At 30.3% G+C, this 57,671-nt stretch carries 49 protein-coding genes, 1 other RNA gene and 1 pseudogene (2 of these 51 only partly in view); 31 read left to right on the top strand and 20 right to left on the bottom strand.

The genetic code is table 11. From position 1 onward, the window contains the following. The 10 genes from WG951_RS07485 to WG951_RS07440 form a co-directional block, all read left to right on the top strand. On the top strand, positions 1-211 hold the 3' end of the coding sequence (locus WG951_RS07485) for an anthranilate synthase component I family protein (protein WP_105050383.1). The gene continues 1,181 nt to the left of window position 1, outside the view; 211 of the gene's 1,392 nt are visible here — the last part of the coding sequence; the start codon falls outside the window, past its left edge; it ends in the stop codon at positions 209-211. 190 nt (positions 212-401) lie between these two features. After that, entirely contained in the window at positions 402-977 is a 576-nt protein-coding gene (locus tag WG951_RS07480; RefSeq protein WP_105050384.1) for an anthranilate synthase component II, read from the top strand. Positions 978-1,066: 89 nt separating this feature from the next. Continuing rightward, a complete protein-coding gene (gene trpD, locus WG951_RS07475) occupies positions 1,067-2,056 on the top strand; it encodes an anthranilate phosphoribosyltransferase (protein ID WP_105050385.1) in 990 nt (329 codons plus the stop codon). A 90-nt stretch (positions 2,057-2,146) separates the two neighbouring features. Continuing rightward, entirely contained in the window at positions 2,147-2,323 is a 177-nt protein-coding gene (locus tag WG951_RS07470) for a hypothetical protein (RefSeq protein WP_170062929.1), read from the top strand. Positions 2,324-2,500: 177 nt separating this feature from the next. After that, a complete protein-coding gene (locus WG951_RS07465; protein ID WP_105050386.1) occupies positions 2,501-2,860 on the top strand; it encodes a four helix bundle protein in 360 nt (119 codons plus the stop codon). A gap of 86 nt (positions 2,861-2,946) precedes the next feature. Beyond that, positions 2,947-3,735 carry an indole-3-glycerol phosphate synthase TrpC gene (gene trpC / locus WG951_RS07460; RefSeq protein ID WP_068451279.1) on the top strand — a complete coding sequence of 263 codons (789 nt, stop codon included), beginning with the start codon at positions 2,947-2,949 and terminating at the stop codon, positions 3,733-3,735. Between the two features lie 98 nt (positions 3,736-3,833). Then, on the top strand, positions 3,834-4,541 hold the full coding sequence (locus WG951_RS07455) for a phosphoribosylanthranilate isomerase (protein WP_105050387.1): 708 nt from the start codon (positions 3,834-3,836) through the stop codon (positions 4,539-4,541). 57 nt (positions 4,542-4,598) lie between these two features. Continuing rightward, the gene (gene trpB / locus WG951_RS07450) at positions 4,599-5,783 is read left to right on the top strand and encodes a tryptophan synthase subunit beta (protein WP_105050388.1); all 1,185 of its coding nucleotides are present in this window, start codon (positions 4,599-4,601) and stop codon (positions 5,781-5,783) included. A 122-nt stretch (positions 5,784-5,905) separates the two neighbouring features. Beyond that, positions 5,906-6,673 (top strand): tryptophan synthase subunit alpha, encoded by a 768-nt coding sequence (gene trpA / locus WG951_RS07445; protein ID WP_105050389.1) that lies wholly within the window; start codon positions 5,906-5,908, stop codon positions 6,671-6,673. Between the two features lie 87 nt (positions 6,674-6,760). Then, positions 6,761-9,928: a S41 family peptidase gene (locus tag WG951_RS07440; protein ID WP_105050390.1), complete on the top strand. Its 3,168-nt coding sequence runs from the start codon at positions 6,761-6,763 to the stop codon at positions 9,926-9,928. Between the two features lie 69 nt (positions 9,929-9,997). Here WG951_RS07440 and WG951_RS07435 read toward each other — a convergent pair whose 3' ends face one another. Further along, positions 9,998-10,834 carry an FKBP-type peptidyl-prolyl cis-trans isomerase gene (locus WG951_RS07435; protein ID WP_245893551.1) on the bottom strand — a complete coding sequence of 279 codons (837 nt, stop codon included), beginning with the start codon at positions 10,832-10,834 and terminating at the stop codon, positions 9,998-10,000. A 112-nt stretch (positions 10,835-10,946) separates the two neighbouring features. Between WG951_RS07435 and WG951_RS07430 the strand changes: the two genes are divergently transcribed. Both WG951_RS07430 and WG951_RS07425 read left to right on the top strand, forming a co-directional pair. Then, positions 10,947-11,180, top strand: a complete 234-nt coding sequence (locus tag WG951_RS07430) for a CDGSH iron-sulfur domain-containing protein (RefSeq protein WP_105050391.1) — start codon at positions 10,947-10,949, stop codon at positions 11,178-11,180. 210 nt (positions 11,181-11,390) lie between these two features. Further along, the gene (locus WG951_RS07425) at positions 11,391-13,604 is read left to right on the top strand and encodes an FUSC family protein (RefSeq protein WP_105050392.1); all 2,214 of its coding nucleotides are present in this window, start codon (positions 11,391-11,393) and stop codon (positions 13,602-13,604) included. A gap of 94 nt (positions 13,605-13,698) precedes the next feature. Here WG951_RS07425 and WG951_RS07420 read toward each other — a convergent pair whose 3' ends face one another. Genes WG951_RS07420 through WG951_RS07400 form a run of 5 tightly spaced genes read right to left on the bottom strand, consistent with a single transcriptional unit; the run spans position 13,699 to position 21,726 of the window. Further along, positions 13,699-15,315 (bottom strand): amidohydrolase, encoded by a 1,617-nt coding sequence (locus WG951_RS07420; protein WP_105050393.1) that lies wholly within the window; start codon positions 15,313-15,315, stop codon positions 13,699-13,701. 48 nt (positions 15,316-15,363) lie between these two features. Continuing rightward, complete coding sequence (locus WG951_RS07415) at positions 15,364-16,116, bottom strand: hypothetical protein (RefSeq protein WP_245893552.1); 753 nt, start codon at positions 16,114-16,116, stop codon at positions 15,364-15,366. A 49-nt stretch (positions 16,117-16,165) separates the two neighbouring features. Beyond that, the gene (locus WG951_RS07410; RefSeq protein WP_105050395.1) at positions 16,166-16,885 is read right to left on the bottom strand and encodes a hypothetical protein; all 720 of its coding nucleotides are present in this window, start codon (positions 16,883-16,885) and stop codon (positions 16,166-16,168) included. A 45-nt stretch (positions 16,886-16,930) separates the two neighbouring features. After that, positions 16,931-18,697, bottom strand: coding sequence for a TonB-dependent receptor (locus WG951_RS07405; protein ID WP_105050396.1), 1,767 nt, complete (start codon positions 18,695-18,697; stop codon positions 16,931-16,933). Then, on the bottom strand, positions 18,697-21,726 hold the full coding sequence (locus WG951_RS07400; protein WP_245893553.1) for a tetratricopeptide repeat protein: 3,030 nt from the start codon (positions 21,724-21,726) through the stop codon (positions 18,697-18,699). The genes WG951_RS07405 and WG951_RS07400 overlap by 1 nt, the downstream gene beginning before the upstream one ends. 202 nt (positions 21,727-21,928) lie before the next feature. Between WG951_RS07400 and WG951_RS07395 the strand changes: the two genes are divergently transcribed. The 3 genes from WG951_RS07395 to WG951_RS07385 are packed head-to-tail and all read left to right on the top strand — an operon-like array spanning position 21,929 to position 24,298. Next, positions 21,929-22,615 (top strand): cell division ATP-binding protein FtsE, encoded by a 687-nt coding sequence (locus tag WG951_RS07395; RefSeq protein WP_105050398.1) that lies wholly within the window; start codon positions 21,929-21,931, stop codon positions 22,613-22,615. Beyond that, positions 22,615-23,493 carry a glycosyltransferase family 2 protein gene (locus WG951_RS07390; RefSeq protein WP_105050399.1) on the top strand — a complete coding sequence of 293 codons (879 nt, stop codon included), beginning with the start codon at positions 22,615-22,617 and terminating at the stop codon, positions 23,491-23,493. The genes WG951_RS07395 and WG951_RS07390 overlap by 1 nt, the downstream gene beginning before the upstream one ends. Next, entirely contained in the window at positions 23,486-24,298 is an 813-nt protein-coding gene (locus tag WG951_RS07385) for a 2OG-Fe(II) oxygenase (RefSeq protein ID WP_105050400.1), read from the top strand. The genes WG951_RS07390 and WG951_RS07385 overlap by 8 nt, the downstream gene beginning before the upstream one ends. Here the strand turns inward: WG951_RS07385 and WG951_RS07380 are convergent, their stop codons facing one another. The 4 genes and pseudogenes from WG951_RS07380 to WG951_RS07360 all read right to left on the bottom strand — a co-directional run bounded on the left by WG951_RS07380 (position 24,299) and on the right by WG951_RS07360 (position 28,498). Continuing rightward, a complete protein-coding gene (locus WG951_RS07380) occupies positions 24,299-25,384 on the bottom strand; it encodes a glycosyltransferase (RefSeq protein ID WP_105050401.1) in 1,086 nt (361 codons plus the stop codon). Positions 25,385-25,794: 410 nt separating this feature from the next. Then, a complete protein-coding gene (locus tag WG951_RS07375) occupies positions 25,795-26,379 on the bottom strand; it encodes a LutC/YkgG family protein (protein WP_105050402.1) in 585 nt (194 codons plus the stop codon). Then, positions 26,379-27,742 (bottom strand): annotated as a pseudogene (locus tag WG951_RS07365) (LutB/LldF family L-lactate oxidation iron-sulfur protein). Before WG951_RS07365 ends, WG951_RS07375 begins: the two are co-directional and overlap by 1 nt. 6 nt (positions 27,743-27,748) lie before the next feature. Beyond that, positions 27,749-28,498, bottom strand: a complete 750-nt coding sequence (locus WG951_RS07360) for a (Fe-S)-binding protein (RefSeq protein ID WP_317044737.1) — start codon at positions 28,496-28,498, stop codon at positions 27,749-27,751. Positions 28,499-28,553: 55 nt separating this feature from the next. On the opposite strand from WG951_RS07360, the gene WG951_RS07355 reads away from it, so the two are divergent. The 10 genes from WG951_RS07355 to WG951_RS07310 all read left to right on the top strand — a co-directional run bounded on the left by WG951_RS07355 (position 28,554) and on the right by WG951_RS07310 (position 42,113). Further along, positions 28,554-29,090 carry a hypothetical protein gene (locus WG951_RS07355; protein WP_105050403.1) on the top strand — a complete coding sequence of 179 codons (537 nt, stop codon included), beginning with the start codon at positions 28,554-28,556 and terminating at the stop codon, positions 29,088-29,090. 551 nt (positions 29,091-29,641) lie between these two features. Next, positions 29,642-30,007, top strand: coding sequence for a hypothetical protein (locus WG951_RS07350; RefSeq protein ID WP_105050404.1), 366 nt, complete (start codon positions 29,642-29,644; stop codon positions 30,005-30,007). Positions 30,008-30,040: 33 nt separating this feature from the next. Continuing rightward, positions 30,041-31,522, top strand: coding sequence for a type I restriction-modification system subunit M (locus WG951_RS07345; protein WP_105050405.1), 1,482 nt, complete (start codon positions 30,041-30,043; stop codon positions 31,520-31,522). Beyond that, entirely contained in the window at positions 31,523-32,983 is a 1,461-nt protein-coding gene (locus WG951_RS07340) for a type I restriction-modification system subunit M (protein ID WP_105050406.1), read from the top strand. Continuing rightward, complete coding sequence (locus WG951_RS07335) at positions 32,984-34,120, top strand: restriction endonuclease subunit S (RefSeq protein WP_105050407.1); 1,137 nt, start codon at positions 32,984-32,986, stop codon at positions 34,118-34,120. A gap of 3 nt (positions 34,121-34,123) precedes the next feature. Beyond that, positions 34,124-34,936 (top strand): GIY-YIG nuclease family protein, encoded by an 813-nt coding sequence (locus tag WG951_RS07330; protein WP_105050408.1) that lies wholly within the window; start codon positions 34,124-34,126, stop codon positions 34,934-34,936. A gap of 47 nt (positions 34,937-34,983) precedes the next feature. Continuing rightward, a complete protein-coding gene (locus WG951_RS07325) occupies positions 34,984-37,761 on the top strand; it encodes a sacsin N-terminal ATP-binding-like domain-containing protein (protein WP_105050409.1) in 2,778 nt (925 codons plus the stop codon). 179 nt (positions 37,762-37,940) lie between these two features. Then, positions 37,941-38,465 (top strand): hypothetical protein, encoded by a 525-nt coding sequence (locus WG951_RS07320; protein ID WP_245893555.1) that lies wholly within the window; start codon positions 37,941-37,943, stop codon positions 38,463-38,465. Next, positions 38,455-39,147 carry a nucleotidyl transferase AbiEii/AbiGii toxin family protein gene (locus tag WG951_RS07315; protein ID WP_105050410.1) on the top strand — a complete coding sequence of 231 codons (693 nt, stop codon included), beginning with the start codon at positions 38,455-38,457 and terminating at the stop codon, positions 39,145-39,147. The genes WG951_RS07320 and WG951_RS07315 overlap by 11 nt, the downstream gene beginning before the upstream one ends. After that, positions 39,147-42,113 carry a type I restriction endonuclease subunit R gene (locus WG951_RS07310; RefSeq protein WP_105050411.1) on the top strand — a complete coding sequence of 989 codons (2,967 nt, stop codon included), beginning with the start codon at positions 39,147-39,149 and terminating at the stop codon, positions 42,111-42,113. Before WG951_RS07315 ends, WG951_RS07310 begins: the two co-directional genes overlap by 1 nt. Positions 42,114-42,568: 455 nt before the next feature. On the opposite strand, the gene ssrA is transcribed toward WG951_RS07310, so the two are convergent. Next, positions 42,569-42,962, bottom strand: a transfer-messenger RNA (tmRNA) gene (gene ssrA, locus WG951_RS07305). 219 nt (positions 42,963-43,181) lie between these two features. Between ssrA and WG951_RS07300 the strand changes: the two genes are divergently transcribed. After that, positions 43,182-44,387 (top strand): NAD(P)-dependent oxidoreductase, encoded by a 1,206-nt coding sequence (locus WG951_RS07300; protein ID WP_105050412.1) that lies wholly within the window; start codon positions 43,182-43,184, stop codon positions 44,385-44,387. Then, positions 44,387-44,608: a DUF3820 family protein gene (locus WG951_RS07295; protein ID WP_068451402.1), complete on the top strand. Its 222-nt coding sequence runs from the start codon at positions 44,387-44,389 to the stop codon at positions 44,606-44,608. The genes WG951_RS07300 and WG951_RS07295 overlap by 1 nt, the downstream gene beginning before the upstream one ends. On the opposite strand, the gene WG951_RS07290 is transcribed toward WG951_RS07295, so the two are convergent. The 5 genes from WG951_RS07290 to WG951_RS07270 form a co-directional block, all read right to left on the bottom strand. Next, a complete protein-coding gene (locus WG951_RS07290; RefSeq protein ID WP_105050413.1) occupies positions 44,592-44,969 on the bottom strand; it encodes a DUF2809 domain-containing protein in 378 nt (125 codons plus the stop codon). The two genes, WG951_RS07295 and WG951_RS07290, sit on opposite strands and share 17 nt — an antisense overlap. Before the next feature lie 250 nt (positions 44,970-45,219). Further along, positions 45,220-46,608, bottom strand: a complete 1,389-nt coding sequence (gene creD / locus WG951_RS07285) for a cell envelope integrity protein CreD (RefSeq protein WP_105050414.1) — start codon at positions 46,606-46,608, stop codon at positions 45,220-45,222. Positions 46,609-46,691: 83 nt separating this feature from the next. Next, positions 46,692-46,988, bottom strand: a complete 297-nt coding sequence (locus WG951_RS07280; RefSeq protein ID WP_082864288.1) for a winged helix-turn-helix domain-containing protein — start codon at positions 46,986-46,988, stop codon at positions 46,692-46,694. A gap of 27 nt (positions 46,989-47,015) precedes the next feature. After that, positions 47,016-47,624: a hypothetical protein gene (locus WG951_RS07275; RefSeq protein WP_105050415.1), complete on the bottom strand. Its 609-nt coding sequence runs from the start codon at positions 47,622-47,624 to the stop codon at positions 47,016-47,018. A gap of 138 nt (positions 47,625-47,762) precedes the next feature. Beyond that, positions 47,763-48,311, bottom strand: a complete 549-nt coding sequence (locus WG951_RS07270; protein ID WP_105050416.1) for a hypothetical protein — start codon at positions 48,309-48,311, stop codon at positions 47,763-47,765. Positions 48,312-48,359: 48 nt separating this feature from the next. Between WG951_RS07270 and WG951_RS07265 the strand changes: the two genes are divergently transcribed. Beyond that, positions 48,360-48,728: a DUF5655 domain-containing protein gene (locus WG951_RS07265; RefSeq protein ID WP_105050417.1), complete on the top strand. Its 369-nt coding sequence runs from the start codon at positions 48,360-48,362 to the stop codon at positions 48,726-48,728. A gap of 200 nt (positions 48,729-48,928) precedes the next feature. Here the strand turns inward: WG951_RS07265 and kdsA are convergent, their stop codons facing one another. Further along, positions 48,929-49,747, bottom strand: a complete 819-nt coding sequence (gene kdsA, locus WG951_RS07260; protein ID WP_105050418.1) for a 3-deoxy-8-phosphooctulonate synthase — start codon at positions 49,745-49,747, stop codon at positions 48,929-48,931. A 67-nt stretch (positions 49,748-49,814) separates the two neighbouring features. Between kdsA and WG951_RS07255 the strand changes: the two genes are divergently transcribed. Genes WG951_RS07255 through WG951_RS07245 form a run of 3 tightly spaced genes read left to right on the top strand, consistent with a single transcriptional unit; the run spans position 49,815 to position 51,695 of the window. After that, on the top strand, positions 49,815-50,804 hold the full coding sequence (locus WG951_RS07255; RefSeq protein WP_105050419.1) for a M28 family peptidase: 990 nt from the start codon (positions 49,815-49,817) through the stop codon (positions 50,802-50,804). Between the two features lie 9 nt (positions 50,805-50,813). Then, a complete protein-coding gene (locus WG951_RS07250) occupies positions 50,814-51,332 on the top strand; it encodes a DUF4136 domain-containing protein (protein ID WP_105050420.1) in 519 nt (172 codons plus the stop codon). Between the two features lie 6 nt (positions 51,333-51,338). Further along, positions 51,339-51,695: a TfoX/Sxy family protein gene (locus WG951_RS07245; protein WP_105050421.1), complete on the top strand. Its 357-nt coding sequence runs from the start codon at positions 51,339-51,341 to the stop codon at positions 51,693-51,695. A 28-nt stretch (positions 51,696-51,723) separates the two neighbouring features. On the opposite strand, the gene WG951_RS07240 is transcribed toward WG951_RS07245, so the two are convergent. From WG951_RS07240 to WG951_RS07230, 3 genes are all read right to left on the bottom strand, one after another. Then, complete coding sequence (locus tag WG951_RS07240) at positions 51,724-52,206, bottom strand: hypothetical protein (protein WP_105050422.1); 483 nt, start codon at positions 52,204-52,206, stop codon at positions 51,724-51,726. A gap of 156 nt (positions 52,207-52,362) precedes the next feature. Next, the gene (locus tag WG951_RS07235; RefSeq protein WP_105050423.1) at positions 52,363-52,809 is read right to left on the bottom strand and encodes a hypothetical protein; all 447 of its coding nucleotides are present in this window, start codon (positions 52,807-52,809) and stop codon (positions 52,363-52,365) included. A gap of 97 nt (positions 52,810-52,906) precedes the next feature. Beyond that, positions 52,907-57,671: the 3' portion of an alpha-2-macroglobulin family protein gene (locus WG951_RS07230; RefSeq protein ID WP_105050424.1), read on the bottom strand. Its footprint extends 1,892 nt past the window's final position; 4,765 of the gene's 6,657 nt are visible here — the last part of the coding sequence; its start codon lies off the right edge, out of view; its stop codon occupies positions 52,907-52,909.

The raw sequence follows: 57,671 nt of genomic DNA, 5'->3' as shown, positions 1-57,671 counted from the left end.
TTTTTACGGAGGAGCAGTCGGAATTATCGGTTTAGATGGTTCTGTAAATTTGGCCATTGCCATTCGTTCTTTTGTTAGTAAAAACAATGTTTTATATTCGCAAGCAGGCGCAGGAATCGTTATTCATTCCGACGAAGAAAAAGAATTACAAGAAGTAAATAATAAGTTAGCAGCTTTAAAGAAAGCGTTAATTTTAGCAGAAAATATTTAGGGCGTTTTAATAGGCTTTCCACTATATCTTTTTTCCGAAAAAGAAAAAAAGGATGCCGTTTCAATCCCTAACGCAGATAGTCAATTTTAAGTCATTACGAGGAGTTTTTCCGACGAAGTAATCTCTTAATAAATAAACAGATTGCCACAGCAAATGAAAAATTTGCTTCGCAATGACAATTAGAAAAAACATGAAAATATTAATTTTAGATAATTACGATTCGTTTACCTATAACTTAGTTCATATGGTAGAGAAAATTACAGGAAACTTTCCTGCAGTTTTTAGAAACGACGAAATCAGTATTGCAGATGTAGGCACGTATGATATCATTATGTTATCTCCAGGTCCAGGAATTCCGGATGAAGCAGGAATCTTAAAGGAAGTCATTAAAACATACGCCGGTGTAAAACCAATATTCGGAGTTTGTTTAGGTTTACAAGCAATTACAGAAGTTTTCGGAGGAAAAATCATCAATTTAGACGATGTTTTTCACGGAGTTGCCACAGAGATGAGGGTCTCAGACCCTTCAGCCACTATTTTTAAAGATGTTCCAGAAACATTTATGGCGGCACGTTACCATTCTTGGGCAGCAACAGACGAAGGTTTTCCAAAAGAAATACAAGTAACCGCAAGAGATGAAGATGGATTAATTCAGGCAATTGAACACAAAATATTTCCAATATCTGCGGTTCAGTTTCATCCAGAATCTATTTTAACAGATGTTGGTGAGCAGTTGGTTACTAATTTTATTAATGCAAATAAGTAAAATGTCTCCTCGAGCGCAGTCGAGAGGTTAATTTAGTTCTCGACTGCGCTCGAACGGACATATTAGTTACTGAAATAAATTCAGCATAAATGAAAAATATACTTAACAAATTATATAATCACGAGAGATTGTCTAAATCTGAAGCAACACAAATCTTAAAAGATATTGCTGCAGAGAAATACAATGATGCGCATTTAGCATCATTTATGACGGTTTTTATGATGCGTCCAATAACTGCAGATGAACTTGCTGGTTTTAGAGATGCGTTGGTAGAATTGGCTATAAAAGTAGATTTATCAGATTATAATACCATAGATATTGTTGGTACAGGTGGCGATGGAAAAGATACGTTTAACATATCAACACTAACTTCTTTTGTAGTTGCAGGAACAGGACAAAAAGTAGCTAAACACGGTAATTACTCCGTGTCTTCTCAGTCTGGTTCTTCTGATATGTTAGAAAGTTTTGGGTACAATTTCACCAATGATGAAAACATTTTGAGAGCACATTTAGAGAAAGCAAACATTTGCTTTTTACACGCTCCAAAATTTCATCCAGCAATGAAAGCTGTAAGTCCTACAAGAAAAGCGTTGGCATTAAAAACGTTCTTTAATATGTTAGGTCCTTTGGTAAACCCAAGTTCACCTAAAAACCATATGTTAGGGACTTTCAATTTAGAAATTGCACGTTTGTATAATTACATTTTGCAAGAAGAAGATATCAATTATGGTATTATTCACGCGTTAGATGGTTATGATGAAATTTCGTTAACAAGCGGATTCAAGTTCTTTACTAAAAACGGAGAACAAATTATAAATCCAGAAGATTTAGGGCAGAAAAGAATTCAGCAATCAGAAATATTTGGAGGGAATTCAGTGGCAGATGCAGCAAAAATCTTCAAAGCTATTTTAGAAGGAAAAGGAACAGAAGCACAGAATAATGTGGTTTTAACAAATGCTGCTTTTGCGTTAACAATTGTTGATGAAACCAAACCTTTTGATGCAGCTTTTAATGAAGCAAAAGATTCGCTTTTTGGATTGAAAGCAAAACAAACATTAGAAAAATTAGTAAGTTTATAATTAGAACGTCATTACGAACGAGGTTACGAGTGAAGTAATCTGTTTATAAAAAAAGGTTGCTTCGTTCCTCGCAATGACAAACAAGATAAAATGGCAAAAAAGAAAAAAAATATAATTCTAGTAATTCCTGCTTTTTTAATAATGGGAGCAGCAGTAGGACTTCAAACAAAAGATGTTATAAAACAGACTTTGGTTGGTTTGATTGTTGGAGTTGTAATTTACTTTTTCTTAAGTTATAGAAATAAAAAAATAAATAGTAATAAATAAAACGTCATTCCGAAGATTATTGAAATTAAAATATTTTTTAATTGAAGATACTCAAACGAAGTTTGTGACTGAAGAAATCTTGTAATTTAAATGAACAGATTGCTTAGTACCTCGCAATGACGGAATAATAAGATAAATAGTAAATAATTAACAATTACGAATTAGAAATTACGACTTATGAAAAAGGATAATATAATTCAAATCAAAAGTTATAATTTCGCAGTTCGAGTTGTTAAACTATACAAACATTTATCTCAAGAAAAGAAAGAGTTTGTGTTGAGTAAACAATTGTTACGCTCAGGAACATCAATTGGAGCAAATGTTGAAGAAGCAATTGGAGGACAAAGTAGAAAAGACTTTTTTGCTAAATTAACGATTGCTTATAAGGAAGCAAGAGAATCTCATTATTGGATTCGTTTATTAAAAGATACTGACTTTTTATCAGATAAAGAATCGGAATCATTATTGACAGATATTGACGAAATTTTAAAAATTATCGGAAGTATTCAAAAAACAGTAAGAAATACAAATTCGTAAGTAACAATTACTAATGAACAATTACGAATTATGAATTAATGTAACTAGAACTCGTAATTCATAATTTAAAATTCATAATTAATTATATGACAATTTTAGATAAAATAATCGCATTTAAAAAGAAGGAAATAGCTAAGATAAAAGCCGAAGTTCCTGTTCAGAAATTAGTACAAAGCCCTAGTTTTGGAAGAACAACTTTTTCATTAAAAAAATCGTTGTTAGAAGTTGGTTCTACAGGTATTATTGCAGAATTTAAACGTCAATCTCCTTCTAAAGGAATTATTAATGACAAAGCAACCATTGCAGAAGTTACTAATGGCTATTTAGATGCAAATGTGGCGGCACAATCTATCTTAACAGATACTTCTTTTTTTGGAGGTTCTATGGCTGATTTGATGGAAGCAAGAATCATCAACCAACAAAAACCAATTTTAAGAAAAGATTTTATTGTTGATGGATTTCAGATTGTAGAAGCAAAAGCAATTGGTGCAGATGTCATTTTATTAATTGCGTCTTGTTTAACAGCAACCGAATTAAAAAACTACGGAAACTTAGCAACAGATTTAGGTTTAGAAGTTTTGTATGAAATTCATACGCAAGAAGATTTAGATAAGATTAACGATTTAGACAATAAAATTATCGGAATCAACAATAGAAATTTAAATACTTTTGAAGTCGATTTGGAGCATTCAATTAAGTTAGCAGGTCAAATTCCGGATACGTGTTTAAAAGTTTCTGAAAGCGGAATTTCTGATCCTAAAATTATTACAGGATTAAAAGAGTTTGGTTTTCAAGGATTTTTAATTGGAGAAAATTTTATGAAAACTGATAATCCGGGAGAAGCTTGTTTAGATTTTATCAATCAAATACACTAAAAAAAAGTGTAAACGTGTAATTGTTGAATTGTGTAAAAAAGAGTTTGAGTATAAATAATTACACGATTAAACATTTACACAATTAAACCATAAAAAGAATGAAGCTCAAGGTTTGCGGAATGAAATATGTAGAGAATATCCAACAAGTTGCGGATTTGCAACCTGACTATTTGGGTTTTATTTTCTATGAAAAATCAAAAAGAAATTTTGAAGGAATTATTCCAGAGTTTTCAAAATCAATCAAAAAAACAGGTGTTTTTGTAAATGAATATCCAGAGATTGTAATTTCTTTAGTAGAAGAATACAGAATAGACGCTATTCAATTACACGGAGATGAATCTGTTGATTATATAAAAGAATTAAAATGTCAGTTCGAGCGCAGTCGAGAACTAAAGATTGAAGAAAATAAAAGTATCAAAAAGCAAAAAAACAAGCACTACATTTCTGAAAATGAAGTTGAGGTTATTAAGGTTTTCGGTATTAAAGACGAGTTTAATTTTGACGTTTTAAAGCCTTATTTAGAAGTTGTAGATTTCTTTTTGTTTGATACAAAAGGAAAGGAAAGAGGAGGAAACGGAACAAAATTCGATTGGTCTGTTTTAGAGGAATATCCTTTTGATGTACCTTTCTTTTTAAGTGGAGGTATTGGATTGGAAGATGTAGAAGAGGTTAAAAAAATAATGAAATCAGATTTACCAATTTATGCATTAGATGTAAATAGTCAGTTTGAAAGTAAACCAGGAGTTAAGAAAATAGAAGAATTAGAAAAATTTAAAAAGAACGTCATTACGAACGTAGTGAAGTAATCTGCTTATTAATTAAGAGATTGCCTTGTTCCTCGCAATGACAGAATATTATAAAATATGAAATCAAAATTTCACCCAGACAAAAACGGTTATTACGGACAATTTGGAGGCGCATTCATTCCAGAATTGTTATATCCAAATGTGAAAGAATTAGAAGATAATTACATTCAAATATTAGAATCTGATGAGTTTCAAGAAGAATACAAATCGTTATTAAAAGATTACGTTGGTCGCCCAAGTCCGTTGTATTTGGCAAAACGTTTATCAGAAAAATATGGCGCTTTTATTTATTTAAAACGAGAAGATTTAAACCATACAGGCGCACATAAAATAAACAATACTATAGGTCAGATTTTAGTTGCTAAGAAATTAGGGAAGACTAAAATTATTGCAGAAACAGGCGCAGGGCAACACGGAGTTGCTACCGCTACTGTTTGTGCTTTAATGGGCTTAGAGTGTACTGTTTTTATGGGAGAAAAAGATATTGAGCGTCAAGCGCCAAATGTTGCTCGTATGAAAATGTTGGGTGCAAAAGTAATTCCTGCTTTAAGCGGAAGTAGAACTTTAAAAGATGCAACAAACGAGGCAATAAGATATTGGATTCAGCATCCTGAAACCTTTTATTTAATTGGTTCTGTTGTTGGCCCACATCCATATCCAGATATGGTGGCCCGTTTACAAGCGGTAATATCCGAAGAAATTAAATGGCAATTAAAAGAGAAAACAGGAAAAGAAAATCCGGATACAATAATTGCTTGTGTTGGTGGAGGATCTAATGCTGCTGGTGCTTTTTATCATTATATGGATGATGAAGATGTAGAACTTATTGCTGTAGAAGCTTCTGGTTTGGGAGTGAATTCTGGAGAAAGTGCTGCCACTTCTCAATTAGGAGAAGTAGGGATTATTCATGGTTCTAAAACCATTTTAATGCAAGATGAATACGGACAAATTGTTGAGCCTTATTCTATTTCTGCAGGTTTAGATTATCCGGGAGTTGGCCCTTTACATGCTTTTTTATATGAAAGTAAAAGAGCCAAATTTATGGATGCAACCGATAAAGAAGCGTTGGCTGCCGCTTATGAATTAACTAGAATAGAAGGAATTATTCCTGCTTTAGAAAGCGCGCATGCTTTGGCTGTTTTACCAAAAATTAAATTTAGAAAAGACCAAGTTGTGGTAGTAAATTTATCGGGTAGAGGAGATAAAGATTTAGAAACGTATATCAATCACTTAGAAGACTGAAACTAATGTCACATCGAGTGAATTTATGAGGAATGAATAAATTTGTATCGAGATGCAATTAGTTCTCGATACAATTTTCTCAAAAAATCGAAAATTACTCGAACTGACAAAACAACATAAATATGAATTCAATTCAAGAATTATTTCAGAGAAAAGATAAAAATTTATTATCTATTTATTTTACTTGTGGATATCCAAAATTAGATGATACCACTAAAGTGATATCAGAACTAGAAAAAAGTGGTGTAGACTTTATAGAAGTAGGTTTGCCATATTCAGATCCTTTAGCAGACGGACCAACTATACAAGATAGTAGCCAGAAAGCATTAGAAAACGGTATTAATTTAGATCTTATTTTTGATCAATTAATGACGGTTAAAGAAACCAATAAAACACCTTTAGTTTTAATGGGATATTTAAATCAGATGCTTAAATATGGTGAAGATAAATTTTGCCAGAAAGTAGTAGATTGTGGTATCGAAACGGTTATTTTACCAGATTTACCAATGGTAGAATTTGAAAATCATTATAAAGATTTATTTGAAAAATACGGACTTACAAATGTGTTTTTAATAACTCCGCACACATCCGAAGAAAGAATTAGAAAGATAGATGCTTATTCTAAAGCTTTTATTTATGTGGTGGCTTCTGCTTCTATTACAGGGGCAAAAGGTGATATTTCTAACAATCAAGTTGCGTATTTCGAAAGAATTAAAAGTATGAACTTAAAGAGTAATCTAATTATTGGTTTTGGTATTTCTGATAAACAGACATTTACTACTGCTTGTAAATATGCAAACGGAACTATAATTGGTTCTGCATTTATAAAGAATTTAGGTTTAAACGGAATTGATAAGATTGATGATTTTATAAAACCGATAATTAGTTAAGGAATTCTTAAATATTTCTTAAAGAGTCTTTTAAAAAAGGCTAAGCATTTAATAAAGTTTATTTTAGTCATTAAATACCTTACTATAATGATTAAAAAAACTTTATTTGTGTTTGTAGTATTCTGTACTACAACTCTTTTAACTGCCCAAAACACTTTTATAAGAATGCCTTCTATCAGTCCGGATGCTTCTAAAATGGCATTTAGTTATGACGGGGATATTTGGGTTTTAGATTTAATGACTAACCAAACTAAGCGGTTAACCATTCATCAGGCTTATGAGAGTAATCCTATATGGAATCCAAATAGTAGTCAATTAGTTTTTACATCAAACAGAAGAAAAAACACCAATATTTTCAAAACGAATTTAAGTGGCGGAATTCCAGAGCAATTAACCTTTTATCCAACAACAGACACACCTAGTCAATGGAACTCTAATGGTGAAATTATATTTTCTAGTAATAGAATTTACAAAGGAACAGAAAGAGAAACATCTATTTATAAAATTGATGAAAACGGAGAAACTCCAAATCGTTTTATGACCGCTTTAGGTAGTCAGGCTTCAATTTCTCCAAATGGTAATTTTGTTGCTTTTGTAAAAGGAACTTGTAGAATTTCTAGAGAAGATTATAATGGTCCTGCACAAAGAGATATTTGGGTTTATAATTTAAAAACGAAAGCATATTTTCAAATTACTACTAGTAATAAAAATGATCACTCTCCACTTTGGGACGCTCAAAACAACCTGTATTATATAGGTTCTAAAAGCGGTAGATACAATATTTACAAAACATCCTTAAATGTAGATGGAAGTAAAAGTGATACTGAAAATAAATTAACAGATTTAAAAGTGAATGGAGTATTATCTTTTTCTGTAAGTAATAATGGAAGTGTTGTTTACAACAGTGGGTTAGATGTTTTTAAAATACAGAATCATAAAACATCAAAAATAAACCTAAACTTAACTACAGATAATAGATTTGAGTTAAAAGAAACAGAAACGGTATCTAACGGAATTAAAGATGTACAAGTATCTCCTAATGGTAAATTAATTGCTTTAAGTATTAATGGCGAAATTTTTGTAAAAGAAAATAATAAGGATAAAATAAAAAGCAATAACGTTAGTAAGCATCCTTTTAAAGATGATAATCCTTTTTGGATAGATGATAATACATTAGGTTTTTTATCGGATAGAGATGGTCAAAATGAACTTTATAAAGTGGTTTCTACTGATGATAAAGTTGATTTAAGCAGAAGTTTAAAAACAAAAATAACGAGACTTACAAAAAGTAAAATAGATGTTTTTGAACCTTTAGTAGCACCAAACGGAAAGAAAATTTCTTACAGAGTTGGTAGAGGTCAATTAATAATTGCAGACTTAAAAGATGGTAAAATAGTAAGCCCAAAAAGTTACTCAGATTCTTGGGCAGCAGCAGAAGGCGTTTCTTGGAGTCCGGATAGTAAATACATTGCTTACTCGCAAGAAGACTTAAATTTTGACAGTGAAATTTATATTCAATCTATAGAAAATCCATCAAAGAAAATGAATGTTTCTATGCATCCAAGGTCAGATTCTTCTCCAGTTTGGAGTCCTGATGGAAAAAAACTTTCTTTTGTTTCTAATAGAGCAGGAGATAGAGGCGGAATAAATTATGATACTTGGATGATTTGGTTAGAAAAATCTGATTGGGAAAAAACAAAAACAGATTTTGAAGATGGCGATTATTATAGCACTAAAGAAGAAGCTAAAAGCAAGGTAGAAAAGCCTGTTGTACATGTAAAAATAGATGAAGATAAAATTTACGATCGGTTAGTTCAGGTAACTAATTGGGCAGGTAATGAGTATGGTAGACTTTTTAGTGCAGATAGTAAAAGTATGTATATTTCTGCTACAGACCCAGCAACACAACAAAATGGGTATTATAAAATAGATTTAAAAGGAGGTAAAGCAAAATTAGTTAAAGATGTTTCTAGTGTAAATGGATTTAGTTTGCATAAGGATAATTTATATTATTCTTCTAAAGGACAATTAAAATCATTAAACTTAAAGACAGATAAAGTAGCTTCTTTTTCTCATTCTGCAACCTATACAACGGATTTTAGTAAATTAAATGAACAAGTTTTTGAAGAAGGAGTTAGAGCTATAACAGCAGGTTTTTATGATCCTAAATATCATGGTTATAATTGGAGTAAGATTGTAGAAAGATATAGACCTATGGTTTTGGCAGCAGCTACCAAGCAAGATTATTCTTTTATGTTTAATAATATGTTAGGGCAATTAAATGCAAGTCATATGGGCTATAGAGGAGCAACTCCAGAAAAGGTTTCTGATGATAAAATAGGATTGTTAGGTTTAGATGTTTCTAATGTGAAAAATGGCGTTAAAATCAATTTTATTTTACCAAACTCTGCTGCAACAAAAAACAATGTTTCTTTGCATAAAGGAGATGTTATTACTGCTGTAAATGGAGTGAAAATTAAAGAAAATACTAACTTTTATAGTTTGTTGAAAAATAGTTCTGAAAATGAAATCTTATTAGATCTAGCTGATAAAAGAGAAGTTGTGGTAAGAACAGAATCTACCAGAACGATTAGTAATTTACGATATGAAGAGTGGATAAACTCTAGAAAAAAGTTAGTAGATGAATATTCTAACGGACAATTAGGATACATTCACATACAGGGTATGAATTTACCAAGCTTTGAGCGTTTTGAAAGAGAACTAAAAGCAAGTGGTTATGGTAAAAAAGGAATTGTAATTGATGTTAGAAATAATGGTGGAGGTTGGACCACAGATCGTTTAATGGCAGTTTTAACGGTACAACAACATTCTTATACAGTACCAAGAGGAGCTACAGATAATTTACAAAGAGATAACAAGAAGTTTGCAGGAAATTATCCTTTTAATGAAAGAGCTTTATTGGCTGTAAATACAAAGCCTTTAGTTGCTTTAACTAACGAAAGCAGTTATTCTAACGCAGAAATTTTTGCACATGCTTTTAAAAGTTTTAAGCTAGGCAAAGTTGTTGGACAACCAACATTTGGTGCCGTAATTTCTACCGGTTCTCAAAGATTACAAGACGGTTCTATTAGAATGCCATACAGAGCATGGTATGTTAAAGAATCTGGTATGAATATGGAAAATGGACCTGCAGTACCAGATGTTTTAGTGCAAAATAAACCAGGTTGGAAAGCAAGGGGAGAAGATGATCAACTTAAAAAAGCCGTTGAAGTGTTATTGCAAGATTTGAATTAACGTATATATTATAAAATAAAAAAAGCGAAACTTAATCAGTTTCGCTTTTTTTATGAGTTTTAAATTGGGTTAGTTTACACTAATCAATTTTATTTCAAAGACTAAAACGGCTCCTCCGGGTATAGTACCATTTCCAGCTTCACCATAGGCTAAATTAGAAGGGATTAAAAGGATTCCTTCTCCTCCTTCTTTAAAAAGTTGAATTCCTTCTGTCCAACCAGAAATAACGTTATTTAGGTTTGTGGTAAACCCGTTTAAATTTTCGTCAAAAACACTTCCATTTAATAGGTAACCTTTATAAGTAACAGTAACATTAGCAGTGCTACTTGCTGGTTTATTTCCATCACCTTCTTTGGTTTTTACATAGTATAAGCCAGAATCTGTTTTTGTTGCTACTAAATTATTATCATCAATATATTTTAAAATTGAAGCATCATTTTGAGATTTATAATCAGGATAAGAAGCCTTAAGTTTTATTTCGAAAATTAAAACAGTACCTCCAGGAATTGAACCAGAGCTATTGCCACTTTCTCCAAAAGCTAATTGATAAGGTATTAATAAAGTTGCGTCTCCGCCTTCTTTTAAAAGTTGAACACCTTCTCTTAAGCCATCAATAACTAAGCCTAAATTTAATATAATAGATTCTCTTTCATCATAAATAGTTCCGTCTAACAAATAGGCTTTGTAATCAACCTCTACAATATCGTTTTCTGTTGGCCTTGTTCCTGTGCCTTCATTATTAATAACGTAATATAAACCAGAATTAGTTTTTGCAGTGTTTAGGTTGTTCTCTGAAATGTATTCTAGGATGTCTGCTTCCGTTTGTGGCTCAAAAGTAGGAGAGTCATTACCAACACAAGAAGTAAAAAGAATTAAAGAGAAAAATAGATATACGTATGATTTCATTTTATGATTTTATAAATTATTGGCTAATATAATAGAATTACAAATCATTCTATAACTTCAAAATAGAAATTAATCATAAAATTGCTTATATTGATACTCTAAAATAAAAAATATGAAATTACCAAAAAGAGCAGGAAATGCATCTATTGCAGTAGCATTAGAAGAAGGAAAAAACTACGCTTGGTGTACTTGCGGGTTATCGGAAAAACAACCGTTATGTGATGGAAAGCATAAAGGAACAGGAATGAGCCCAAATGTGTTTACTGCAGAAAAAACAGAAACAAGAAATTTATGTGCTTGTAAAGCCACTAAAAATGAACCCTTTTGTGATGGTTCTCATAGATAGTAAAAAATAGTATTTTAGAGAAAATTGGTGTTATGTGTTACTTAATGAGGTATTTTCTTTCAATAATCAGGGGAAGAAAATTCGCCTTTTTTCTCTTTAATAATATTGTAATTAGTATATAAAAACATTCTTTTATTTATCAATTTAAAATGATTAAATAAATAGACTTACCTAGAAAAAACTTCTTAAATTTGAGTATTAATTTTATGTATGATTAAAAATTTAATTAGATATTTTAAAGGGGTGTATTTTATTAAAGCACTGGTGGTTGCTTTAGCAATGGTAATTCCTGTACTAATATCTATTTATTTTTTTGATAGCTTTAAGATAGGGTTTAGTATTGCCTTAGGAGCCATTTTCTGTGCTCCATCTGATATTTCTGGAAGTTTAAAACATAAGTTTTTTGGTATTGTTGCTTCCATTTTTTTAACTTTTGTAGTAACGCTATTAATTGGGAGTTTTACGAGTTACTTTGTTTTAATTCCTTTATTAATTATTCTTGTATTTTCTATTTCATATCTTTCTGTTTTTAGTTTTAGAGCATCTTTAATTTCATTTGCAGGCTTAATTTCACTTGTTTTGGCTTTGGCACCCCATAGTATAGAAATTTCTGTTTTTGAGCATTCGTTACTTATTGCTTTGGGGGGTATTTGGTATTTATTTTTAACCACCTTAACAGAGTTAGTGTTACCAAAATTACAAGTAGATTATTTGTTTGTTCAATTAATTGAAAAAACGGCAGAGTTTGTAAAAATTCGTGGAAAGTTATTGGTAGATACAGAAAATAGAACAGCCCTTTTAGAAGAAAATTTTAAACTTCAAGTAGATATTAATGAACTGCATGAAACGATAAGAGAAGTTGTTTTAGAAAAAAGGTTTAGCTTGGTTTTTAGTAATAGAACAAGACGTCAACAGCTAATCTTTTCTAAAATTATAGAAATATATGAATTAGCTATTTCAAACACGGTTGATTATGACAAGTTTGATGCTTTGTTTAAGGAACATCAAGAAAAAGTAGATGAGTTTAAACTATTAATTTTTGAAGTTTCAAAGAGGTTAAACCACATTTCAAAAGTTATTTTAAAAGAAGAAAAACTTACTTTTCATAATAATTTTAAAATTCTACTTAAAAAAATACAAAATCATATAGAAATCTATAAAGTTACTGTTGGCTTGCCCGAATCTAGAGAAGGAGTAATCTTTTTATTAAATTATAAAGCGTATCAAGAAAAGCAAATTGGTAATTTAATGGATATTTTTAGAGTATTAGATAATTATTCTAAAAACGATAAAATTAGGGCCATAAAAGATGCCGAACAATTTTTAACTCCTCAAGATTATGACCTTAAAAAACTAAAAGCAAACTTTAGTTTAAAGTCGCCCATATTTAGGCATTCGTTAAGATTAACACTTACCATGCTTATTGGTTTAATGATTGGTTTTGCAATTGATATGCAACAGCCTTATTGGATTCTATTAACCATTGTGGTTATTATGAGACCTAGTTATGGCTTAACCAAAGAAAGAACAAAACATAGAGTATTAGGTACGTTAATAGGCGCTACGGTAGGTGTTGGAATTGTTTTTTTAACGCAAAATCCAATTATTTATGGTCTGATATCTGTATCGTCTTTAATTATTGGTTTTTCTTTAGTGAAACAAAACTATAGAAACGGAGCTGCATTTATTACCCTCTATGTTATTTTTATTTATGCTTTAATGAATCCTAATATTTTAACAGTTATAAAGTTTAGAGTTTTTGATACCTTAATAGGTTCTCTTTTGGCTTATGTAGCTAATTACTTTTTTTGGCCAGCGTGGGAAGCTAAGAATATTAAGGAGTTTTTCTTAAATTCTATAGAAGGTTTTTCTAAACTATTGATACAAATAGATTTGTTTTATCATAAAAAAGGAGAAGTCCCTACCGAGTATGCTCTGGCAAGAAAAGAAGCTTTTTTACAAGTAGGAAACTTAAATGCAGCTTATCAAAGATTGGCACAAGAACCAAAATCTAAACAAGAAAATATTGTAATATTTTACGAGTTAATGACTATTTTTAATACCTATTTATCCTCTCTATCTTCATTAGGCATGTATATAAGAACTAATGAAACCGGTAAGGTGCCAAAACAATTTGAAATTTATATAAAGCATATTTTATTTCAGTTAAATAAAGCAATAGCCATTTTAAATAATGCAGAAACTACTGCTAATTTAGATAGTGAAGAGCTTACTATGGCAACAAAAAATTATGAAGATTATTTTCATAATTTATCAGCTTTAAGAGATGCCGAAATAAAAAAAGGATTACCTATTTCTAAAGAAATGAGATCGCAATTACATGAAACACAATTAATTTCTGAACAAGTTAGGTGGTTGTTGAGTTTGTCTGAAAGTTTGGTGAAAAACATTAAAAAAGTTTAGCTCTAAGGTTGTTTTAATTTCGCTTTTTTATAAAAACACCTAAAACTTTAAAACAAGTTTTAGGTGTGTAAATTGTTGTAAAATTGCATTGTTATTAATACACTTTTTCTCCATTTAAGTATGTTTCAACTGCTTTTGTTTTAGGAATTTTATCACCTTCTACTTTCATAATATCTTGATTTAGAATTACAAAATCAGCAAACTTGCCTATTTCAATAGAACCTTTTTCTTGTTCTTCAAAATTAGAATATGCAGCCCAAATAGTCATCCCTTTTAAGGTTTCTTCTCTAGTTAGAGCATTTTCCATCTGAAATCCGTTTTCAGGGTAATTATTGATGTCTTTTCTAATGGTTGCTGCGTAGAAAGTTAAAAAAGGATTTACTTGTTCTACAGGGAAATCTGTACCTAAAGCTATTTTTCCGTATTTTTTTAATAAATCTTTATAGGCATAAGCCCCTTGCATTCGTTTGGTTCCAATTCTGTCTTTTGCCCAATACATGTCAGAAGTTGCGTGGGTTGGTTGTACAGACGGAATAATATTATCGAACAAATCAAAATCTTCTGGAGCAATAATTTGAGCATGTTCTATGCGCCAACGTCTGTTTTTGGCATCTTTTAAAACCTCTTTATACGTTTTTAACAACCAAGTATTTGCAGAATCGCCAATGGCATGTGTGTTCATTTGAAAGTCTGAAGCTGCAATTTGTTTGGCAATTTCTTGATATCTCTCTGGTGAGTAGATTAATGCTCCAAAATGGTTATCTCTATCAGTATAAGGTTTACGCATTGCAGCACCTCTAGATCCCAAGGCGCCATCTCCATACACTTTAAAAGAACGCACATTTAATCGATCTGTTTTTAGTTTTCCTTTTTTTATGTAATAATCAATTTGTGCTTGCTTATCACCAGAAATCATTGCATAAATACGCATTTTTAGACTTCCATCTTGTTGTAAACTATCAATTAATTCAATTACTTGTTGATCAATTCCTGCATCATCAACAGTTGTTAATCCGTAAGAAAAAGAAATTTTCTGAGCATCTAATAAACCTAGAATAGCTTCTTCTTTTGTGGTTTCTGGAAAAGGAATAAAATCCATAGCAGCATCAATTAGCACACCTGTTAACTCTCCGTCTTTGAGTATAATTTCTCCACCAGAAACTTTTGTGTCTTTTGTTATTTTAGATAGGTTTATAGCAGCCTGATTAACCAATAAAGCATGACCATCAACTCTACCAATAGCAACGGGAATTGTAGGGAATAAAGAGTCTAACTTTTTCTTTGTAGGAAACTCTTTTACTACCCAATCATTTTGATCCCAACCTCTTCCTGTAATAAAAGTTGAATTTTTTTCTTTTTGAAAAGCTATCAGTTTTTGTAAAACTTCATCGTAGCTTTTTGTACCCATTAAATCTACTTTTTGTTGTTGTAAACCCATTCTGTAAAAATGACAATGTGCATCAATTAAACCAGGGATAATTGTTTTGTTTTTTGCATCAACAATAGTTAAAGCATCGTAGTTTTTTTTGATTTCTTCGGATGTTCCTACAGCAATAAATTTTCCGTCTTTAATGGCAAAAGCACTTGCTTTTTCAAAATGATCATTTACTGTATAAATATTAGCGTTAATGATAATTGTATCTGCTTTTTGTTGTTTTTTGCAACAAGTAAGAGCTATTGATAAGCTAAATAAGAAAATAATTTTTTTCATATTGTATTTGGATTATAGGATATAAATTTACAAAAATCAAATGACTATTTATTTAATTTGAAAATGAATATGATCATCATGCCTTACAGCTGCACAACCATGAAATCTTATTTTAGTATGGTGAAGTTTTAATCTAGCTGTAAGATGAGGTTCTATAAATAATTTACTTACTGCATTATTTTTTAAAATATGAGTAATAAGACTTCTGGTAGCTTTTTCTGAGAGTTTTAAGTTTGTATTAAAATTACCTAGCGTAATATATTTGGTAAAATCATATTGCCAAAACCCTTTTTCTTTACAAATTTTAGCTTGATGTATTTCATTTTTTGATGGTGCTACAAAAACACCATAACCAGTATTTGATGGTTTTAAATTTGTTAGATTTCCTTTTTTAGTTTGATAGATAAAAGAAATATCAATTTTTTTTCCATCATTATGGCTCAAATGCGGAAGCAGAGGAAAACCGTTTATAAAAGGGAAGTTTGCATCTAAATAGATTACTTTAATTGTAGGATACTCTTTTTGCATACTTAAAGAAACAGTAGTTAAAACAGCAGCCATTTTAGGAGTAACATAATTTCTGTTAAAGAGCTTCGTTATAAAATTATGTGCTTGTAGCTGTTTGTTGTTTTCAATTTGAACACGACCAAATATTGGGGCAACTTTAGGGATTATTAAAAAAGTACTTGTTGCATATATAAAGATGAAAAGTAGTATTCTTTTAAGCTTGTATTTTGTGCTTTTATGAGAAACAATAAGTAAAGAAATAAAATAAATAACCCCACCAATTTGAGTTAACATTGTTAGAGTGAAGAAGATGAATAGGTGCAAAAATCCTTTAATAAAAACTTTAATGAGCATTTAATATTTTTTCTGCCTCAGAAATTACGTTTCTATGTTTTCTGGAATTCACCTTACTCATTGCTCCGATTTCTGATATAATTTCCTTTAAAACCTCTTTGGCAGCTGCTTTTTTATCTCTTCTAATTAAAAATTTAGAAAACTCTAGCCTTTCATCGTAATTAGAATATCTTTTATCAATTTTTTTCAATTCAATTTCTGCTTCTTCAAATTTGCCTTTTTGTTCTAAAGCCAAACCATAAAAATAGATAGTGTCTTTAAAGTCTTTTTCTAAATTTATTTTTTGTGAATATTCAACAACCTTATCAAAATTTTTGATTTCAAAATAACAACGTATCAATTTATTTAAAGTGTATGGTTCGTCTTTAAAATTACTATCTAAAGCTTCTTCATACTGTATTATTGCATTTTTAAAATCTTTAATTTCGGCATAACCATCAGCCAAATTAATCTTATTTTGAAATGTGTTAGAAAACTCTAACGCTTTTTCTAAGTCTTTTATCTTTTTAGATGGGTTGATAATTGTAGTAAGTTCTTCCGTGATATTGCTAACATCCTTTTTGTTAATTACCTGTGTTAAGAGGTAAATAATACAACCAAGTAACGGGATAAAAAAGATAATAAAATACCAATAGAAATTATTTTTATTCTTGTAAGCATGATACACACAAAAAACTTGAAAGGCAATAATAAAATAGTAATAGAACATGATGTAAATGTAATAATATTTTACGTTTTTTTGTGCTCTTAGGTCTTAAAAATCAAACTTGTAAGTAATTCCTCCTAATATTTGAAAACCTTGTGTATCGTAATTAGCAAAACGTTGATATTCTGTGTTTAAAACATTATTTAGTTTTAAAAAGGCAGAAAATTTATCACTAAAATGATAGCCTCCGTTTAAATTTACATCTACAAAAGAAGCAATGGTTTCTATCCCTTTAAAACTAGAAGGGTATATGTTGTTATAAAGTCCATCTTTTCTTTCACTTACATAAAAAATATCCGAAGAAGCAAACCATTTATTTCTTTTATATTTTGCAGAAACACTCCCTTCAAAAGAAGGCAAGTTCCATGCTTCTAATGCATTTTCTAAAGTGTAATTATTGTAAGCACCCTGAAGGCTAAAAGATAAGTTTTTAGAATATTCGTAAGCAAACTCTGCAAGTATAGAAGCCGTTTTAACATCATCATAATACACATTAAAAGAGTTACCGTATTCATAACCACTTAAAGTATATCCGTTTAAGGAATTGCTTGTTCCGTTAGATTTAGATACATTTCTTAAAAACATTGGTTTGTCTTCTTCGTTCTTATAACTTCCTTTAATATTAAAACTAATATCTCTGTTTACTTTTCCATTAAACCCAACAAATAAATTTGATTTTTCTAACGTTTGAGTGATAAAAAGAGTAGGTGAAACATAAGGATTTTCATCAGTGAAATTCTTGTAGGTATTTGTATGTAAATCACCTGAAAAACCACCGTAAATATTTAAATATTTTTCTATTATTGGACCTTCTATAAATAAGTCTGGCAATAAGAAAATATTATTCGATTTGTTTTCTGCATCTAATGATGCTATTATTTTTACACCTGCATTTAAAGAAAAATCGTTGTATGTTAATTTGTATTCTGGGTTTATTTTAGCGGTAACAATAGAATAATCTATAGTGTTTTTATCAGCATAACTGTTGCTAAAGTTCCCTTTTAAAATCTCGATACCAGCTTTTACAGGCATATCATTTAGTCCTAGGTTTAAAAACTCTAAAGGGAAAGCTAGTTTAGCATCAAAATTTGCAAGAATTTCATGACTGTTAAATTGATCTGTAAAGTAGGCTAGATTTATTTTTCCATAATCGATATACGAGTCATTAAAATCAAATTCACCAATAAGGTTAAAGTAATTATAAGTTTGCTGTGGTGCAATTAAACCAGTTGTAGTTGCTGTGTAGTTGCTTTGATTTGGCAAACCATACCAATTATAAAGGTTTCTTTCTGAGTTTAAGGTTACTTTCCAATCAAAGTAACGATTTTGTTGCTTGTAAAAAGCCCCAATGTTTAAGTTAGAAAAGTTACTGTTAAGTACAGAGCTTCTAACATCGTCTAGAGACGCTAAATATTTTGCATTAAAGCCAAACTCACTTTCAAAACGAGTGCTATAATGTAAATTGGTTTCTAAATAAGGCGTTGTATAATTACCAAAACCAGCAGCCAAATAATTCTGATAAACACGTTCTTTTACACCAACATCAATTCCTTTTACAACACCACTTTTAGGTATAAAAGTAGAAGCAACGGGAGCAGAAAAAATAGTGTATTCTAGTTTTTTCTTTTCACTGTTTTTAAGCAATTTAATTTTGGGTTGCTTGTTGATTTTTTTAGCATCAGCAATTTTAGGGTTGTATTTTGTAACAATATTTACAACCTCTGTTTTTACGGTGTCTATAGCCTGTTGCTTCTTTTGAGCGTTTAAACTTAAAAAAGCAAAATATATTAGAAATAATGTGAAACCTTTTTTCATTAATTTTTATTCTTTTTAGAGTCTTTTGGAGCTGTAATTTCTTCTTTAATAGGGGTTACAGAATTATTAGTTTTGGCTTCGTTTTCTTTAATTTTTTTTAATTCTTGCTTAGCGTCTTCAACAATATCTTCAAATTGTGTAAAGTTTTTAATAATGTTTTCTAAAACAAAAGTAGCTTGATAAACATCTTTTAAGCCATAATAATTTTTACCCATTATTACATAACTCTTTACAGCCCAATATTTGTAAGAAGAAAAATTAGCAATTAATTCTTGTACAACTTTGTTAGAGATTTCATATTCTTTTTGCAGATTTTTAAAGTAAGCATTATAGTACAAAGATTCCGCTTTTACTTCTCCTGTAGCTGTTTTTTCTACCTCGTTATAATATTCTTCTGCGGTATAAAAATCTTCGTTTTTAAAGGAAGCACGAGCTATAATTATTTTAGCATCGTTTTCTAATGTACTATCTAATTTATTTCTTAATAATATTTTTTTCGCATAATCTACAGCTTGCTCGTAAGAAGCGGTTTCATAATACCCTTTCATTAAATTACTTTGTGCAAATAAAACATTTTCTGTTGTATAAGCTTCTTGCTCTAATCTGTCTAATACGGGTATTGCATTATTAAATTGGTCTTTTTCTAAGAATATTTGTGCTAATTTAGCAAGAGAATCTTCGCTATATTCGTTTTGTTCTTCTTCTAAAACATTTTGATAATATTGAATTGCTTTGTCGAATTCTTTTTTCTTAAATAAAGTACTTGCTAAGTAATAATTAGCTTTTAATTTGTGTATTCCTTCAGGAAATTTAATGGTGTATTTAGATAGGGCTTTTATAATTTCATTACCATCGTTAGCTTCAAAATACTTTTTTTCAGCAACAGCAAAAGTGGTATTGTCTATATCAGAATCTGTAACATTAATAAATTTTAACTCTGTAATCCAAGTTACATAGTCGTTTAATTTACCATTATCAATATAAATATTTCTTGCATTTGCAACGGCTTCAAAAGCATCAGGAGAATTTGGAAATTGACTTGCTGTTTTTTTGAATTTCTCTAAAGCTTTTTCATTCTGATTTTCATTGTAATATAATAAACCTTGTCTTACCAATGCTTTCGGTATAAATACACTATTTGGGTGTTTTTCTATTAATCGATCATAAGCAAAATGAGCTTGTTGGTTATCTTTTATGATGGTGTAAGTATTTGCTAATTGAAATAAAGCATCGTCCTTTAACGTAGATACCTCATACTCATTAACAACCTTTTTTAAAGCATTTATTTTAGCTTGATTATCTTCTGTAAAACCATAACTCATCCCTATTTGGTATTGAGCATAATCTGCTTCTGCACCAAAAGTTTTCACAACATTATCGTAAGTTTTTATTGCTTTTTGATAATTTCTAAGAGCAAAATAAGAATCACCTAAACGAATATAAGCATCGTCTATTATTTCCTTTTCTATAGAATCTTTTTTTATGAGGTTTTCAAAAGAAACTACAGCATTACTATAATCTTTTAGCTTAAAATTACTGTAACCAATATTGTAATCAAGTAATAAAAACTCTTCACTATTAGATTTTAGATTCTTTTTTAAAGTTGTGAATATATTTAGTGCTTCTTTTGGTTTCTCTAATCTATATAATGTTTCTGCTTCCCAATATTTTGCTCTTTCGTTGATAGATACATCTGTTGCTTTTTTACTTTCTATAAAGTAAGGAAGTGCTTCTTCTAGTTTTTGATCATTAAATAATTGAATACCTTTATATAAAGAGATTTCAGAAATTAAAGAAACATTTTTTACAGATTTATTTTTCTTTAAAAATGCTAAAGCGCCTGTGAAGTCTTGTTGATGTAAAAAAGAAGAAACCACTAAATCGTTAATTTCTTCGTAGGCTTTAGATTTTGGATAGGCTTTTAAATAATCTTGTAAAACTTCTGCAACACTTTTAAAAGGGTTGCCCGTTTCATAACTTAATTTGGCATAATTTAACGCAGCATCTTGTTTAATAGTGGTGTCAAAATCCATTTCAGAAGCCGTTTTAAATGCATTTAAAGCTTCTGTTTTTTTACCTAAATTAAGGTAACATTCACCTAAATGATAATAGGCATTTTGTGCAACAAAGTTTTTTTCATCAATAATTTTATTAAAATTACTAATGGCATTTTCAAAATCATTCTGTTTATAGTAAGCAAAACCAAGTTGATAAAAATCGGTATTATTCCATTTGCCTCTTTTACCTGTGTAGCCTTTTAAATAAGGAATCGCTTCGCTGTATTTTTCTAAATTAAAATAGCTTTCTCCAATTATTTTAGAAATTTCAGATCTATCTTTTCTTTTAAAGGTATCAATAAGTTTTTTACCAACTGAAATACAGCGCTCAAATTTACCTGCCTGAAAACTTATATCTAATAAATAGTAAGAAATTTCTACTCTATAAGTCTCATTATCAGCAATTTCTTTTAGGGTAGATTCTGCAATACCGTAATCTTCTAATTTATACGCAATGTAGCCGTAATAATATCTAGAGTCGTTACCATACTTAGCATCGTTAATTAAAGGAAGAAATTTTTCTTTAGCTAAAGGTAGGTTTTTGGCAATTATATATGCGTATCCCATTTTAAAGTTAAGCTCTTTTTGATCTTCTTTAGAAAGAGTATCAGCATTAACTTTTTGATACCATTTAAGGGCGTATGCTGCTTTTTTATTTGCAAAATAGTAATTAGCAACGGTAAAAAAGGCGGTGTTTTTTTTACTACTATTGGGGTTCTCTTCAATAAAAGAAAGTACTTTTTTATCTGCTTCTGGTTGGTTTAATCGTATAGCACACATGGCATCATAATAGGCTGCATCTGCTTTTAAGTTAGAACCTTTAGAGGCCTTTTTACTGATTTTAACAAAACTAGTTTGTGCTGCGGCATATGCCTTATCATTAAATAATTTTATGGCATCATTATATTTTGTAAAAATATTAGTATCTACAATTGTTTGCTGACTATAAGCAACAACAGAGACTAGGAACATGAAAAAAATAAGCAAACGTTTTTTTAAAAAAACAAACTTCATATAATTATTTTTGATACTTAAAATGGATAACGAACATATTTTTGTTTTGTTTGATGGACAAAGAAAAAATGTGAAATATTTTACATCAAAAATAAGAATTGTTTATAATTCATAGTATAAAACCGATAGAAACTTTTAAGTTTGTAAAAACAAGTTTTTTATGGAAAAACCAGTCTTATTTTTAGAAAACGCAGAAATTTACCAAAGAGAAAATTTGGTATTATCTAATGTGAATTTATCGATACAAAAAGGAGAGTTTTATTATTTAATTGGTAAAACCGGAAGTGGAAAAAGTAGCTTGTTAAAAACGTTGTATGGCGATTTAAAGCTGCAAAAAGGTGCAGGTAGTATTGTAGATTTTGATTTAAAAACAATGAAAGAAAAGGAAATTCCTTTTTTAAGAAGAAAAATAGGAATTGTTTTTCAGGATTTTAAATTATTAAGTGATAGAAATGTTTTTGGTAACTTAGAATTTGTTTTAAAAGCAACAGGTTGGAAAGATAAAGTTAAGATTAAAGATAAAATTGACGAGGTTTTAGATAAAGTAGGAATGAAGGCGCAGGCTTACAAGAAAACCTACGAACTTTCTGGAGGAGAACAACAAAGAATTGCTATTGCAAGGGCTTTGTTAAATGATCCTGAATTAATTTTAGCGGATGAACCTACCGGAAATTTAGATCCAAAAACTTCTTTAGAGGTGATGGAACTTTTAAACGATATTCATAAAAGCGGAAAAACAATTTTAATGGCAACGCACGATTATCAATTAATTGTAAAATTTAAGCAAAAAACCTTGAAATGCGAAGGCGGAGAATTGTTTGAGGTTGCTCAAAAAGCAACTGTATAATGCTTTCTGTACTTATACCAACATATAATTACAATGCTTTTTTTTTGGTAAAAAAAATTCATCAACAATTAATTTTAGAAAACATAACATTCGAAATTATTTGTTTAGATGATGGTTCTAAGTCGCCTTTAAATGTAAAAAATAAAGAAATAAATAAACTTTCATTTTCTAGCTTTAAAAGTCTAGAACATAATATTGGAAGAAGTGCTATTAGAAACTTGTTAGCCCAAAAAGCAACTTACGATTGGTTGTTATTTTTAGATGTAGATGTTATTCCTGTAAAATCTAATTTTATAAAAAAATATATAAATTGTTTCGCAAAAGATAAAACTGTTTTTTGTGGAGGATTGTTATATGAAGATAAAATAGAAAACGTTAAGTTATTACGCTATAAATATGGTAAAAAACATGAAGAAATTTCTGTAGAAAAACGCATTGAAAATCCAGATAAGTATTTTTTTACCTCTAATTTTTTAATTCAGAAAGAAGCTTTTAATAGTGTAAAATTTGAAGAAAAATTAATCTTATATGGTAGAGAAGATTTATTGTTTTCTTTAGAATTAATAAATAAAGAGTATAATATTGAACATATAAGTAATGAAGTCTATCATTTAGGTTTAGATAAAAATGATTTGTTTGTTGCTAAAACTAAAGAGGCAATGGAAAACCTTATTTTTATTGATAAGCAAAGCTTAATTGATACAACAGAAATGCCTTTGTTAGGTTTGGTTAGAAAAATATCAGCAGTAAAAATGACAAGAATAGTTGGAATGTTTCATCTCTTTTTTGAAAAACTAGCTATTAAAAAATCGTCTGTTTTTTTCTTAAATTGTATGAAAGTAAGTTATATGTGTCATTTAAAATTAAAGCATGAATAGAAATGAAATTGCTCATTTAATTTGCACTAAATTAATTGCTAATAAAGAGGTCTTAAAAACTCAGTTTTTAGAATCTAAAGAAACTATTGGTTATTTTTTTATTGATGATTTGTTGCCGGAAGAATTAGCGCAAGAAATTCACAATAAATTTCCTACAACAAAGGAAGCTATTAGAAAAAAGAATTTAAGAGAGTTTAAGTATACAGCCTATCAAATGGATAAATATAATACGCTTTTAGAAGAAGTTATTTATGCATTTCAAGATAAAAAAGTAGTTGCATTAGTTTCTAAAATTTGCCAATTAGAAGAAGTTTTTGCAGATGAGCATTTATATGCTGGGGGATTATCTTTAATGGAAAAGGATAATTTTTTAAATCCGCATTTAGATAATTCTCATGATAAGGATAGAAATAGATGGCGAGTTTTAAACCTTTTGTATTACGTAACACCTAATTGGAATACAGAAAATGGAGGTCATTTAGAAATTTGGCCACAAGGATTAAAAAACAAACAAACTACTCTAGAAAGCAAGTTTAATCGGTTGGTTGTTATGACAACTCATCAAAATTCTTGGCATTCTGTAAGTAAAGTTTTAAAAGATGATGTTAGGTGTTGTGTGTCTAATTATTATTTTTCTAATACACCTATTTTAGTTTCAGATACGTTTCATATAACAACATTTAGAGGTAGATCTTCCGAAAAAGTGAAGGATATTTTCTTGAGAATAGATAACAGTATGCGTTCTAGTTTACGTAAGTTGTTTAAAAAAGGGATTAGAGAAAATCCTCATCAATATAAAAAATAGTTATTTTAAATTATTGAAAATAGTAAGTAGTTTTTCTTCTTGATTTTCCCAAACTAATTCTTTTTTAGCTTTCTTTAGTTCTACAGAAAAATCTTTTTCTAGTAAAGTTTTAATTTGTGATGCTAACTCTTTTGGTTTTCTGTTTTTAATAACTTCACCCACTTTATAAGCTATTGCAATTCTTTTCATTTCAGGTAAATTCGATACTAAAATGGGGACTTCTGCCTGTATGTAATCAAATATTTTATTAGGTAAGGCAAATCTGTAATTTAAACCTAAATCTTCTTCTACGCTAATACCTAAATTGGCTAAAGGTGTTATTTTTTGTAACTTTTTGGGAGTAAGTTTACCTAAAAAATGTACGTTATTATTTAATTTTAGACTGGTAACTTTTTGTTTTAAGGTATCAGAAATATCTCCATCACCAATAATTACTAAGATTGTATTTTCTAAATATAACATGGTGTCTATCATTAATTCTAGTCCTCTGCCTATATTTAGTGCACCTTGGTATAAAATAATTTTTTGCTTAAAATATTTAAAAGGTAATTTGCCTACTTGTATTTCTTTTTGTGTAGGTAAATTCATAATTGTGGTAAAGCTAGTATTGTATTTTTTAGTATAAAAATTAGCAATACTCTTACAAACAGTGTAGTTGTTTTTAAGTTTTGGGAGTATAAAAGATTCTAAGTTAGTCCAACATTTTTTAACAAAAGGTTTATGTACTAATTCTGGAATTTCAGGAAAAAGCTCATGACTGTCATAAGCTATTTTTTTACGTTGTAAGACGCTCACTAAGTAGTTGGGCAATAAGGTATCTAAATCATTAGAAAGAAGGATGTTTTTTTTTGAAAAAAGTAAGACAAAAAATAAGCGAAAATTATATTCAGCATAAAATAAGAAACCTTTGTTAAATATTAATTGAATTCTTTTTGTGGTATAACTTCTATTTAGAGGAGTACTATTCTTTAATTTTCGTCCTATTAAAACAATTTCGAAACCATTTTTTTGTAAAGTACAGCAAACTTTATCAACACGTTGGTCTGTTGATAAATCATTAGTAACAGAAACAATTATTCTCTTCAATTTTTTATGATATAATACAAAAATAGGCTTTTAATTTATTAAAATAACAAAAATTCATAGCGGTTCTTATTTCTTTTGTTACAAGGTTTTTTTAAAAAAAAAATAAATGTAAATTTGTTTAATTGCAATGAGAAAGATTGTTTATTACCAACCAATTATAAACTAATCACTCAAAAGTATGCCTAAATGTCCCTCATGTAAGTCTAGTTTTAGAAAGAGACTAGCTCGTAATTTCGTTTTAAGATTAATACCTAACTCTAAACTTTATAGCTGTCATAGTTGTAAAACTAGATTTATAAAAGTTCCTTACTTTTTTAAATCAATAGTTGTAAAAAGAGTAAAATCAAAACATGTAGAACTAACTGCAAATTAGAAACAAAAAAACCTCCAAATTTGGAGGTTTTTTATTTTTATATTAATATAATTGATAAGCTCATTGCTCCCTGAGCACCAACAACTAAACATTGTTCTATGTCAGCTGTTTTAGAAGGACCAGAAATAAATACGCCAAATGTTCTTTCTCTTTCAGAAATTAAGCTAAACCCTTCATGCATATGTAAACACAGTTTTTCTTTTTCTAAGATAATTACCAAATCATTAGTAATAAAAGGTAAAACGCGAACAGGAAATACATTTTCAGAAATCCAAACAGCACCATTTTCTGCAACTCCAAATTCACCATTTATAATCGCTAAATCGATATTTTGTAAGTCTTTTGGGTTGGTATCTTCAGAAATTGAGATTGTTTTTAAAGAAGTTAATTTCTTGCTAGCGTCAACAATTTCCTTTGCATTCGGATATTGGTTTTTAATTGCTTCTTCAAGTGTTTCCGAAGGTGATAATTCTTGAATTGAACCACCAACTAGTTGTACTTTTTCTTTAAACTCTGCTAATAAATTGATGTCTTCAATAAAGTTATTTAAATCTACTTGAGGTAAAGGAATACTTGTTGGTTTATTTTCTTTAATTGATTTTAATATTACTTCTCTTCCCATTATTTCTTTCTTTTAACTTTATACCATTCATCAAAGTTTTGATCTTTTATTTTAGGTAATTCACGTGCGTTTCCCCATGTGTTTAATTTAGAATAGATTACTGCTCTAGGAGCATTTTTTAGCATAAATCGCGTCATTTTACCGGTAAAATTATACAGTTTTCGATTGGCTAAACGCCTCCTGCAACCTTTAATATAGATTTCTTAACAATGGGTTGTTTTACCTCTTTTACAATTACTTGTCTCCATTTGTACAATTGCTCATGAATGTTAATCTTTACCGGACAAACATTAGAACAAGACCCACATAATGTAGATGCAAATGGTAAAGAACTGTATTTTGTTAAATCTTTTCCTGGTGATAAAATAGAGCCAATGGGTCCTGGAATGGTAGCATCATAACTATGTCCACCACTTCTTCTGTAAATAGGGCAAGTATTCATACAAGCACCACAACGAATACAGTGTAAAGATGCTCTAAAATCTTCTCTACTTAATTGCTCTGTTCTTCCATTATCAACAATAACAATGTGCATTTCTTTGCCTTTTGCTGGTTTGTTAAAAAGAGAAGAGTAGGTGGTTATTGGTTGTCCGGTAGCACTTCTTGCAAGTAAGCGTAAAAAGATACCTAAATTTTCTTCTTTTGGAATAATTTTTTCGATCCCCATAGAAGCAATGTGAACGTTGGCCAAATGAGAACCCATATCTGCATTTCCTTCATTGGTACAAACTACAATTCCGCCCGTATTTGCAATGGCAAAATTAACACCTGTGATAGCTACATCAGCATTTAAAAATTTATTTCTAAGATGTTTTCTTGCTGCATTTGTTAAGTATTCAGGATTTCCGCCACTTGGTTTTGTGCCTAAATGTTCTTGAAACAATTCATCTACTTCTTCTTTGGTTTTGTGAATAGCAGGTAAAACAATATGACTTGGAGTTTCTTTTGCAATTTGTACAATATATTCACCTAAATCTGTGTCAATAACCTCAATACCTTGCGCTTCTAAATGTGGATTTAAATGGCATTCTTCAGTAAGCATCGACTTACTTTTTACTACTTTTTTAGCATTATTGTCTGCTAATATTTTAGAAATAATTTCATTATGCTCTTCTGCATCAGAAGCCCAATGAACTATTATTCCATTATTTAAGGCGTTCTTTTCAAACTCTATTAGGTAGTTGTCTAAATTAGATAAAACATTGGCTTTGATACCAGAGGCAACATCTCTTAAATGTTCCCAGGCCACAACACCATGTGCCGATTTATCTCTCTTTTCTCTAACATACCACAAAGCTTTGTCGTGCCAATTTACTTTAGCTTCGTTTTTATTAAATGCTGTTGCTTTATCTGCATGAGCCATAGTGTTTTATATGCTTTTGTTTAATATTTCTGCAATATGCATTACTTTTAAAGGCTTTTTTTGTCTGTTGATTAAACCTTCTAAATGCATTAAACAAGAATGATCTGCTACTGTAATTACTTCTACATCACTGTCTATGTGATCTTGAATTCTGTCTTTTCCCATTTTTACAGATATTGCTTCTTCAAAAACCGAAAACGTTCCTCCAAAACCACAACATTCATCTTTTCTATTTAAAGACATTAATTCTAAGCCTTCAACAGCATTTAGTAAATCTTCTTCGGTAGAAAAATAAGGGTCCATTCTTTCTGAACAAGAACCTAAATGTAAACCACGTAAACCATGACAGCCTTTGTGTAAGCCTACTTTATGAGGAAATTTAGCATCTAAATCTGTTCTGCCTAATACTTTGGTGATAAACTCACACAATTCATAAGCATTATTTCTAACCTTAATTACCTCTGGAGTTTGTTCTAAGATATCAAAGTGTTTTTTTACGTGATAAATGCAGCTTCCAGAAGGAGCAACGATGTAGTCATATTCTTTAAAATTTTCTACAAATAATTGACAAGCTCCTTTTGAGTCGTCTTCATATCCTGAATTTCCCAAAGGTTGTCCGCAACAAGTTTGTGTAGATGGATAATAGACATAAACATTTAGTTTTTCTAGTAATTCTAAAGTAGCTAATGTACTTTTAAATTCAATAAGAGATAATAAAAAAGAACTGTACGATATGCTTAATAAAGAAAAGAACAATAGCGATTAAAGATAACTTGGAATATAAATTCCTAAATTTGTAATTATTATTTTATTGTCATGTGGTTCAAAGCAATTATCTAAAGATGAAGCTAAATCTATAATTAATCAATGTCAAGAGAAGTCGGGAAAAGTAATATTCAAAACGAATAAATACACCTATGGAATAATTGATATTCCAGATTCAAGCAGTGCCAACTTCTCTAATTTTTTAGACAAGCATAAAAAAATGGAAGAACTAGGGTTTGTGAGCATCAATGACACAAAAAAGGATAAGCGTGAATTTGGCAAATCAAAAAATGGTATGATAGAAATATCATTAGAATCAAAGGGTAAGGAATATCTTGCAGGGAGAGTCGAAAACTTGTTTGGGAAACTATCTGCTCAATTTAAATCTTGTGAATATAAAATCAGTGATATTGTTGAAATTCAAGAGATTCCAGATCGTAACGAAGCCAAAGTAAAAGTAGCTTTTGAACGCTATAATGAAATACCTTTCTTTGAAGAAAGCAATGAAAAAAGCAATCCCAAGGAAATTATAAAAACAATCACTTTTAGAAAAACCACTGATGGTTGGAAACTTTGTGATTAATCAGCAAACAAATAGTAAAATAACGAGGTAATTAAAGTCAAAGTCTATTTACCTCTAAAAAATACTTTGACTTTAATTTAAAAACAAAAGGGTAAACTTTGCAACTGAACCGAAAACGAAGGTAAATTTTAGAATAATTTACCTTCGTTTGTTTAAAAGATATAAATCTACTTTTATACAAATGTACTTTTGTGTAAAAGTATAATTAGACATTTGTATAATTACATCAAACTAAAGACTTCTTCAAAGCCTCTAACTCCACTTCTAACTCACAAAACATTTGAATAATACTATAGTTCGTTTTGAATCTTATTACCTAAATATAATTCAGTCTTAAAAAGTCAGTATTACAGGTGATAAGAGATTGTAAATCTAGCTCTTATACATTTCTACAAATCAAGTTTTATAGTTTTATGGATTTCCGTAATTATATATCAATTCAAAGTATTATTTTTAAAGAAAATTTGTTGTATGAATACTTAAAAACGCTTCTGAAAAGAATCACTAGAAAAAATGAAGTCGTATTTTAAAGAAAAGAAAAATCAGCTAGCATGGAATGGAATGAAGCAGAACAATTACTAAAATCTAATATTGGTTTAGACTTACACTTAACGCCAGAAAAAAACTTCAAAATAGTAAGAGAAATTCCGCCTTATACGTGTAAAAACTATAATAATTCAGAAGAATTTAAAGTTCAAGTAGGTACAAATACTTCTGTGAATATTCCTCTACACATGTTAGAAACAATTTTCGAAGCTACTAAACTGAATAACAACACCTGCAATAGAGCCATTTTTGAAACAAATTTCCCAAGAGAACTCAATGCAAAACCATGCAATGTTCATTCCGTTGGTAAATTATTTGAACATGCAGGTATTATGCAAATGGTAGATAAACGTAATTATCAAATTCTTTAATAAAAAGAAACTACACAAAGTATTTCATAAAATATGAATAAAGAAAAACTAACTTTATCACAATTAGAACAGTATTTATCTAAAGCAGCCTGGATTCTTAAAGGACCTGTAGATGCTTCAGATTTTAAAATATATATCTTTCCTTTATTATTTTTTAAACGTCTGTCCGATGTTTATGATGAAGAATACCAACAAGCATTGGAGGAATCAGAAGGAGATATCGAATACGCATCACTACCAGAATTTCATAGATTCGAAATCCCTGAAGGATGCCACTGGAAAGACGTTAGAGAAACGACTACTAATGTTGGTCTAGCTATTGAAAAAGCACTTCGTGGTATTGAACAAGCCAATCAAGAACTGTTGTATGGCATTTTTGGTGATGCACAATGGAGTAACAAAAACAAATTATCAGATCGTTTATTAATCGATTTAATAGAACACTTCTCTCAATACAGTTTATCAAATTCTTTAGTAGAACCAGATATTCTAGGGAATGCGTATGAGTATTTAATAAAGCACTTTGCCGATTTAACGAATAAAAAAGCAGGTGAGTTTTACACACCGCGTTCTGTTGTACATTTATTAGGACTCATATTAGATCCTCACGAAGGAGAAACCATATACGATCCTGCTTGTGGTACAGGTGGTATGTTATTGGAATGTGTAGATCATTTAAAAGAAAACAGCGAAGATTATAGAACACTTAAATTATTCGGACAAGAAAAAAACTTAACCTCTAGCTCTATTGCTAGAATGAACATGTTTTTACATGGCATTGAAGACTTTCAAATATCAAGAGGAGATACCTTAAGACAACCTGCATTTTTTGCTGCAGATGGTTTAAAAACATTTGATTGTGTAATTGCAAATCCACCTTTTTCATTAAAAGAATGGGGAGCAGAAAATTGGGCGAGTGATCCTTTTGGAAGAAACATTGCTGGCGTACCACCAAAAGGCAATGGAGATATGGCTTGGGTACAACACATGATAAAATCTATGAATAGTACTGGTCGTATGACCGTTGTGCTACCTCATGGTGCATTGTTTAGAAAAGGAGCCGAAGGTAAAATTCGTAAAAAATTGTTGGAAGATGATTTGTTAGAAGCTGTTATTGGTTTAGGTCCTAATATTTTTTACGGAACCCAATTAGCCGCTTGTGCTATGGTTTTTAAGCAAAACAAAGATGCCTCTAAAAAAGATAAAGTTTTATTTATTGATGGATCAGATCAAGTGCGTGTTGGTCGTGCTCAAAACTATTTAGAGCCTGAACATATTAACCAATTGTTCGATTGGTGTAACCAGAATAAAGATGTTGAAAATTATGTGAAAGTTGCTTCAATGAAAGATATTGAAGAAAATGATTTCAACTTAAATATTCCTTTATATGTAGAGAAAATTATAGAAGATAATTTACCTAGTGTAGAAGAAGCGTTATCAGACTTAAAAACAGCTTGGGCAGAAAGCCAAAAAGCAGAACAAAAGTTTAAAACAATATTGAAAGATTTTATATAAATGACCCAACAAAACTTAGAAAAATACCTTTGGGGAGCAGCAACCGCTTTACGTGGTACCATAGATGCAGGCGATTATAAACAATACATATTTCCGTTGTTGTTTTTTAAACGTATTTGCGATGTGTACGATGAAGAGTTTGAGAAAGCACTTGAAGAAAGTGATGGCGATTTAGAATACGCAGCCTTTGCCGAAAATCACCATTTTATAGTGCCAGAAAACGCACATTGGAACACCGTACGTGAAACCACAACCAATGTTGGTATTGCCATACAAGATGCCATGCGTGCCATAGAAAAAGCAAACCCAGAAACATTGTATGGTATTTTTGGTGATGCTTCTTGGACCAATAAAAATAGGTTAAGTGATGAAACCTTAACCAACCTTATAGAACATTACTCGCAACACAAACTAAATTTAGAGAACGTACCAGACGACCAATTAGGAAACGCTTACGAATACTTAATTAAAGAGTTTGCAGACGATTCTGGCCATACAGCAGCCGAGTTTTACACCAACAGAACGGTTGTAAAATTAATGACCATGATTATGGACCCACAACCAGGAGAATCTGTGTACGACCCAACTTGTGGTTCTGGTGGTTTACTATTAAACTGCGCTTTGCATTTACGCGATGAAGGCAAAGAATATAGAACCCTGAAATTATATGGACAAGAAATAAACCTAATTACTTCTGCCATAGCACGTATGAATATGTTTATGCACGGTATAGAAGAGTTTAGTATTGTACGTGGCGATACCTTGGCACAACCTGCCTTTTTAGAAAACGACACACTAAAAACATTTAATGTTATACTTGCAAACCCACCATACTCTATTAAAGCGTGGGACCAAAAAGCATTTACTAACGATGCTTTTGGACGTAATCTTTGGGGAACACCACCACAAGGTTGTGCAGATTATGCATTTCAGCAACACATACAGAAAAGTTTAGATGGAAATAATGGACGCTCTATTTCATTATGGCCACATGGTATTTTGTTTAGAGATTCTGAAGCTCAAATGCGTAGTAAAATGATTGAAGAAGATTTGGTAGAATGTGTGATTGGTTTAGGTCCAAATTTGTTTTACAATTCTCCAATGGAAGCTTGTTTGTTAATTACCAAAACCAACAAGAGCAAAGAAAAACAAGGCAAGGTTTTAATTATAAATGCTTTAAAAGAAGTAAAACAAGAAAAGAACATCGCTTTTTTAGAGCAAAAACATATTGATACTATTTTTAATGCATACAAAGACTTTAAGAATATTGATGACTTTGCTAAAATTGTTTCTATTGAAGAAATATTAGAAAATAAAGGAAGCTTAAACATTGCACAATTTTTAAGTAATGTAGATACTAGTAAGCCCGTTTTATCTGTTAACGACGCGATTTCTGATTGGAAAAAACAATCTAAAACACTTGAAAAGAGTATGAATGAATTATTTGAAATCTTAGATTAAATGGAAAGTATTACACAAAGCATAGATTTAAATAATTTAGACAAATCGACTTGGGAAACTTTTAAGTTTGAAGATATTGCTCATAAAATATCTAAAACAGTAAAACCAGACGAAGCTAAAGTTGATATTTATATCGGCCTAGAACATATAGATGCAAACGATATTCACATCCGTAGAAAAGGTGTTCCTGCTGATGTTAAAGGAGGAAAGTTAAGATGTTATCCTGGTGATGTTATTTTTGGAAAACGACGTGCTTACCAACGTAAAGCAGCTATTGTAGATTTTAATGGTATTTGTTCTGCTCACGCTTTTGTATTTAGAGCAAACCAAGAAATTATAGACCCTAAATTATTTCCGTTCTTTTTACATTCAGACCAATTCATGCATCGTATGGTAGATATATCTGTAGGTGGATTATCGCCAACCATAAATTGGGGAGATTTAAAACAACAAGAATTCCTACTACCACCAAAAGACCAACAAGCCAAACTTGCTGAATTACTTTGGGCTATGGATGGGGTTGTTGAGAGGGAGAATGAGATCTTTAAACAGTCTGATTATCTATTTAAATCAAAGTGTAAATTCATCTCAGATAAATATCTTCATAAAGGAGAGTATAAAAAAATAAGTGAGGTCTGTACTATTAAAGATAATTTGAGAAGACCAATAAATTCATCTGAAAGAGATAAAATGAAAGGTGAAATCCCTTATTACGGAGCAAATGGATTAGTTGATTATTTGAACGATTTTATTTTCGATGAAGATTTAGTATTAGTTGCTGAAGACGGTGGGAATTTTAAAGAGTTTTACCAAAAAGAAATTGCTTATAAAGTTTCTGGTAAGTCTTGGGTCAACAATCATGCTCATGTTCTAGCTATTAAAGAAAATTCAATTTCAATAGATTGGCTTTTTTATTCCTTAGTTCACAAAAATATTTTGAAATATATTATTGGTACTACAAGATTGAAATTAAATAAATCTGAACTAGAAAATATTCCTATTTGGGTCCCTGAAAATAAATTAATTCAAAAAATTACAAAGGAAATGATTCAAATTGAAAATTCAAGACAGATTATTGAATCCAAAATCCAAAGTTCCAAATCCTTACAAAAGAGTTTAATTAACCAGGTGTTTTAGGGTATGACATTACACGAAGCCATACAGCAGGTTTTATTAAAAATAGAAAAAGCATTAACGGCATCTGAAATAGCAGCCGTTTTAAATGCTAATAACTGGTATTCTAAAAAAGATGGTTCTGCTATAAAAAGCAGTCAGATTGGTGCGCGTGTTAAAAATTATCCTCATCTATTTATTAAATCTAATGGTTGTATTTCTTTAAAAAGTAAAACAGGTATTGTTCCTAAAGAAGCAACATCAAACCAAAAGCAAGTTTCTATAAAGCATATTACTAAAGATGCGCACTTGCTAAAGAAGGTTTTAATGAATGAAAAGAATTTTAAGGCTATTAGTGTTTGTGAGCACGATATTCCTGATACAGCAGGACTGTATTGCATACGAATAAAGAATCCTAAAAAATTGGACACCGTCTTTTCTAATATTTTAACAGAACGAAATCATAACATTATTTACATAGGTATAGCTTCTAAAAGTTTACAAAAACGATTTTTAAATCAAGAATTAAGAGCAAAAGGTCATGGTACTTTTTTTAGAAGCTTAGGAGCAGTACTTGGTTACTTGCCAGAAAAGGGTTCGCTAATAGGTAAAAAGAATCAAAATAATTATAAATTTTCTTCTAAAAATGAGCAAGAGATTATAAAATGGATAGATGAAAATCTAGTCATAAATTGGGTAGAAGTTTCTAATAATTTAAATGGAATTGAAGATGAACTTATTAAAACCCATTTGCCTTTATTGAATATTGCTGGAAATCCAGGTGCATTAAATAACGTAAGGGTTTTAAGAAATCAATGCAAGAAAATAGCAAGAGGATGAGAAAAGTAGAAAGAGAAAATAGTTTAATTAATTAGGTGTTTTAAAGTATGGAAGAAAATTTATCAACACAAGAGAGTTTCGTGTCTTTTGAAGACCAAATCAAGGAAACGGAAATTGAAAAGAAACTAAGTATTCCAGCAAAAAGGTTGATGGAAAAACTGGAACCAATTCCTAGTAAAATAGAGTCACTTAAATATCGTTGGTTTTGGGAATTAATACAAAATGCTAGTGATTTTAATTCGGAAGTAGATATAGAATTAGAGCTCCAAGAAAACACTTTAATTTTTAGACATAACGGACAACCTTTTAAAATAGTAGATGTAGAAAATTTAATAACACCAGATTCAGATAAAGATGATGAAGATATTGATGATGATTATATTGGTCGTTTTGGAAGTGGATTTATATCTACACACGCCCTATCTTCTGTAATAACTGTTCAAGGTGTAGTTAAAGATAAGTATAGAGATAAAGTTCATTATAAATTTAAATTTGATTTAAATAGATCAAATTATAATTCTAAAAAGCTCTTAATTGATTCAATTCAAGAATCTGAAGATCAATTTAAAAAAGGCTATAAAGAGTCCGATTATTTACCAGGTTCATTTGATACTATTTTCAGTTATGATTTAACACAAGGTTTATCTAATATAAAACCTAAGGAAATAGCAATGTCTGGTATTGACTATGCCATAAAAGTATTACCATTAGTATTTACTTTTTTACCAAAACTTAAATCGGTTAAGATTATTCAGAATGGTATTCCAGAAAAACACTTTTATCAAAAGGAAAGAAGTGATGAAAATGGATTATGTGAAATAGGATTGAAAATTAATGCGGTTCCGCAGAATGATATTAAGGTCAAATATGCCAAAGAGCAAGATGTAATTGTAGCTCGAGAAATAAAAAATAATGTTGTAACAGAATATGCAGAAGAAATTGCTGTTCTTTTTCTATATCTACCATTAATTGGTTCGGAAAAGTTCCCGTTTCCAATCTCAATTAACTCAGCAGCATTTAAACCAGAAACAGAGCGAAATGCTATCAGTCTTTCGGACGTAAGTATAGAAAATAAAAACAATTTATTAAATGGAGTAAAGGCTTACAAAAAACTGCTTCTTAATTTATCAGAAGAAGGAATTGGCAACCTATATCATTTGGTTCAGTTAAAAAGTGATAGAATAAAAGCACTCCCAAACGGTTCCGATTGGTTTCAGAAAAATATTGAAAAGGAAATCAAAGTAGTCTTAGATGAAGTAGAGTTTGTTAATTGTAATGGAAATCCTATTTCTTATGCTAAACTGAAGCTTCCTTTTATACCAGAAAATAAAACAGAATCAAGAGATTTAGAATTCTATGATACCGTTTCAGCATTAATAATAAATGAAGTTCCGTCAAGATCAGAATATTTAAATTGGCTAAAAAATATTGATTTTACAATATTTAAAAGTGTTCCATTTAGATTAGAAGCAGCAGTTAAAATGGTTGCAAATTCTCAAAATTTAGTTCATCTAGCTGAAAACATAAATAAAGATGAAGAAGAAACTGTTAAGTGGTTGGCAGCCTTTATTAAATATGTGAAAGTTAATGATAACGGATTACTTACCAAATACAACATTATACCTTGCCAATCAGAACAAGGAAGTTTTGTAAATAGAGATGCTGAGATTTTTACAGATAATGGAGTTGATGTAGACTTAATAGAAGTTTACAATAAGATGAAAAATCAGAATTATAGGTTTAAGCTTTTAAATAAAACTATAAATAAGGAAGTTTCAAACTTACTACCTGAAGCCAAATTTAAGACTTGGGAAACAATTGCAAAAGAAATTGATGAAATTTTCAGATTACGTTTAGACGCAAATTCTAAATTAACAAAAAATGAAATAGATGGTCTTACTCTACTTGTGAAATGGCTTAAAAGAAAAGGTTTTCCTAATTGGACAGAGTTACCTATTTATTTCCCGACTTTTAATAGTTCCTATACTAGTTTTTTTCTTGAAAGTTTCGATGATGAAGAAAAGGTTAAAGCAATAACAATTCGTGATAGTGGTAAGCAAGATTCTTTGTTAAAACTAGCAGAGTCAGATGTTACAGAGGAGGAATTAAACAAGGTAGTTGAGAGTATTTCAGATATAAAACAAATAGTTAATATAATTGATTCTGGTGCGAACCTAGAACAGTTAACTGAACTTTCATTGCTTTTTCCAAATAAAATACCTTCTCAAATAATGGATTTTGCAAGAGAAGAAGGCGAAAAGAAACGTGATTTCGATACCAAATCAAAAATTGGAAGTGATGTAGAAAAACTATTTAAATCTGCTTTTGAGAATAATTATTTAGGTCTCATAGTTGACAAGGTAGATTTAGAAGCAGTAGATTTTATTTATGCAGGAGGTGGTTCGTATGATTTTAGAATTACAAATCCAGAAACAGGACAATCATTTTATATTGAAATGAAATCTGTTAAAAATGGTAACACGGATTCGGTAAAACTAGCTATATCTCAACTAGAAAGAGCAGTAAATCCTAAATATATAGAACATTATTGTATTGCACTTATTGAAAGAACTAAGGATATTAAAGATATGGATGAAGCATATGTTCTAAAAAACTTAAAGTTTATCCAAAATCCAGGAACTTTTTTAAACTCAGTTTATGAAGATCACAAAAAAGTAATTGAAAGTACCAGTAAATCTAGAGAAGCTAAATTATTAATGCTTAACGCAGATTTTAGATGTAGTATTGATTATCAATTTCTTAAAAGTAAAGGGAAGTCTATTAATGAGTTAGAAATAGCTATTGTAAATAGTTTGAAAAATTAAACTTTATCAGCTCATGAAACTAAAGAGCGTAGAAAACTACATCGGAAAATAATTCATAGGTTTAATTTAAATGTAGATCACGATCTAATATTCCATATTCCGATACGGAATAATTATATATAAATAATTGATAATTAAACAATAAATAACTAATATTGCATATTCGAATATGGAATATTATGCAAAGTAAACAACAAATAATGAGTCCGCATGATATTGTTATTTTATTAAAAATAGCAAGTTATGGTAGTCAGCAATGGTTTCAAAAATCTATGGCAGAAGGTTTAGGTATCAGTCAGTCTGAAATAAGTAAATCTTTAAACCGCTCTAAATATGCAGGATTGATAGATCCAAAAGGAAAAAAAGTAATGAAACTAGCTTTGTTAGAATTTTTACAATTTGGTTTGCGTTACGTATTTCCACAAAAACCAGGGGCAGTAGTTCGAGGTATTCCAACATCACATTCCGCAGTACCTTTAAAAGACAAAATAGAAAGTACAGAACATTATGTTTGGCCCTATGCCAAAGGAACTGTTAGAGGGCAGAGTATAATTCCATTGTATCCATCTGTTCCCGAAGCCGCTTTAAAAGACGCAAAGCTATATGAGTTATTAGCTTTGGTAGATGCTTTACGAGTAGGAAGAGCTAGAGAAAAAGAATTAGCAATTATTGAAATTAAATCACGTTTGGGTTTTGGAAAATAGAATCATAAATATTGCTGTAGTAGCAGAAATTGCCGCTGCTTTAAAAACCATAGAAGAACAAATTGTTTTTGTTGGTGGAGCTGTAGTTAGTTTGTATACAGATGATCCTGCTGCAGATGAAATTCGGCCTACACAAGATGTAGATATGACCATAAATGTAATCAATTTAGGGCACTGGGTAGCACTTCAAGAAAGATTATCAACTTTAGGTTTTCATCCAGATCCACAAGGACATGCAATTTGTAGTTATAAGTACAAGGATATTCCTGTAGATATTATGTCTGCAGAAGATGGCCCGATGGGACCAGCAAACAGATGGTATAAAATAGGGTTTCAAGATTTATGGACCGTAAATGCACATGAGCAAGAAGTAAAAATATTATCAGCCCCTTGTTTTTTAGCGACCAAATTTGAAGCATATAGTAATAGAGGTTCAGATTATAGAACAAGTCATGATATAGAAGATATAGTATATGTTTTAGATAACAGAACAACTATTGTAAGAGAAATACAGGATACCGAAAAAGAAATTAAAGAATTTCTGATAGAACAACTATTGCTTATCATAGATATGGGTTTATTAGAAGAAGTTTTAATGGCACATGTTCACCCTTTAATGATTGAAGAACGTATACCAATTGTAATTGAGAAAATTGAAAAAATAATTGAAAAAGAAAATTAATGTCATTCAACGAACTAAACAGTGTAGAAAACTACATCATTAAACAACTTACAGGAGTTAATTTAAATACTAACGAAGCATCCGAAGACGCCACTCTTTATGGTGGTTTTTGGCAATACAAATCGCCACAAGAATTAAATCGATCTGTAAACGAAGTCTTGTTAGAAACAGAATTAAAACAATCTTTAATTCGTTTAAATCCAGAAATAACAAAAAATCAAGATTTAGCAGATGAAGTTATTTATAAACTCCGTGCTATATTATTGTCTGTACATCAAGTAGGTTTGGTTCGTGCCAATGAAGAATTTTTTAAATGGTTGCAAGGTGATAAAACAATGCCTTTTGGAGAAAATAACAGACACGTTCCTATTCGTTTAATTGATTTTGATGAATTAAATAATAATACTTTTATTGCTACCACTCAGTTTCGAATTCGTCATAGAGAAACAAAAATACCAGATGTAGTTTTATTTATTAATGGATTACCAGTAGTTATTGGTGAAGCAAAAACACCGATTCGAACCGCAATAAGTTGGTTAGATGGCGCACATGAGGTACATGATATTTATGAAAACTCAGTATCACAATTATTTGTACCCAACATATTATCTTTTGCTACTGAAGGAAAAGAACTCTATTATGGTGCCATAAGAACACCTTTAGAGTTTTGGGCTCCTTGGCGTTTAGAAAATGATGATGACGCTATTGCGAAACGATTAGGTTTAGGAGAAGTTGGTAAAGAATTATCCGATTTATTACATCCAAAACGCTTGTTAGATATTTTACAAAATTTCTCGTTGTTTACCACAAATAAAAAGAAACAACGTATTAAAGTAATTCCAAGATTTCAACAATACGAAGGGGCCAATAAAATAGTAGCACGTGTAAAAGAAGGTAAAATCAAAAAAGGATTGATTTGGCATTTTCAAGGATCAGGTAAATCTTTATTAATGGTTTTTGCTGCTCAAAAGCTTAGAAAAGAAAAAAATTTAAAAAGTCCAACCGTTATTGTATTAGTAGATAGAACGGATTTAGATACTCAAATAACAGGTACTTTTAATGCTGCCGATATTTCTAATGTAGAAACAACAGACAACATAAAACAACTTCAAAAACTATTAGAAAACGATACTAGAAAGATTATCATTTCTATGATATTTAAGTTTCGAGATGCGAAACCAAATATGAATACAAGAGATAATATTATTGTTTTGGTAGACGAAGCGCACAGAACCCAAGAAGGTGATTTAGGAAGACAAATGCGAGCAGCTTTACCAAATGCGTTTCTTTTTGGATTAACAGGAACACCTGTTAACAAGGCAGATAAAAACACGTTTTGGGCCTTTGGAGCAGAAGAAGATGAAGGAGGATATATGTCTCGTTATACATTTCATGATTCTATTAGAGATAACGCAACATTACCATTACATTTTGAACCTCGTTTAGTAGATGTACATGTAGATAAAGATACTATAGATAAAGCCTTTGAAGAGTTTAAAGAAAATACTGCCTTAACAGATGAAGAAGCTGATGCATTAAATAAGAAATCCGCTAAAATGTCGGCTTTCTTAAAATCTCCAGAACGAGTTGCCAAAATAGTAGAAGATATAGCAACACACTTTAAAGAAAAAGTAGCTCCTCATGGTTTTAAAGCGATGATTGTTACTCCAGACAGATATGCTTGTGTGCAATACAAAGAAGAGTTGGACAGGTACTTTCCAGAAGAAGCGAGTCGTGTTGTGTTTTCAACATCAGCGAATGACAACATAGAATTTAAACAAAAATGGGGAGTTGATAAAAGTCAGCAAGAAAAAATTGTAGACGAGTTTAACGATGCACAATCAGATTTACAATTTATCATCGTTACAGCGAAACTTTTAACAGGTTTTGATGCGCCTATTTTACAAACAATGTATCTAGACAAATCGATTAAAGATCATACTTTATTGCAAGCTATTTGTAGAACCAATAGATTGTTTCCTAACAAGTCATTTGGTAGAATTGTAGATTATTTCGGTGTATTTGATGATGCTGCAAAAGCATTGCAATTTGATGAAGAAAGTATTAAAACAGTTATTTCTAATCTTTCTGAATTAAGAGAGAAGCTTCCAAACGCAATGAAAGAAGCGTTATCTCATTTTGAAGGAGTTGATAGAACTATAGAAGGATTTGAAGGCTTAGAAGTCGCACAAAACGCTATTGGGAATAATGATAAAAAGGACGCTTTTGCTAAAGACTACAAGTTTTTATCTAAAATATGGGAATCTTTATCTCCAGACACAATCTTAAATTTATATCAAGAAGATTATAAATGGTTATCTCAAGTATTCGAATCGGTAAGGCCAGCTGCAGATAATATTGGTAAGTTATTATGGTTTTCTTTGGGAGCAGAAACTACCAAATTAATTCACGAAAATATTCACGTAGGTGAAGTACATCATCTAGATGAATTTATTTTAGATGCAGATGTTATTGAAGATATTTTTAATAACCCAGATCCTGCTGGTGCTAAAAAATTAGAAAAACTTTTAATAAAACGTTTTAAGAAACATGCGGGTGATCCTAAATTCAAATCTTTAAGTGAACGCTTAGAAGCTTTAAGAGATAAAGCTGAACAAGGATTAATTACTTCAATTGAATTTATTAAGGAACTATGTAAACTAGCTAAAGAAACGGTAGAAGCCGAAAAAGAGTTAGAAGCTCTATTGGTCGAAAAAACACCAAAAGCAGCACTTACTGACTTATTTATAGAATTAAAAAATGAAGAAACACCTGCAGTAGTTGAACGTATCGTTACCGATATTGATGCTATTGTAAGAATTGTTCGTTTTCCTGGTTGGCAAAAAACAAGTTCTGGTGAACGTGAAGTACAAAAATCTTTACGTAAAGCTTTATTAAAATACAAGTTACATAAGGATCAAATTTTATTTGAGAGAGCCTATGGGTATATTAAGGAGTATTATTAATAAAGACTTCTTTTCGGGTATTCTTTAACCTTATATAATTACATTAAGATTACAAAGGTAATTGAGGCATAATCATAAAACCTTTGTAATCTTAACTATTTCTAATTAAAAATCTTACCTACTTCAACTTCGCAAAACCCTCACTAAGTTGTTGCATATCCTTATCTCAAATCTTTGCTTGTTTCACTTCGTTAAGCTGGTTTAACTAATAATGTCGTTAGAATTTGTAATATAACATGAAGGGATAAGATTAATTTTATAAATTAATGGCTTTAACGATGAATAGTTAATCTTTAAATGAATTTATACTTGATGAAATTGTATTGACTTTTAAGAATAAAAGATAATTAGTAGTCTTAATTTTTACAAAAGAGCTAGAATCTAAAATTTAAAAACAGCACCCAAAACAACACCTTAAAAATAAAACCCTGAAAACCAAATGGTTACAGGGTTAAAAGTGGAGACGCCGAGAATCGAACTCGGGTCCAAACGAGCAGCCAAAAAGCTTTCTACATACTTAGTTCTTTCTTAATTTTCGACTAAAGGTTGATTAAGAACAATCTGCCTTTAGCTTATCTTCTTTAGTTTCAAAAATTTGCCGAAGCTTCAAATTTTCTATATTTACTTTTACGATGCCCAAAAGTGAATCGCCGTAAATCAAGGCTATTCGTGGACATAAAGCTTGCACACCTAGTGTGCCGAGGCCAATCCTACTGTGATTCGGATTAAGCAGCTAAAGCGTAGTTATCTTCGCCGTTTAAAAAGTTGAAATTAGGTTTTACGAGTGTTATTTCATAACTCGGTATGCTTACAAATTCACTGTCCTCGCTGTCAAAACCAGTCGTCCCCGTTTTAATAGTTTGGGCGTTACCACACAAAAAAGTGTGGTCAGGCTTTCCGTTATATCTTTTTAATGAAAAATTAAAAAGGATGTCACTTCAATCCTTAACGCGGTCTGCAAAAGTATAAAAAATACAGTTGCTTATCACCATAAATTCTAATATCTTCGAGCAAATATTATACCAATCCTACAGAACTTGTTTCAAGGTCTCTAAAAACACTAAAATTATGAAGTTTGGCATTATCAAAGAACGCAAAAACCCACCAGATAGAAGAGTTGTTTTTTCACCAGAAAAGCTACAAGAATTCAAGAAAAACTATCCGGAAGCGGTTATTAAAGTAGAATCTTCAGACATTAGAGTCTTTTCTAACGAGGCTTATAAAGCTGCAGGATTAGAGGTAACTGAAAATGTGTCAGACTGCGATGTTTTATTTGGTGTCAAAGAAGTGCCAATTGAGGCTTTAATCAATAATAAAAAATATTTTTTCTTTAGTCATACAATAAAAAAACAACCTTATAATAGAAAATTGTTATTAGCTATTCTAGAAAAAAATATAGAATTATACGATCATGAAACGATTGTAGGTGAAAACGGAATGCGTTTAATCGGTTTTGGGCGTTATGCAGGTATAGTAGGTGCTTACAATGGTTTTAGAGCAATTGGTTTAACAAACGAAACCTTTAATTTACCAAAAGCAGAAACTTTAGAGAGTCAACAAGAACTAATTTCTGAATTAAAGAAAATAAAATTACCAAACATCAAAATTCTTTTAACAGGTAACGGAAAAGTAGCTTACGGAGCAAAAGAAATGTTAGATGCAATGTCTATTAAAGAAGTTTCTGTAGATGAATATTTAAAAAACTCGTTTAACGAGCCTGTTTATTGTTTGGCAGATGTGCTAGATTATAACAAGCGTATAGACGGACAAATACTAGATAATTTTGATTTTTATGATCATCCAGAAAAGTATGAATCTGATTTTATGCGTTTTGCTAAAGTAACAGATTTTTTCATCGCTGGTCATTTTTACGGCAACGGAGCACCTTATTTGTTTACAAGAGAAGATGCAAAAGCCAAAGACTTTCATATAAAATTTGTGGCAGATATTTCTTGTGATGTAGATGGGCCGGTAGCATCTACCATAAAAGCATCAACGATTGCAGACCCTATTTATGGTTACAATGCACAAACAGAATCTGAAGTTGATTATAAAGACAAAGATGCTATTGTTGTCATGGCAGTAGACAATTTACCGTGCGAATTGCCAAAAGATGCCAGTGAAGGTTTTGGAGAAATGTTTTTACAAAACGTAATTCCTGCTTTTTTTAATAATGACAAAGAGGGCGTTTTACAACGAGCAAAAATGACGGAAAACGGAAAATTGACCCCACGTTTTTCTTATTTACAAGATTATATTGAAGGAAAAGAATAATGACTGAAGACAGACAATTTTTGATAGATTTAGCAAACATGAAAATGCCATTTGGTAAATACAAAGGCAAATACCTTATAGATTTACCAGAACATTACATTGTTTGGTATAAAAACAAAGGTTTCCCTAACGGAAAATTAGGGAAACAAATGGAGTTAGTCTATGAGCTTCAATTAAATGGATTAGAAGATATTATAAGAAAAATTAGACGTCAGTTTTAGTTTTTATTAGATGTTTTTCTACTAAAATTATACTGATAATTCCTAAAGTATACGCAACCAAATCTCCAAGACTAAAAGAGGTGCCTAGTATTATTTTTAATGTTTTAGAATATGCTGTAGGAAAGTTGGTTTGTAAATCTGATAATTGAAGAAATTCAATACTAAAAGCGATTATAAAGGTGATTAAAATAGCTTTCTCTATCGATATTTTAACGATACTTTTTATCAAAGTATAGACCAACATAACGACTAAATAATCACCAATTGTAAATCTTAGAAAACCAGTAGCAAATCTTTCAATCAGTATTTCTATTATCAACAGTAAAATAAAAGCGATAAAATATTTTAAGTGTATTTTCATGGTTTGTAGTTAAAAAATATTAGCATTATAGCACATATAATTAGGATGGTTGTTAGAATTGTAAATACCGTTTTCTTCTCACTATTTTTTATATTAAAAATTGATATTATCAATTTAGAAATTAAGTAGGCTATATAAGATATTGATGTTAAGAATATGAGTGCTAACAGTGTAAATAAGATCATTTTATTTTTTGTTAAAAAGCAAAACCTCGAGTATGTTAGAGGCTTTGCTTAATTAAAACGGACTACTAACTATTTTCCCAATCTATTTTTCTTGAAGCAAACATAACCGCTGCCAGAATTACAAATAAACCAATACTGCCTACTAATAATGCATAATTTTCTAACTGAATAATGACAAAAATAAAGGTGTATAATGCCGTTAATGAAATTCCAATAAAAATTGGAAACTTGATGTTTTTTAAAATTGATTTAGAGTATAAAGTGATTAAAGAAACCACGGAAGCTCCTGCAATTAAATAAGCTTTTAGGTAACTACTATGTTCAGATATTGAAATTAATAAGGTGTAAAACATGGTTAATGCAATACCAATCATTAAATATTGAAACGGATGGATGTTTATTTTACTCATAGATTGTATCAAAAAGAAAATTAAGAACGTAAGTCCAATTACTAAAAACCCATATTTGGCAGAGCGCTCACTTTTTTGATATTCATCTACAGGAATTAAAAAATTAACTCCAAAAGCATAATTTTTTAAATTAGGAATTCCGTTAAAATATTGCTGAGAAAAAGGTCGGTTGATATCTAAAATTTTCCATTTTGCATTAAAACCTTCTTCTGTAATTTTATCTGAATTATGTGGTAAGTATTCTCCAATAAAATTCGCTGTTTTCCAATCAGAATTGATGCTAACATCGGTTTCTTGTCCTATGGGTATAAAACGAATTTGTTTGCTTCCTTTCATTTTTATGGTCATAGAAAATGAAGTTTCTTTTCCGTTTGGGACATCTAATAGTCGTAAATTATTACTTTCTAATTCGTTTAAATCTACATAATTGGTGTTGTACGTTTTATGAGCATCTATGTTTTTAAAGTTCTTAGAAGTTAGTTGGTATTTGTTTTTATTAAAGTTGATTTCAAACAAACTAGCAGCTCCTTTTAAATTTGAAGACTGTACAATGACTCTTGTTTTATCCCAAAGAATATCTTCGTCGTTAATTTCTATTTCAGAAAAATTGGGTTTAGAGAAGTTTCCATTTAGTTCAATACTGCTTTTGTAAACGGCAGTTTTATAGATTCCTCTGGTTTTTTCTTCTGGGTTTATGGTTGAATTTATTGCCAATTTTTTAGGAAAAAAGTATGCATATTTTATGCTGGTAATGGTTTCTTTTTGCACCTCTTTGGTTGTAGGGTTTGTTATGGTCTTTTCTGAATATCTTTTATAAGGTACTTTTAAAATTGGCCCATAAATGAGTACTTCTTCTCCCCACTTTTGATTGATTTCACTAACAACTTCTTGTTGTCGTATCATTCTTTCGTAAATTAAACTTTTAATATAGGAGAGCGGAATCATTAAAACCACAATTAAAACTCCTACCATTAACATTCTTGCAGTAATGGATGTTTTTGCCCATTTACCAAATTTTCCTTGTTCTTGCTTGTTCGTTTCCATAGTTATTGATTTTTTTTATTTGATTGTGTTTAATTGTTTTTTAAAAGAACTTTGAAATTCAAAGTAAGTATGTAAAAAAAAGTTTATTTATTTTTAATTAATTTTTCGAGTGCTTCAATGTGTTTTTTAAACTCCATTTTACCTAATTCTGTTGCTAAATATTTTGTGTTTGGTTTTCTGCCAATAAACTGTTTTTCTACTTTTATAAAATCTACTTTTTCTAAAGCCTTTGTATGACTGGCTAAGTTGCCATCGGTTGCGCCTAATAATTCTTTTAAGGTATTAAAATCTGCATATTCATTTACCATCAAAACAGACATAATACCAAGTCGTATTCGATGATCAAATGCTTTGTTTATATTTAGAATTATATTTTTCAACTGAGGTCTATTTATTATTAAAAGAGGTTATTTTCTATCGTATTTAAAATACATAACAGCACCATATAAAATGTGCATTACTCCAAAACCAAGCACCCAGAACCAAAAACCATAACCAGGAAAAATAGCAGATAACAAGCCTAAAACAATCTGAGTAAGTCCTAAATATTTTACATCGCCTAAAGTATATTTAGAGGCATTAAACAATGCCAAACCATAAAATAATAACATAAGGCCACCTGTTTGTCCGTAACGTTGTTGGTTTAAAATGATGATGATATAAATAGCACCAGCTACTAATGGAATCATAAAGTTTAATAATAATCTTCTCGTTAAAGGATCCCAAATTTTTTCATTATTCTTTTTTGCTTTTCTAGTGGTTAAAAAAATAGCAGTTGCTACACTAAGTGCTCCAACTAAAAGTAAATCTATTAGTGCCAAACGAAAAACTTCGCCGTCTAAAGTAAGAATTCCACCTCCTTTTTGTGCTACTAACCAATATGCATACCCAGCGCCAATTAAAGCGTAAATTCCTGCTAAAATACCAGACAGACCACTCAATGAAATAAATTTTGATGATTTACTCATTAAGTTTTTAATTTCTGATATGTCTCTTAAATAATCTTCTTGACTCATTTTTTAAAGAACTTTGAATTACAAAGTAAATATAAAATTTTGAATTGTACAAAAAAAAGTTTAAAAAAGTGATTTTGATCTTTTATTGAAGTTTTTTGAATAAATCTGCTAGCTAATAAAACCAATTTAAAAAAGAAATTATTCTTTAACAACAACTCCGTAAGTAGCTTGTGCAATCCCTAAAATAGAAAGAGAAGAAGCCCAATAAGAAGGGATTAAGAAACACATAACTGCCAAAAGAACACTTACTCCTGATAAAATTAATAGGTTTTTTCGTTCTTTATTTTTGAATACAAATAATAAAAGTCCGTATAAAGTTAAAAAAGTAGGAGCGAGGTAGTTGATAAAACCTAGATTAAATAATAGAAGTAAAGCAGCAAAGATTATAATAATTAATAGAAAATATTTTTTGGTTGCCGCTTTTGTTTTAGCATTAAAAAGTGGAGTTTCTATTTTTTTTGCATGTCTTTTTCCTGTAATAAATAACGTTGCAGTAGCAATTATAAAAACAAAAAAAGTAATGGCAAAAATTAATATTTCTGGAGATAAATTACTGACAGAACTTTTATCTGCTAAAAAATTGTTTAAGATAATTTCGATGAGGTAACCTGCGGTAAAAATTGCGATACCAATTATAATACTTACAACTCCTTTTAGAGAGAAATTAATTTTAAAATTATCGGTCATATAACTTTTATTTAGCTGTATTTTTTTAACTTCCGCGAATATACAAAAATGAAACCAGCAGAAGCATATATCTTAGATCAACCAGAGCCCTTCAAATCCATTTTAATGCATTTGCAACTATTAATTGAAACTAGTTTTTCTGAGGTTGGTTTACAGTTTAAATGGAAAATGCCTTTTTATTATTTAAACGAAAAACCACTTTGTTATTTAAATCCGTCTAAAAAGAAAGGATATGTAGATGTTGGGTTTTATACCAATAGCGAATTGCAAAAATTTAATGAATTTGTAATTTCTGATAAAAGAAAAGTAGTAAAATCGCTTCGTTATACAAAGGTAAATGATATTGATGCAAAGGTGCTAATTTCTGTTTTAGAAGAAGCATATCAACAAACTACAAAAGGGTTTTTTGGAAAGTGATTTTTATATATTTTTTTAGTTTTATAAGATAAAAATAATCCTACAAGGTCTAAAGAAAGACCTTGTAGGATTATGTAACTATTTTTTATTGAGACTGAGTAAATGCGTTAAGGATTGAACGGCTTGTTTGAGCTCTTTTTTCTTTTTTAGAAAAAAAGCGAGTAGTGAAAGCCTGTTAAAACGCCCTAAAAATGTCTCTTTTATAAACTATTAATTGTTTTTCTAATAGCAACTAAGTTGGTTAATAAACTTTCTAAATTGTCTAAATGTAACATGTTTGCTCCGTCAGATTTTGCATTTGCAGGATCGAAATGAGTTTCTATAAATAAACCATCTACGTTGTTTACAATTCCGGCTCTTGCAATGGTTTCAATCATATCTGGTCTACCACCTGTAACTCCGGCAACTTGATTTGGCTGTTGTAAAGAATGGGTAACATCTAAAATTGTTGGTGCAAATTTTCGCATTTCTGGGATTCCCCTAAAATCTACAATCATGTCTTGGTAGCCAAACATGGTTCCTCTATCTGTAATCCACGCTTTTTCTGAACCCGCATCTTTTACTTTTTGTACGGCGTGTTTCATGGCACCCGGACTCATAAATTGTCCTTTTTTTAAGTTGACAACCTTACCTGTTTTTGCTGCTGCAACCACTAAGTCTGTTTGGCGTACTAAAAATGCAGGAATCTGTAAAACATCTACATATTCTGCGGCTTTTATGGCATCTGAAACTTCGTGAATGTCTGTAACTGTGGGTACATTAAAAGTTTCTGATACTTTACGTAAAATTTTTAAGGCTTTTTCGTCTCCAATTCCTGTAAAACTATCAATTCTACTTCTGTTTGCTTTTTTAAAACTTCCTTTAAAAATATACGGAATTTCTAATTTATCTGTAATTGTAATTACTTTTTCGGCAATTCTCATTGCCATATCTTCACTTTCTATGGCACAAGGACCTGCAAGTAAAAAAAAGTTGTTAGACTTTGTGTGTTTTATGTTTGGTATAAGAGATAAATCCATTTTATAAATTTTCAACAAAAATACGAAATAAAATTAGCTATATTTATCCTTTTAAAAATCAATTCGTATGAAGAAAATCAACCTAGTTTATATCCTTTTAGTAGCAACAATCTTTTCTTGTAAAGAGAGTTCTAATGTTGTTAAATCAGAAAAAAAGATAGCAACGATAGATTCTGTTACTGTTAAAAAACACCTTTATACACTAGCTTCTGATGACATGGAAGGAAGAAAAACAGGAACTCCAGGAATTGAAAAAGCAGCTAAATACATAGAAAATGAGTTTAAAAGAATAGGGTTAACTACGTATGATACTTTAGAAAATTACAGACAGACTTTTACATTTACAGATAGAAGTTCTAATAAAGAACTTACAACAAGTAATATTATTGGTGTGTTAGAAGGAAAGTCTAAGAAAAATGAAATTGTAGTTGTTTCTGCACATTATGATCATTTAGGAATTAAGAAAAAAGAAGGACAATTAGATAGTATTTATAATGGCGCAAATGATGATGCTTCTGGAGTAACTGGTGTTTTAGCTTTGGCAGAATACTTTAAAACGAAAGGAACTAATGAAAGAACGATTCTCTTTGTAGCTTTTACGGGAGAAGAATTGGGCTTAATTGGTTCTACTCATTTTGGAAAAGGAATTGATGCTACTAAATTTGTTGCTGGTATTAACTTAGAGATGATTGGTAAAACACCTAGTTTTGGACCAAATACAGCTTGGTTAACAGGTTTTGAAAGATCTGATTTTGGTAAAATAATTCAGAAAAACTTAGTGGGGTCAGGGTATCAATTGTTTCCAGATCCGTATAAAAAGTTTAATTTATTTTTTAGATCAGACAATGCTTCTTTGGCAAGATTAGGGGTGCCTTCGCATACTTTTTCTACCACACCAATAGATGTTGATAAAGATTATCATCAGGCTTCTGATGAAGTAGAAACGTTAAATATCACCGTAATTACACAAACCATACAAGCGGTTGCAAAAGGAACAGAGAGTATTATTAATGGTAAGGATACACCAACGAGAGTTGTACTTAAAGAGGGTAAATAATAGTTGTTGATGAAAAATAGTAAATACTTGTTTTTGTTTTTATTGATGGCATGTTCATCATCTAAAGTAGTTACAGATTATGATGATAACACCAATTTTGCGCCATATAAAACCTATGCTTTTTTTGATGATATTGGAGTAGGTTTAAATCAATTTGATATAAACAGAGCTGCTGATGCTATCTTATTAGAAATGGAAACACTAGGATTTAAAGAAGTTGAAAATCCTGATTTTTATATCAATTTTAAAGCAAAGTTATCAGCACCTAAAATAACCAATACTATTGCCATTGGTTTAGGTAGTGGAGGTAGAAACGGTGGTTTAAATGTGGCAGGAGGAATTCCGATTGGTGGAAAAAAAGTGGACGAAGCACTTACTTTAGAGTTTGTAGATGCTAAAACCAATGAGTTATTTTGGCAAGGTGTTTTAATATCAACCATTAAAGAAAAAAGAAAACCCGCAGAAAGAGAGCTGTATTTTAAAAAAGTTATTCATAAAATATTAGAAGCTTATCCTTTAAAAAAATAACGAATAATGGCATTTAGTGAGTATTTGGCTGATAGAGTTTCTCAATTTTTGAATGAAAAAAGTGTTTCTTTTATCACAAAAAAAATGATGGGTGGTTTATTATTTATGGTAGACAATAAAATGTATGTTGCAGTAATTAAAGAAGAAATTATGGCACGTATTCATCCTGATATTTATGATGAATCTCTAGAAAAAGAAGGTTGTAATAAAATGAATTTTACAGGAAAACCTATGAAAGGATTCGTTTTTTTATCTGACGAAGCCATAGATTTAGAGGCCAATTTAAACTATTGGTTGCAGTTGGCTTTAGATTTTAATCCGTTTGCAAAAGCGAGTAAAAAAAGAAAATCCTCTAAAAATTAATTTAGAGGATTTAGTATATATTGATTTTTTAGAATTGGTATCTAATACTTAGTGCAATATCATTATCAAAATCATTATAAGTATTTCCAAAACCAAATTCTGGTCTTAAATCTAAAGCAAGTAATATTGGTGCATCTGTAAAATTATATTCAATTCCAATATCTCCGGCTGCAAAAGCAAATGTTTCAGAAAAATCATCCTTGTTGTCTTTTCCGCTATAGTTTCCTAAACCACCACCAACACCTGCGTACCAGTTAAAACCACCTTCTATATTCCAAACCCATTGGTAAATACCTGTGGCTTTAAAACCATCGTAGTTTTTGTTGTTTCTTAAACCTAAATCAATTTCTAATCTGTTATTATCTCCTAAAGCTTTTTGGTAAGATACTTCTGCTCCAAATCCATCATTATCTCCTAAACGCAAACCTATGGCGTTTTCAGAAATACTTTGTGCGTTAACCGTAAATGCTCCAGCAATTAAAAGACCAATAATTAAAAATGTTTTCTTCATAATTTTATATGTTTTTGATTATAGTTCAAATTTATGCTTATGATTCGGTCTTAATGAGCTTTATCCAATGAAATGTTAGTGCAAACGAATAATTTATTGCATAAAAAACCCTTCTAATTGTTAAGTTAGAAGGGCTTATAAAAAGGTTAAATAAGTTTAAAATTGATATCTTACAGACAAACCAATATTAGACGCTAATCCATTTAAACTACCTGTAAAACCAAGTTCTGGCCTATAGTCTAAAGAAATTAAAATAGGAGAAGTAAAATTATATTCAATTCCAACTACACCAGCACCATAAATTCCTAATCCATCAGCAGAAACAAGACCACCACCAGCACCAGCGTACCAGTTAAGGCGTTCTTCTAAATTCCATATCCATTGGTATAAACCGGTTGCTTTAAAATCGTTAAATTCATTAGCTAAACCTAAATCGACTTCTAAACGATTGTTTTGTCCTAATGCTTTTTGGTAAGATATTTCTCCTCCAGTACCATTTCCACCACCAATACGCACACCAATTGCATGGTCTGAAATATCTTGAGCATTCATAGATAAACTAGCTGTTAATGCAAACCCAAATACTAATAATATTTTCTTCATAATCTTTTTGTTTTTTATTATTAAATAGTTTGCGAAAATACAACTATTCAAATTTTGTTACAAGCTATAAAATGCAATGTTTTGTTAATGCAAATAGTTATTTGTTTAAAATATGAATTCTTACACCTTTAGAATGACTAGTAAATTCAGGAGCATACATGCTTTGTATAGTTGTAATTCCGTTACTAAATTCTCCAGCATTATTTACACGAACATCATATTCAAAAACATAGATTCCTTTTGGTAATCTGTCAAAAAAGAAATTTGTTGCAGCGTCTTTGGTGCTCTCATAATAGCCTAAATTATCTTGCCATTTGTATTGAGAGTTTACATTGATTGGTTCTACACCAGAGGCTCTCATGTCTTTCATGTGGATAAATTCCATATCTCTATCGCTTCTTAATTCGATACGAACCGTAATTAAATCGCCAACGTTTAGTTTGGTGTCTTTTGTAATTTCTTTCAACTCTTTTCCAGTGTCAGAATTTACTTTTAAGAATAGTTTCTTATTTAATTTTAACGGAGTTTCTGCTGCAGTAATTTTATCTAAATCTTCAAAATATTGCCAATACAAACCACCCCAAGCAATTCCGTTTCCTTTTTTGGTGATGGTAACATCTGCCATTTCTTTTTTGATGTCACTAGTACTCCAAGAGGTTTTAAAATAACCTGTTCCTGCTTCCACTTTTACATCGTCCAACTTTGTTGGATTAATTTCTTTGTCACCAACTTTTATATAGACCATTTCTGTAATAGAAACCCAATCGTTACCATTTAATAATAAAGCATATACCGCTTCTGTTGTTGCCTTTGTAGTTTTCCATCTATTGGTTTGCTTGTTTTTAAGCAACCAAATTTTTAGATTGTCTATATCATTGAGGTTTCTCTTCGCACTTTCAGGATCATTTGAAATGACACTAACTTCAGAGAATACTTCAATCATTAAAGCTTGCGTTTCTACCGGAGCCTGATAATAGTAGTAACCAGATGTATTTTCTTTCCAATACATCCCTAATTCATCCGATGTAATTGAGTTTTCTTTTAATGATTTTAGAATTTTATTTGCGGTTGTTTTGTCATCATTTCTAAACAACGATAAAGCAATTTGTCCTTTTGCATATAAATTATAATCATTCCAATATGTTTTTGCTTGGTTTCTATAATAATCAACTGCTTTTTGTAAATTATCATCCAAAGAAATTGAAGCATAAAAACTACGCATATACAAATACTGAATGGTAAAATAGCCTAAATTATTTTTTGATAAATAATCTTTATACGCTTGTTCACCTTTCTTTTTAGTTTTTGCTTTGTCTTTAATTTCTTTTGCTCTTTCCAATAGTTTTTCGTATTGTTCTAACAATTCTCCATCTAAATAGTGCACAGATTTCTCAATCATATTTTTTGTTGATGCATCAAAATCAGTAACTCCTAATTTTGATAAATGACCAAAACCTGTTGCAATATGTTGGGTGATAAAATTGCTTTCATAGCGTCCGCCTTTAAACCAAGAAAAACCACCAGAATTCATCTGCATATCTTTTAGTTTGTTGATGGCTTTTTCTTGCTCATTTTTCATCTTATTTAAGTCGAATAATAAAGCAATTCTTTTCTTTTGCTCGGTTTCTGATTGTGCATCTCGCAACCAAGGAGTTTCTTGAATAATCAACGATTTTAATTCTTGATTCTTTTCTAAATTAGACAACAAAGCATCAGATGTTTTCCAAGCGTTAAACACTTCTTGAACTCTAGGGTTTGAATTAGCAACAAAACTAGCCAATGTATTTGCGTAATATCTAGAGAAGGTTTGTTCTGCACATTCATACGGATATTCCATTAAATACGGCAAAGCTTGAATGGCGTACCAAACCGGGTTAGACGTCATTTCTAACGTTAACTTGTGGTTTTTTAAAGTTGATGACGTATTGTTTTTTAACTTATCTAACGTAAACGTTTTGGTTTGGTTAGAACCAATCCACATTGGTAAAGTTTCTGTAACCAACATTCTGTTGGATAAAACAGGTAAAACATTTTGTTCGCCATCAGAAAAATCACCTGCTTTTGCTACAATTTTATATTGAACCGCTTGTACGGTTTCCGGAATTGATAAATTCCAAGAAACGCTTGTATTTCCATCTTTATCAACAGTAAAGTTTTTGTTAGAATTTAAGTTCTCTAATTCAGTGTCAATTTCTTTTCCTGTAATGGCATCCGTTAAAATTAGTTTTGCAAAACCACTTAATTGATTATTTGTCAGATTTGTAATTTTAGCACTCAAGGTAATTTTATCACCCTCACGTAAAAAACGAGGTGCATTTGGCACAACCATTAACTCTTTTTGAGTAACTGTTTGTAATGTTTTTGTAGCCGATTTTAGCCCAGTTGTATGTGCTAATAATTGCAGTTTCCAACGTGTTAATGCTTCTGGCATTGTAAAAGAAAAACGAACTTGACCGTTTTTGTCGGTTCTTAATTGTGGAAAAAAGAAAGCCGTTTCATTAAAGTTTTTACGGGCTTTTACTTGTAATAATTGCTTGTCTATTCCTTTTTTTGTTGTGATAATTATTACTCCATTGGCACCTCTTGCTCCATAAACAGAAGTGGCAGCTGCGTCTTTTAAAACAGATATTTCTGCAATCTGATCTGGACTTAAACTCATCTCATCTACTATAACACCATCAACAATGTATAACGGTTTATTAGTACCTGTTATAGAACTCATTCCTCTAATTAGGGTATTTTCTGAATCATCAGAAATACTTACTCCAGCAACGCTACCTTCTAAAACGTTACTGATATCTGCTTCTTCATTTTCAGGGTTTAAATGACTAACCGCTCCGGTTATATGCCTTTTCATTTGGGTTCCATAACCAACCACAACAACTTCATCTAAATTAGAAGAATCTTCTTCTAATTTTACATTAATATTTGTTTGATTGCTAATTGTTTGTTCTTTAGAAGTAAAGCCTAAATAACTAAAAATTAAAACATCTCCTTTTTTTATTTTGATGGAATAATTTCCATCAAAATCTGTTTCTGTACCAAAAGAAGTTCCTTTTATTATAACAGAAACTCCAGGTAAAGGTTCGCCATTTTCATCAGCAATAAAACCAGTTATTGTTCCATCAAAATCGATTCTAGTACTTTCTATTTTTCTTTTGATGTTTCTTAAATATTGTTGATTTTGCCATCTGTTTCCATTTAAACTAAAGCCAAACCAATTGTAAGAATCGTAAGAATTAGTGGCAAAATTATAATATCTTTTTTGGTTATTTCTGATGCTAAAATTAACAGTACCAAAACTATGATTGGCGTTACTATTTGTATAAGAATAATATTTTGGTTTTGGGGTAATAGGATTAAAATTCCAATTATGAGGTTTAAACTCATCTAAAGAAGCATCGTACATAGATGCTAAAATTTCTGCTGTAACCGTATTTTTTTTATCATCCTTAATGGTAAAACTCCAAGCTTCATCTTGTCCTGGTTGTAATTTATCTCTAAAAATATTGGTTTCAATATCTATCGATTCTTGCTTTTCAGGAACGTTTATCAATAAACTACCACTTTTAAAATAATTGTAATTTACAAAGTGATATTTTACAGCAAAACCACCAACATCTTCTTTGTTAACAGGAATTTTAATGGTTTTTATAGTGTTACTCAATTTTATTAAATGAGTAGCTATTGTTTTATAATTCTTTTCAATTTGAATAATTACGGTAATGTTTTCTGAAGCAGAACCTATTTTAAGGCTAACGTCATCACCTATATTGTAAAAAGTTTTATCTGTATTTATCTCAAATAATTTATTGTCTGCAACTTGTTTTTCTTTTGATGAAAAAAGAGCAAATCTTTGTTCGTCTTTTACTTCTTGTCCGAATTTGTCTTTACTTTCTAAGACGGCAATATATTGTCCAGAAACCCAATTTTTAATGTTTTTAAGTTCAAATTCTTTTGCTTTATCTGTGTCGAAATTAAGGGTATGAACGAGTGCTCCTTTTTCCCAATTTCTTTCATCAGTTTCATTTTCTAAATACGGATCATTAGGAAACAAGGTTCTAAATGTGTTTTCTGAAATATCTTGATAATCTGGTGCAGTCCAAGGTCTTTGTCTTAAAGCATTTTTAGGTGCTTGTAATTTATAAATTTTAATACTTCCTTTTGCAGGAATAAACTCGTCATTTAAATTTTTTGTATCAACCTTTAAAGAATTTTTTGTTGAATTTTTATCAATATTATCATCCAAAGAAATCGATGCAATTAAACTGTGATAACCAACTTTTACAACGCTTGTAGCACTGTGAGTCTCACCATTTATATCGGTAACATCGGCAGTTATTTCATAACTAAAAACAGGTAGGTTTTCTTTAGAAACACTTTCGTCTGGAATTGCTTTAAAGATAATTTCAAATTCTCCTTTATTATTGGTAACACTTTCTCCATGAGTAATTTCTTGAGAACTAGAAGTAGGGTTTGGTCTTCGCCAATAATACCAACTTGGGTATTGCACTTTTCTATGTACGCGATAAACTACAGTTGCATCTGTAATATTTGCACCAGAAAATGCTTTTGCAAATCCATTTATAGTAATAGAATCGTTAATTTTATAACTTTCGGTTACCGATTTAAAATCAGTCTCAAATTTTGGTCTTTTGTATTCTTCTACAGAAATTGTAGTTGAATTGTTGTAGTCATATTTATAATACTCATTACTATCTTTCTCTAAACTTTCATTAACTTTAATGGTATAATTGCCTGTTAAACCATTATTAGGTAAAATAAAATCGCCAGCAACAGAACCAAATTCATTCAGTTTTAAATCTAACGATTTTACTTCTTGATTATTAACATCGTACAAA

Source organism: Polaribacter butkevichii (assembly GCF_038024105.1).
Classification (GTDB): Bacteria; Bacteroidota; Bacteroidia; order Flavobacteriales; family Flavobacteriaceae; genus Polaribacter; species Polaribacter butkevichii.
This window is presented reverse-complemented; position numbering and strand designations above follow the sequence as displayed.

What these genes read in the sequence shown, in the direction of transcription:
- WG951_RS07480 (WP_105050384.1), top strand. Translation starts at nt 402, where the DNA reads ATGAAAATATTAATTTTAGATAATTACGATTCGTTTACCTATAACTTA.
- trpD (WP_105050385.1), top strand. Translation starts at nt 1,067, where the DNA reads ATGAAAAATATACTTAACAAATTATATAATCACGAGAGATTGTCTAAA.
- WG951_RS07470 (WP_170062929.1), top strand. Translation starts at nt 2,147, where the DNA reads ATGGCAAAAAAGAAAAAAAATATAATTCTAGTAATTCCTGCTTTTTTA.
- WG951_RS07465 (WP_105050386.1), top strand. Translation starts at nt 2,501, where the DNA reads ATGAAAAAGGATAATATAATTCAAATCAAAAGTTATAATTTCGCAGTT.
- trpC (WP_068451279.1), top strand. Translation starts at nt 2,947, where the DNA reads ATGACAATTTTAGATAAAATAATCGCATTTAAAAAGAAGGAAATAGCT.
- WG951_RS07455 (WP_105050387.1), top strand. Translation starts at nt 3,834, where the DNA reads ATGAAGCTCAAGGTTTGCGGAATGAAATATGTAGAGAATATCCAACAA.
- trpB (WP_105050388.1), top strand. Translation starts at nt 4,599, where the DNA reads ATGAAATCAAAATTTCACCCAGACAAAAACGGTTATTACGGACAATTT.
- trpA (WP_105050389.1), top strand. Translation starts at nt 5,906, where the DNA reads ATGAATTCAATTCAAGAATTATTTCAGAGAAAAGATAAAAATTTATTA.
- WG951_RS07440 (WP_105050390.1), top strand. Translation starts at nt 6,761, where the DNA reads ATGATTAAAAAAACTTTATTTGTGTTTGTAGTATTCTGTACTACAACT.
- WG951_RS07435 (WP_245893551.1), bottom strand. Translation starts at nt 10,834, where the DNA reads ATGAAATCATACGTATATCTATTTTTCTCTTTAATTCTTTTTACTTCT.
- WG951_RS07430 (WP_105050391.1), top strand. Translation starts at nt 10,947, where the DNA reads ATGAAATTACCAAAAAGAGCAGGAAATGCATCTATTGCAGTAGCATTA.
- WG951_RS07425 (WP_105050392.1), top strand. Translation starts at nt 11,391, where the DNA reads ATGATTAAAAATTTAATTAGATATTTTAAAGGGGTGTATTTTATTAAA.
- WG951_RS07420 (WP_105050393.1), bottom strand. Translation starts at nt 15,315, where the DNA reads ATGAAAAAAATTATTTTCTTATTTAGCTTATCAATAGCTCTTACTTGT.
- WG951_RS07415 (WP_245893552.1), bottom strand. Translation starts at nt 16,116, where the DNA reads ATGTTAACTCAAATTGGTGGGGTTATTTATTTTATTTCTTTACTTATT.
- WG951_RS07410 (WP_105050395.1), bottom strand. Translation starts at nt 16,885, where the DNA reads ATGTTCTATTACTATTTTATTATTGCCTTTCAAGTTTTTTGTGTGTAT.
- WG951_RS07405 (WP_105050396.1), bottom strand. Translation starts at nt 18,697, where the DNA reads ATGAAAAAAGGTTTCACATTATTTCTAATATATTTTGCTTTTTTAAGT.
- WG951_RS07400 (WP_245893553.1), bottom strand. Translation starts at nt 21,726, where the DNA reads ATGTTCCTAGTCTCTGTTGTTGCTTATAGTCAGCAAACAATTGTAGAT.
- WG951_RS07395 (WP_105050398.1), top strand. Translation starts at nt 21,929, where the DNA reads ATGGAAAAACCAGTCTTATTTTTAGAAAACGCAGAAATTTACCAAAGA.
- WG951_RS07390 (WP_105050399.1), top strand. Translation starts at nt 22,615, where the DNA reads ATGCTTTCTGTACTTATACCAACATATAATTACAATGCTTTTTTTTTG.
- WG951_RS07385 (WP_105050400.1), top strand. Translation starts at nt 23,486, where the DNA reads ATGAATAGAAATGAAATTGCTCATTTAATTTGCACTAAATTAATTGCT.
- WG951_RS07375 (WP_105050402.1), bottom strand. Translation starts at nt 26,379, where the DNA reads ATGGGAAGAGAAGTAATATTAAAATCAATTAAAGAAAATAAACCAACA.
- WG951_RS07350 (WP_105050404.1), top strand. Translation starts at nt 29,642, where the DNA reads ATGGAATGGAATGAAGCAGAACAATTACTAAAATCTAATATTGGTTTA.
- WG951_RS07345 (WP_105050405.1), top strand. Translation starts at nt 30,041, where the DNA reads ATGAATAAAGAAAAACTAACTTTATCACAATTAGAACAGTATTTATCT.
- WG951_RS07340 (WP_105050406.1), top strand. Translation starts at nt 31,523, where the DNA reads ATGACCCAACAAAACTTAGAAAAATACCTTTGGGGAGCAGCAACCGCT.
- WG951_RS07335 (WP_105050407.1), top strand. Translation starts at nt 32,984, where the DNA reads ATGGAAAGTATTACACAAAGCATAGATTTAAATAATTTAGACAAATCG.
- WG951_RS07330 (WP_105050408.1), top strand. Translation starts at nt 34,124, where the DNA reads ATGACATTACACGAAGCCATACAGCAGGTTTTATTAAAAATAGAAAAA.
- WG951_RS07325 (WP_105050409.1), top strand. Translation starts at nt 34,984, where the DNA reads ATGGAAGAAAATTTATCAACACAAGAGAGTTTCGTGTCTTTTGAAGAC.
- WG951_RS07320 (WP_245893555.1), top strand. Translation starts at nt 37,941, where the DNA reads ATGCAAAGTAAACAACAAATAATGAGTCCGCATGATATTGTTATTTTA.
- WG951_RS07310 (WP_105050411.1), top strand. Translation starts at nt 39,147, where the DNA reads ATGTCATTCAACGAACTAAACAGTGTAGAAAACTACATCATTAAACAA.
- WG951_RS07300 (WP_105050412.1), top strand. Translation starts at nt 43,182, where the DNA reads ATGAAGTTTGGCATTATCAAAGAACGCAAAAACCCACCAGATAGAAGA.
- WG951_RS07295 (WP_068451402.1), top strand. Translation starts at nt 44,387, where the DNA reads ATGACTGAAGACAGACAATTTTTGATAGATTTAGCAAACATGAAAATG.
- WG951_RS07290 (WP_105050413.1), bottom strand. Translation starts at nt 44,969, where the DNA reads ATGAAAATACACTTAAAATATTTTATCGCTTTTATTTTACTGTTGATA.
- creD (WP_105050414.1), bottom strand. Translation starts at nt 46,608, where the DNA reads ATGGAAACGAACAAGCAAGAACAAGGAAAATTTGGTAAATGGGCAAAA.
- WG951_RS07275 (WP_105050415.1), bottom strand. Translation starts at nt 47,624, where the DNA reads ATGAGTCAAGAAGATTATTTAAGAGACATATCAGAAATTAAAAACTTA.
- WG951_RS07270 (WP_105050416.1), bottom strand. Translation starts at nt 48,311, where the DNA reads ATGACCGATAATTTTAAAATTAATTTCTCTCTAAAAGGAGTTGTAAGT.
- WG951_RS07265 (WP_105050417.1), top strand. Translation starts at nt 48,360, where the DNA reads ATGAAACCAGCAGAAGCATATATCTTAGATCAACCAGAGCCCTTCAAA.
- kdsA (WP_105050418.1), bottom strand. Translation starts at nt 49,747, where the DNA reads ATGGATTTATCTCTTATACCAAACATAAAACACACAAAGTCTAACAAC.
- WG951_RS07255 (WP_105050419.1), top strand. Translation starts at nt 49,815, where the DNA reads ATGAAGAAAATCAACCTAGTTTATATCCTTTTAGTAGCAACAATCTTT.
- WG951_RS07250 (WP_105050420.1), top strand. Translation starts at nt 50,814, where the DNA reads ATGAAAAATAGTAAATACTTGTTTTTGTTTTTATTGATGGCATGTTCA.
- WG951_RS07245 (WP_105050421.1), top strand. Translation starts at nt 51,339, where the DNA reads ATGGCATTTAGTGAGTATTTGGCTGATAGAGTTTCTCAATTTTTGAAT.
- WG951_RS07240 (WP_105050422.1), bottom strand. Translation starts at nt 52,206, where the DNA reads ATGAAGAAAACATTTTTAATTATTGGTCTTTTAATTGCTGGAGCATTT.
- WG951_RS07235 (WP_105050423.1), bottom strand. Translation starts at nt 52,809, where the DNA reads ATGAAGAAAATATTATTAGTATTTGGGTTTGCATTAACAGCTAGTTTA.